Genomic DNA, 50780 nt, shown 5'->3' with positions numbered 1-50780 from the left:
CGACGGAAATATCGTCAAGATGGTCCATTAGAACACTCAACGTTATCCGGGCAGAAATTTCTAACGGCTACTATAGTATAGAGAACGAACCACCCTACCTACCGTGAACATCGGCGACCACTTGCCGTGCATACTCGTAAAGTTTTGTCAAATACGCATCACGAACTCTGCACAGGTCGTTGCACTCGATTGAGTCATCCAGATATTATTTAACAATTGATACGGTATGGAATCGTATGAACAGTCGCGGTCGGAAGTGGGCTCCCAGTCGAACGGAAGCTCTTCGGATAGTAACCCTGGTTTGGACCGTCGCACTCGGTGCTTGGTTTGCGTATGATTACTCGGTTAATAAAGGCCAATCTGAAGCTGTCATCGCCCTGTATGGCGTTGCCCTCTTTTTGACAGCGATTATCTGCGTCCCGCTGCTCATACAGCGATACAAAAGGTGAAACAAACACCGCGTGTAGAGTTCGGATGTACCACCCAGAACCTCAAACGGCCGTAAGACAGCGATTTCACTACTCTCAAGCGATTAAACACAGACCAGTAGGTCGTTTTTGTCACTGGTGTCTTCGAATAGAACCTTTCGTTGCAGAATTCAGGCAGTGAGTAACTAAACTACTGGAAAGAGGTGTTCGAATACATCAATGGTCGATGAAAATTCCACGGAAGACGACACAAACAGTCCTCCGTTTCGGCAATCGCGGCGAACCCTCGTCCGGCTCCTCGGTTCAGCAGTCGCAATGGGGGCGGTTTCCGGGTCGGTTACTGGAAGCGGTGAGAGCCGCGATACCGAATGCACGGATGATGGTCACGGGGACGGAAGAAAGCTCGCCTTCGATTGGAGCGGTCTCGCGCTCACCGACGACGAGTTCCGTCTCGAATCGATGCAGTACACACCAACCGTCGATGGCGAGAAAAAACGGCTGTTCGCCGTCGAGGGATTTGAGGCGACCGTGGGGAACGATATGGTCACCGACATGGATGTCGATTCCATCGACATTCACGAGGATCTCGGGAGGGTCATCGTCGAATTCGTCGACTGTCTCGCTAATGGTGACGTTCCGCACGGGTTCGATACCGCTCCGAACGAGGTCTATGAGTATCTCGACCGATCCGATACCCAGTACTTCGAAGACCTCCGGACGGTCATGGAAACGGACGGTGTTACAGACACGTTCGAACGTGCCGTTCAAAACGACGGCGGTTCGGGTGGCTACGCCGGTGGATTCGTACTGATATTGGTTCTGTTCATTCTACTCGTCATTATCGGCGCGGGCTTCGGCCTTGGAACCGGGCACCCCTCCGAAATCTGAACCTCGCACTCGCGGCCTCCCGCTGCGACTGGGAGTAGACGTGCGGTCCGCTGATTTGGCCGTCGGCGTCTCACCGCTGATAGCTCACCGCGATTCCTTCACCGAGCGGGACGACCGATGTTTCGAAGTCCGGGTCGTCGCGCACCGCTAACAGATACTCCGCGATGCCCCGCGTTCCGTCGTCCATCTCCGGGTCTTCGCCCTCGATGGCGGCCAGAATCGCATCGAAGTCCTGTGCCCCGCTGACCATCGCGTTGTCGGCGATGACGACGCCGCCAGGTGCGACTTTCTCCCGAATCGCGTCCCACGCTTCCGGGTAGCCGTCCTTGTTGTGGTCGATGAGCACCACGTCGAAGGGGCCGTCGTGGCGTTCGACGATTTCGCTCGCGTCGCCGTTCTCGAAGACGGCGCGGTCCGCGAACCCGCCGCGTTCGAGGTAGTCGCGTGCTTCGCGGAGTTCGTCGGCATCGAACTCCGTAAGGACGATTTCCCCGTTCTCGGAAAGTGCTTCGGCGAACCAGTAAGCGGAGTAGCCGAATCCGGACCCGAACTCGAAAATCCGCTCGGCGTCCACCGCGTACGCCAGTATCCTGAGGAACTGCCCCACGTCGCGTCCGACCGTCGGGAAGTTCTCACCGCGCTCCTCCATCTCACGTAGCGTCTCGTCGGGTTCGGCGATGGCGGCGCGCAGGAAGCGTTTCGTCTCGTCCGGGAGGATGTCCGTCATGCGTTCGAGTACGCCCGGTGGGAAGTTAACCCTCGTGGGTGCCCCGAATTTATCCACGACGCGATTGCCGTCCGTCAGTTCGACGGGCGACCCTCGACCCGACATCCCTCGGCGACGGCACACGGGAAGATGTCGGCTTCGATACCGGTCTCATCGACGTACGCCGTCCGAACTGCCTCCGCGAAGGATTCGACGGCATCCGCTCGGACGAGGCTCGCGACGCATCCGCCGAATCCAGCGCCGGTCATTCGCGACCCGAGTTCTGCGTCCACCGCTTCGGCCGTTTCGACCACGAAATCCAACTCCTCGCAACTGACCTCGTACAGGTCGCGGAGGCTTCGATGGGTCGTTCCCATCAACTCCCCGACGCGCCGCATGTCGCCCGTCTCCATGGCCGTCGCGGCCTCTCGCACTCGCTCGTTTTCGTAGACGACGTGTTCACAGCGCTTTCGCACCGTCTCCGGGAGCGTCCCTTTCACCTTCTCGAACTCGGCCACTGACACGTCCCGAAGTGAGGTCACGTCCTCGGACAGCGCTTCGTCGAGCAGTTCGACGGCTTCTCGACACTGCGAGACGCGCTCGTTGTACGCCGAATCGACCAACTCGTGTTCGACGTTCGTGTTCGTCACGACGACCCGAACGTCGTCGTCCAAGCGATAGCGGTCGTACTCCCGCGTCCGGCAGTCGAGAAACAGTGCCCGGTTTCGCTCCCCGAGCGCAACGACGAACTGGTCCATGATGCCGCACTCGACGCCGACGAACTCCCGTTCGGCCCGCCAACAGCGGTCCGCGAGTTCCGCAGCGGTCTTTTCGAGGTCCCACATCTCGTTCAGCGCGGTTGCGACAGCCAGTTCGAGCGACGCCGACGAGGAGAGGCCGCCCCCCATCGGAACGTCGCCTCTAATTACCATGTCGAAACCACGTGGGTTCGAAGCGTCTTCGGCCAGCAGTCGCGCGACGCCCTCGACGTAGTCGGCCCACGACCCCTCGGTCGTCGAATCGAGCGAAAACGTCCGCGTCTCGCCGACGTTCGTCGAATAGACTCGGACGGTGCGGTCGGAAGGGTCGAAAGAATCGGGTGAGTCGGCCTGCGGACGGACGGCGACCCCGGTTCGGCGGTCGATTGCGACGGGAAGGACGAAGCCGTCGTTGTAATCCGTGTGCCCGCCGAGGAGGTTCACCCGCCCGGGTGCCGACGCTCGGTAAATCTCGTCACCGTCGCTGCCGAAGCGCTCGGTCAGAACCGCCCCGAGGTCGGTCGATTCGCTCTCCGCCATCCGTCATCGCCCCCCGATGTGAGTCATATAGACATACGAAATTGATACGTGCATGCCCACCCGTTCGGGACCGACGGTGTTAAATTCCGACCGTCGCCGGGCGGTCAGTAGTCGCCGTCGAACGGGTCGTCTTCGGTCGGGTCGTTGTCGGTCGGACGCTCTCCAGTCGTGCCATCAGTCGGGGCGCTTACGATGGGACCGGATTCCGACGAAGAGCGTCGCACGTCGATGAAGAACTCGACCGTCGCCACCGTCAGCGCGAGTGCGACGGGTGCCGAAGCGACCGCGCCAACGACGACGCCGAGGACGCCGAGGTTGATGAACAGCGTCCCGACGATGGACCCCACGAACACGAAGACGAGGTAGCCGAAACCGAACGAGGCGTACGTCGTATCGGTGTTCGACTCGCCCGTGGCGAGTTTGTTGCTCCGCCGAAGGGCCTCGCCGAGCGAACAGTCGTCCACGACGACGAGGAACGGCGCGCCGTAGAACAGATAGCTGAGGACCAACAGCACGGGCAGCGCGACGAAGAGAAGCGGGGGAAACACCACTCCCACCCCGAACGACAGCAGAAGGACGACCCACACTAACACCGTGTACCCGAACAGGGGAACGAAGTACTCCTTCGCGTTGCGTGCGAAGTCGTAATCCCCGGTTTCGATGGCATCGCGGACGCTCCCGAGATAGCCCGCCGAGAGGACGCTCTCGACGATGACGGTCACGGGTGCGAGGTACAGCAGCGGTGAGACGTGGACGCCCGACGCCTCGTTCGGGACGCTCACGAACGTCCAGAAGGTCGGTATCGCGGTCGGAAAGCGGAACGTCGCCCCGAAGTGATAGCCGGAAATCGTCGTCGCCTTTCGGACGTTGTCGAAATGGAGGAACGTCGAGAAGAACGGGACGAGCGCGAGCGGAAGTAACGTTCCGAGGCGGTCGAACCCGTCTCCGAGGTAGTCGGTGAAGCTCACGATGGGACACCGCCGCGTCGACGAACGGGTTCGTTTTGGAGTGGAGGACGCATACGTGATAGGTGCTCGCACCGAAGATAACTGTTTGCAACCCGCCACGTTCGCCGTTTTTCGGACGAGCGGGCACCCGTTCGTCGTTCGTCCGACCGCCACTCACCCGTCCATCTCCGAGACGAAGTGCGTGACTTCCGGCGGTTCGTCGCCGACGTGGAACGACGTGGCCCGCTTCTGTATCTCGCGGTCGGCCACCGACACGCGCTCGTGTTCCCGGAGGTGAGCCATCCACGTCCCCGTGACGTACACTTCGAAGTAGCGGTCCGGCGTCTCCGTATCCCGAAACACGTTCCAGTACCGTGCGCCGTTCCTTCGTCGCACCCCCTCTAACTCCCGCATGACGTCCAAAAAGTCGGCCGCCGTCGTCGGGTCGATTCGGTACTCGACGCTGACGAGCACCGGACCGGCGTCGGGTGTCGGTTCGAACTCGGTACGGGGGTTGGACCAGTCCGCGGAGGGTCGCAAATCGAGGTCGTCGGTTTCGGGGAACCGCCACCGAACCCCCCCGACGAGGCCGACTAGCAACCCGATACCGGCGACGACGAACGTCATCGGCGTGCCGAGGTGGTCGGCGACGACGCCCCACCCGAGGCTGCTGATGGCCATCCCGCCGAGGAAAAAGAGCATGTACACCGACAGCGTCCGTGCACGAACCCACTCCGGGGAGAGCGTCTGCACCGCGGTGTTCAGGCTCGACAGGACCGAAATCCACGCGAGGCCGCCGAGCGCGACGGCGACGAGTGCGACGGCGACGACGTGAACGACCCCTAGGACCACCAGCGTGAGGCCGAACAGCGCCGACGCGCCGATAACGACCTGATTCGTCGTGAACCGCTTTCGAGCACGTTCGAGAACGGTGATTCCGGCCGCCGAGCCGAGGCCCGTAACGCCGAGGACGATTCCGTAGCCGCCGGCACCGAGACCGAGTTGGTTGCGGACGAGCAAGGGCAACAGCGCCCAAACAGCGCTGGCGAAGGCGATGAAAATCACCGTCCGTATCAGCACTGAGCGCAGGTCGGGGTCGTTCCGAACGAACCGAACGCCGCGATATATCGACTCCGACAGACGTTCGGGCGGCAGTTCTGATACCGACGGTTCTCTTTCCCAGCGATAAACGACGATGAGAACCGCGACGAACGAAACCGCGTTGAGAAAGAACACCGTCGCCGTACCGGTCGCGGCGAGGATGAGGCCGCCGACCGCCGGGCCGACCGCACGGGCGATGTTGAACCCCACGGCACCCAACGAAATCGCCGCCGGGAGTTGCTTCCGAGGTACCAACTCCGGTTGAATCGCCTGCCACGTCGGGTTCAGGAACGCGGTGCCGACTCCGAGCGAGAACGTGAGCAACAACAGCACCCACGGCGTCGTCGCGCCGACCGCGGTCAGTCCGCTCAGTATTACGGCGGTGACTAACATCCACGCCTGAACCGCGATTAGCAGCCAACGCCTGTCGACGATGTCGCCGATGGCACCCGCGGGAAGCGAGACGATGACGACCGGGAGCGTCGTGGCCGTCTGTACTAACGCGACGAGCAGGGCGGAGGTGGTGAGCGAGGTCATCAGCCACGCCGCGCCGACGTTCTGCATCCACGTCCCGACGTTCGACACGAGTGCCGCCGTCCACATCGCCCGGAAGACGGGTTCTCGAAGCGGTTGCCAGACGGTGATGGATTCCTCTCCGTCAGTCATGCAGGCCCCCTCCGAGACGGTATCGCCCTTGAATTCGACCTATCCACTCTCACCGCTCCCCCGACAGCAACTGTTCCCATTCCCCGACAGCGAACACTGTCGACGTGTGAAGACGCTCGGAGCGGTCAAAGCTCTGTTCCGTCGAAAACGGCGCGCGACCTATCGCCGACGCCCCTGTCTCCCTCTCGTGAGAACGACGAACACCACGACGAGCAGTATCCACACCGCGACCATTTTCACGCCCTCTCGTCCGGTTTCGACCGGTTCGGACGACTTTCCCACTCTCTCGGTCGATTCGAGCGCCATGCCATCGTGAAACCACGAGGACGAGAATAAAACTGGTGGGCCGTCGTCGTCCGCGCCGGTCCTGTCACCAATCGTTATGGTTCGTGATGACGTGGTGGGAGTATGGGTGGGAGCGAGGACGACCTGATAGAGACGTCCCTCGAGGAAGAGGACCTCTACGACGTGACGACGTGGGAGGAACGCACGCTAACCGACCGAGCGGCGGTGGTCATCTACCGCGGCCTCACGGGTAACTGGCGACGGGTGTTCGTCGCGCTCGCGGTGTTGCTGTTCGTCGCCCAACTCGCCGCGACGGGGTTCATCCTCTTTCTGCAACCGGCATTAGGCGTGTTGACCTTTCTGTCGGTCATTCCGGCGTTCGTCCTCGCCGCTATCATCTGGTACGGCGACGACGTCCAGCGCGAACCGCTCGCGCCGTTGGCGATAACGTTCCTCTTGGGCGTGCTGTTCGCCGGGTTCGCGGCCCTTCTAAACACGACCTTACAGCCAGTCTTCCAACTGATTCCCGTCGTTGGAACCATCGCCTTCTTCTACGTCGTCGTCGGGCCGGTGGAGGAGACGTCGAAATGGCTCGCCTCCAGACTGTACGCCTATCGGACGCCGTACCTCGGCGCGGCCATCGACGGCGCGGTGTTCGGCGCGTTCGCCGGACTCGGCTTCGCGACCATCGAGAACTTCACGTATATCACGAACGCACTGTTCACCGCGGGACGCCTCCCGATGTCGAGGCTCGCCAGCATCGCCATCAGCACCGCCGCACAACGGTCGTTCGTCGGGCCGGGCCACGTCATCTACGCCTCGTTCGCGGGCTACTATCTCGGATTGGCGAAAGGGAATCCCGAAAACCGCGGCCCCATCGTGGTGAAGGGCCTGCTCATCGCCGTCCTCATTCACGCCACCTACGACGCCCTGGTGACGTATCTGCCGTTTTCCGGAGTGACGTTCATCGCGTTCGTCGTCGTGTACGACGGCTTCTTCCTCTTTCTCCTCTACCGGAAGATAGCGGCCTATCGGCACAAGTACGAGCAAGCGACGGAGCAACCCGAACGAACCCCGTCGTAACCGGGACCGACGGATGCATTCGGACTCACAATCGGGAGACGGGAACGGACTCGCGGGAACTATCTTCCCCGTCTCGAACTGGCTCCCGCGATACGACCGGTCGTGGCTCCGCGCCGATGCCCTCGCGGGTATCACGATTGGCGCGGCGGTCCTCCCCGAAGGGATGGCCTACGCGTCGTTGGCCGGATTGCCGCCCGAGACCGGCCTGTACGCCAGCCTGCTCGCACTCCTCGTCTACGTGTTCGTCGGCTCCTCCCGACAGGTCGTGTACGGCCCCACCTCCGCGCTCGCCGTGTTGGTCGCAACGGGTGTCGGGTCCGTTGCCATCGGTGGGTCTCCGGCGGACTACGCGGCCCTCGTCGCGATGACGACGATATTCGTCGGACTCGTCTCGATCGTCGCGTGGCTGTTCCGACTCGGCTTCGTCGTGAACTTCATCTCCGAGTCGGTCCTGACCGGCTTTTCCGCGGGCGCGGCGCTGTACATCACCGCCACGCAACTCGACAAACTGTTCGGGATTCCGCGGGCGAGCGGCACCTTCTTCGAACGTCTCGGCTTCGTCGTGACCCATCTCGATGCGACGAACCTCCCGACGCTTGCCGTCGGTGTCGGCGCGCTCGTCCTCCTCGTCCTCGGCGAACGCTACGCGAGACGCCTTCCGATGGCCCTCATCGTCGTCCTCCTCGCTACCGGACTGCTCGCCGTGACGGACCTCCAGCGTCGGGGGGTCGAAATCGTCGGACGGATTCCGAGCGGGCTACCGCCGCTTTCGATACCGACACCGCCGACCGGCACCCTCTCCGACCTCGTCCCCGTCGCGTTCGCGCTCTTCCTGCTTTCCTACGTCGAGGGGATGAGCGCCGTCGAGACGTTCGCTCGTCGACACGACGACGCCGTAGACGCGAATCAGGAACTCCTCGCCGACGGCCTCACGAACGTCGCGGCGGGACTCGGCCACGGCTTCGTCGTCGGCGGGAGCATGTCCAGAAGCGCCCTCAACGACGAAATCGGCGGCAAGACGCAACTCGCGAGCGGCGTCGCCGCGGCCGTCCTCGCGCTCGTGCTCGTCTTCCTGACCGACCTGTTCACGACGCTCCCCGAGACGGTGTTGGCGGCGGTGGTCATCGTCGCCGTCGCGGGGTTGGTCGACGTATCCGAACTCCGCCGCATCTACCGCATCGACAAATTGGAGTTCGGGACGGCGGCGTCCGCGTTTTTCGGCGTCCTCTTCTTCGGCATGTTGGATGGCGTTTTCATCGGCGTGTTCGTCTCGCTCCTCGTCGTCGTGGGGCGAGCGACGTACCCGAACACGGCGACGTTAGGTCGCGTGCCGGACTCCGACGAATTCAGCAACCTATCGCGCCACCCCGAAAACGAGCGCGTTCCCGGCGTCCTCGTCTACCGCGTCGACGCCGAGTTGTTCTTCGCCAACGCGCCGACCATCCGGGCCGGAATCATGGACGCGGTGAACGGCCGCGATTCTCCCGTCTCCCTCGTGGTCTTCGATATGCGTTCTTCGCCGACCATCGACCTGACCGCCGCGGACATGCTCGCATCGCTGGCCGAGGACCTCGACGAACGCGACATCGACTTCCGGTTGGCCGAGGCCGACGGCGCGGTTCGGGACGTTCTCGCTGCCACCGGCGCGGGAGTGTTCGACGACATGCCGCTCAACGAACGCGTCGTGACCGTCATCGAGGAGTGGGAGCGAAATCACTGACCGTCAGCCGTCGCGATTGCACCCCATAACTATTCCCCTCCCCGGCGTAGGTCGGTGTCACGACTGGGATGCCATGAAACTCGGAACCGAGGCGGGACCCGACGCGGCGGAACTCGGATGGTGGCTGTTCGCCACCGCCTTGGCCCTCGTCCTCCTCACGTCGCTCGACAGTTATCTCGGCTGGTCGGTGTTCGGCGTCTTTCTCTACTACGTCGCTCGTCCCATCGCCAGACGACTCCAACACCGCGGGGTACCGGCGGGTGTGGCGGCGGCGGTCACGCTGACTGTCATCGTTCTCCCGTTCATCGCCCTTCTCGGTGCCATCGCAGTTATCGCGTTCGGACAACTCTCGACGGTTCGCATCGCCGACGTCGAACGCCTCGTCCGAACCCTGTTTCCGGGGTTCGATTTTCGAGCGATTCCGACGACGCCCGAGAGACTGTCCGACTCGGCCATGGAACTGCTTCGAAATCCGTCCATCCGCTCGTTTCTCTTCAGGATTCGGGGCTTCGTCGGGACGTTCGCGACCCAATCGTACAACCTGTTCCTCACGCTCATCTTCGTCTTCTTCCTCGTCCGGGACGAGGGAAAAATCACGGACTGGTTCCGCCGGACCGTCGCGGACGAAGACACGCGGACCGGCGAGTACCTGCGTGCGGTGGACCGCGGCTTGAACTCCGTCTTCTTCGGCTACACGCTCACCATCTTCGTCATCATCGTCCTCTCCGCGGTCATCTACAACCTGCTGAACCTCGTTGCCCCGCCGGGCATGGCGATTCCCCAAACCATGCTCGTGGCGATAGCGACGGGACTCGCCACCATCGTCCCGCTCGTCGGTCGGTCCGTCGTCTACTTCGTGGTGGTCCTCTTCCTCGCCATCGTCGCGCTCGAAACCGACCCGATTCGACTCTGGTTTCCCCTCCTGTTCCTCGCCGTCATGGAACTCGCGTTCGACAACGTTGTCCGGACGTACATTCGGCCGTCCCTCTCGGGTCGGCTGTTTCCCACCAGCCTCATAATGTTCGCGTATCTCCTCGGCCCGCCCGTGTTCGGGTGGTACGGCATCTTCCTCGGCCCGTTCGTCATGGTCGTCACGGTGCAGTTCCTCTGGGTCGTCTTTCCACGACTGCTCGGTCGGAAATCGGTCGAAACGAGTGGCTCCGACACGGACGATGGAAACGACTCGAAAACGACCTGAGTCGTCTCCTCTCCTCGAGGAGAGAATCCCTCTGAACGGCGGGCGTGAATCAGTCAACTACCGACAAACTACCCCTGACTATCGGCCGGAGGGATGACGGCTGGTTGGCACAGCCAGCGGTTCGCTTGTTCGATCGTACCGAGGGTCGGTTCGCCCCGCGAGAACAGGTTGGTAACCGCGAACCCTCATATCCCAACACTGGAAACCCCGGCGTGAACGCCGGGGAGGATATCATTTGCTTATCTCGTTCTCCCCGACGACGAGCGCGTTCGTGAGGAGGTTCGTGTAGGCACGTCGGAGTCGTTCGGACAACGCTTGATGAGAGATACCGAGGTCGGCGGCGAGGTCGGTCCCCGAAATCCCACGCGGGATTTCGTAGTAGCCCTTCTCCAACGCCGCGATGAGCGTCTCGTACTGCTCCTCGGTGAGTCCGTACTGTCCCCGACGGGGCGACTGGTCGAGGCGGTATATCTGTTCGATTTTGAGCGGAATGTCGTGTTCCTCGCAGTATTCGTACGTCGCCCCGAGCGCGTCGCGGGAGGGAAAGAGGATTCGAAGCTGCCACTCGTCGCCCGTTCCCGTGGCGTCGATTATCGTTCCCTCCTCCTCGACGAGGATGTGGATGACGAACCTCGTCTTCCCCACCCACGTCATGCGAAACAACCACTCGTCGTCCAAATCGACGAGGAGTTCCACTTCGCCGGTGGTCGGGTCGTCTTCGAGTGCCGCTTGGAGGGCGTCGAACTGCTCCGCTTCGGCCGTCGCCCAAACGTAGGGCATCACTCGGTCGGCCTCGGGTGCGACGACGCGCTCGACTTCGAAGGAAACCCCCGGAACCCGTTCGGTTGTCGCCTCGAGTGCGAACTCCGAGGACGGAAGTCGCACGACGGCGATAGTACTCATCGGACGGACCTAGGGGCTTCGCATGGATTAGTCTGCTGGCGAACGGTTTGATTTCCGGACTGCTGGAATATTCAGCCGGTACGCTCTTTATCCCCCGGCCGAGTGTGCTGGACGATGGCTTCCACGGAGGATTTGTCAGTAATCGAAAAAACACGCGAAATGGCGCTGACGGGCGTCACCGTTGTCGTTCCCCTCCTCATTACGTTGTACGTCGTGGTCGTCTTGCTCAAGTTCGTTCGAAACATGCTGCTGCCGCTCCTCTCGTACGTTCCGGTCGATTCGGTGTTCGTTCTCGGTGGCATCGCCATCGGGAGTGTTCTCCTGTCGATTCTGGCCGTCGGGTTCCTCGCCCACTCCCCGTTCGGGGAACGGGCTATCGACAACTTCGATTACGCGATCAGCCAGATTCCCGGACTCGGAGCCGTCTACCGGAGTTTCCGACGGATGGGCGATGCGATGGTCGAGAGCGACGAGGACCACTTCCGGGACGTCAAACTGCTCGAATTCCCGACCGACGACACCTACACGTTCGCGTTCGTGACGGCGGAGACCCCCGAGGAAATCACCGACGCGACCGGCCAAACGGACATGACGACCGTGTTCCTGCCGATGGCCCCCAACCCCGTCATGGGTGGCTTCGTCGTCAACGTGCCCACCGACGACCTCGTCGACATCGACATCCCGCTCGAAGTGGCGTTCCGCGCCATCGTCACCAGCGGCGTCGGCCTCGACGAGATGGACTCCGACACCGGCGGCCTCAGCGAAGACCAACTCCGAAAGCTGACCGGGCAAGACGTCGTCCGCTAGGATTGAACCCTTTCTACCGTTCCGTTACCGCGCTAACGACGCGAGTCCCCCCGCGAGCGCCCGCGTCGCCGACGCACAGTCCTCCCACTCGGTCCACTCGGCGGGATTGTGCGAAATCCCGTTGCGGGACGGCGCGAACAGCATCGCGGCGTCCGTGACCTCCGCGACGTACATCGTGTCGTGGGCCGCCCCCGAATGCAGGTCCAGCGTTTCGATACCCGCGTTCTCGCCCGCCTCGTGTACCGCCCGTCGACAGCGCTCGCTCATTTCGGTCGGTTCGAGGTCGAACCCCCGCGAGAGCGTCGTCTCGACGCCCCGTTCCGTTTCGAGCCGCGAAAGCGATTCCTCGGCCCGCGAGACGAGTTCGTTCATCGATTCGTAGCGCACGTCGCGGATATCGACGCCCATCTCGACGGTCCCGGGGACGACGTTCGTCGCGTTCGGTTGCACGTCGAGTTTGCCGACGGTCCCGACCGTCGTATCGCCGATTTCGGTGGCCCCTCGCTCCACGTCCCCGACGAACTCACTCGCAGCGGCTAACGCGTCGGTCCGCTCGTCCATCGGCGTCGCGCCCGCGTGGTTCGCCTCGCCGCGAACGGTCACGTCGCAGTGGGTAATCCCCGTAATCGTCGTGACGACGCCGACCGAAGCACCCGCCCGTTCGAGGCGTCGGCTCTGTTCGACGTGCAGTTCGAGCCACGAATCCCACTCGCTCGCGTCGAGTCGCCCCTCCCCGCGGAATCCCATGGATTCGAGGGCGTCCGCCAGCGTCGTCCGCCCGTCCGTCAGCGCGAGCGCGTCCTCGACCGACCGTTCGCCGACCGCGACGGAGGAGCCGAGAAGGCCGCTGGCGAACCGTTGCCCTTCCTCCTCAGTGAACGAGACGACATCGACCGGGCGCGCCGGTTCCACACCCGCGTCTTGCATCGCCCGAACCGCCTCCAGTGCGGAATACACGCCGAGCGGGCCGTCGAAGATGCCCCCCTCGGGAACCGAATCGAGGTGGCTCCCGGCGGCGACCGCGGCGGCATCCGGGTCGGCGCTGTCCGGCGTCCACCGCCCGGCGATGTTCCCGACCGCGTCCACCCGAACGTCCAATCCGGCGTCCTCTAATCGCTCGACGAAATACTCCCGCGCCCGTCGGTTGGCCTCCGTTCCCACGAGGACGGTTCGTCCGTGTCCATCGCCGTCGAGCGCGCCGAACTCCCCGGTTGCTTCGATATCGGCTTGCAGTCGGTCCCGGTCTACTTCCATGGCTGCGGTGTCGGCGACGGGAGGCAAGAAGGTGGGGGTGGTCGGCGTAGTCTGCCGGAACCGAGACGTCCCGTTACGTTAGGACGTGTCCGCCATTCGAGCCGTGAAATCCCAACTGTGGAGGCGCTCCGGTTCGATTCGAACGGTCACCTCGGTTCGCCCGTCGGACAGGAGTTCACGCGCGAGTCGGGAATCGGTCCCACCGAGATACCGACCCAACAACTCCCTGAGGCGGTTCTTCTCGGGGTCCTGCTCCACGCTCGCGGTGCCGTTTCCGCGCACCCCCCTGTACGGGGGGTCGTTCGTGGAAACCTCGAACGCGACGGTCGAGTCGTTTCGGAGTAGCCCCACGATATCGGCGTTTGCGCCGGTGGCACAGCACAGGGAATCGTCCTCGAAGAGGTACCACAACGATACCATCCAGAGGCGTCCCGACGGCGTGTTGCACGCCAGTCGAAGCGGAACCGCCGTTCGGTCGAAGAACTCGACGACCTCGGATTTCGACCACGCGCCGGAGAGTTCGGTCATGAAAACGCACCACGAACGTCATCGCTCCCGAAGACCGAATACGCTTCGTCGGGCGTGACCACGTTCGGACGTCGCGGCGGTGAGTGTAATCCCGCGACGGGGTTATTTTTCCTCTCGCCGCCGTTCGTGGCATGGAGTAGGGTTTAGACTGTCGGGATGCTAACGAATCCTATGGCAGCACGCCACTCGGCGACGGGGTCCGACGAGGGGCCGAGCGATGCGGTGACGCTGACCGATGTCCGAAAAACGTACTTTCTCGGCGAACCGGTCCACGCGCTCGATGGGGTGGACCTGTCGATTCCGCGGGGGTCGTACACGGCGGTGATGGGGCCGAGCGGGTCGGGGAAAAGCACCCTGCTCAACCTCATCGGTTGTCTCGACACGCCCACCGAGGGGACGACTCACATCAACGGACGAGACGTCACCGACCTGTCGGATTCGGAACGGACGACCGTCCGCGGGGAGGAAATCGGGTTCGTCTTCCAGACGTTCAACCTGATGCCCCGACTCACGGCCCGCGAGAACGTCGCGCTCCCACTCGTGTTTCAGGGTATCTCGCGCACCGAGCGACGGGAACGCGCCGACGACCTGCTCTATCGCGTCGGCCTCCGTGGACGGGAGGACCACCGACCCAACGAACTGTCCGGGGGGCAACGACAGCGCGTGGCGATTGCCCGTGCGCTGGCGAACGACCCCGCCATCATTCTCGCCGACGAACCGACCGGGAACCTCGACAGCGAGACGGGCCAGCAAATAATGGCGCTGTTCGAGGAACTCAACGACGATGGTAACACCGTGCTGATGGTGACCCACGAACGTCACATCGCGGAACACGCCGAACGCGTCGTTCACATCCTCGACGGCACCGTCGAACGCGTCGAGGAGATCGACTCACAGCGGCGGGTCGAAGGACGGCGATAGCGGGGAGAATCGTGGAGTTCAGCGAGACGCTTCGGATGAGCATCCGGGAGATTCGGAGCCACCGCGTTCGCTCCTCGCTCTCGGCGGTTGGCGTCGTCATTGGCGTCGCCGCCGTCATCACGCTCGTCACGCTCGGGACGAGCCTCCGCGTCGACATTCTACAGGAGTTCACCGGCGGCCACGCCCCGAACGTGTACGTCTGGGCGGGTCCCCCCGATGGACGACCCGGAACCGGCGCGCAACCGGTGTTCACCGCACACGACATCGCCCGTCTCCGCGGTATCGACGGCGTAGCGGCCGTCGTCCCCCGCGGCGTATTGCCCGTTATCGCGCTCACCCACGGCGGGCAGACGGTGAGCCAGAACGGAGTGGTCGCCACGACGTCCGCCCAGTTCAGAACCCGAGAGTTCGCCCGCGGCGAGTCGTTCGAACAGGGAAAACGCGAAGTCGTCCTGAACCCGGCGGCGGCACGCCTGTTCGACGACGAACTTTCGGTTGGCGACCGAATCGGTATTCGGACGGCCGACGGAACCACCGTACGCGCCCGCGTCTCCGGAATCCTCGCCCGGTCGAGCGGAAACGGTCAGTTCGACAGCGGCGGGTCGCTTCCGCAGGTGTACGTCCCGACGCGCCCGTTCTACGGTTCGACCGTCGAGAGTCCGACGCAGGGTACCGCCCAGCGCGTCTATCCGCTGGTTACGGTCGTCGCCGAAAACCACGAGGCGATTCCGGCGAGCAAACGGGCGGTGAAATCCTACCTCGGTTCGAACTCCGACGCGGCGCGACTCACGCCCGACGAGTACGCCATCCGGGTCCGAACCGACCAGGACCTCGTGAACCGGGTCGAAGACGTACTCACGACGCTGACGACGTTCATCACGAGCATCGCGGTCATCTCGCTCGTCGTCGCGGCCATCGGCATCGCCAACATCATGCTGGTGAGCGTGACCGAACGGACCCGTGAAATCGGCATCATGAAAGCCGTCGGCGCACAGAGTACCGACGTCCTCCAGTTGTTCCTCACGCAGGCGATACTTCTCGGTATCATCGGTTCCGTCTTCGGCGTCGCGCTCGGTGCCCTCGCCGGGTACGCCGCCACCCGGTACGTCGGCCTTCCGCTCGTCTTCGCGTACGAGGTGGTCCCCGTCGCCATCGGCGTCGGCCTCCTCGTCGGCGTGGTAACGGGCCTCTATCCGGCGTGGAACGCGGCGAGAGTGGACCCCATCGACGCCCTTCGCTACGAGTGAATTCCGAGCGCATTGGGCATCGACCTCGGGGCGGAACTAGTCGAAGAACTGACCGATGTGGGTACCTGAGAGGTCGTCGAGCCACGGATGGACGTTCGGTCGTAACGATGTTCAGATTCGGTGATTGACGCCCGGAAACGCTCGTTTTCGACCGATGATTTCTCAGCAGGGTTAAGGTCCTGACCGTCTCCAATTCGACCATGCGAGCCTACCGGGCCAAAGTCGTCGAACCGATTCACCTCCCCGACCGCGACGAGCGCGAACGAAACATCGAAGAAGCCGGCTACAACGTCTTCAATCTCGACTCCGAGGACGTATTCATCGACCTGCTGACCGACAGCGGGACGGGCACGATGAGCGACGAGCAGTGGGCCGCCATGATGCGCGGCGACGAAGCCTACGCGGGCAGTGACAGTTTCAAACGCCTGCAGGAGAGCGTCTCGGAGGTAATGGGCTTCGAAAAGGTCGTTCCCGCCCACCAGGGCCGCGGCGCGGAGAACGTCCTTTACGGCGTCCTCGTCTCCGAGGGCGACTACGTTCCGAACAACACGCACTTCGACACGACGCGAGCGCACGTCGTCAACAACGGCGGGAAACCCGTCGATTGCCCCATCGACGTCGCGCCGGACGACCCGTTCCAAGGCAACCTCGACCCCGACAAAGTCCGCGAACTGGCCGAGGAGGTCGGTGCCGAAAACATCCCCGCGCTCGTCGTCACCATCACGAACAACTCGATGGCGGGACAGCCCGTGAGCGTCCAGAACCTCCGCGAGGCGCGCGAGGTGGCCGACGAAATCGACGCCACGTTCGTCATCGACGCCTGTCGGTTCGCCGAGAACGCTTACTTCGTCCAACAGCGCGAAGCCGAGTTCGAGGGCGAGAGCGTCGCCGACATCGCCCGCGAGGAGCTTTCGTACGCGGACGCCATCGTCATGAGCGGGAAGAAGGACGCGCTCGCCAACATCGGCGGGTTCGTCGGCGTGCGCGACGGCGAACTGTTCGAACACGCGAAACAGCGCGGCATCCTCTACGAGGGCTTTTCGACCTACGGCGGCCTCGCCGGACGCGACTTGGAGGCCATGGCCGTCGGCCTCCGCGAGGCGGTCACGCAACCGTACATCGAATCCCGCGTCGAGCAGGTGGCTGAACTGGGCGACCTCCTCCTCGACGCGGGCGTTCCGATTTACGCGCCGACCGGCGGCCACGCGGTGTACGTGAAAGCCGAGGAGTACCTGCCGAACATCCCGCGCGAGCAGTTCCCCGGACAGGTTCTCGCGGGCGAACTCTACCGCGAGGGCGGCGTTCGCGCCGTCGAACTCGGCGAGTTCGCGTTCCCGGGCGAGGACCGCCCGCAACTCGTTCGGCTCTGTCTCCCCCGTCGAACCTACTTCCGCGAACACCTGGAACACATCGCGGAGACGTTCGAGACGGTCGGCGAACGGCGCGACGAACTCTCCGGCCTCGAAATCGTCTGGGAACCGCCGATGGAGGAACTGCGCCACTTCAGCGCGAAACTGGAACCCGTCGAGTAACGAGGAGACGACAGTTTTCGGGTGATTTCGACCCGCTCGTATCGACGGCTCTCACGAGACCTACGGAGTGCTATACGCTCTCCCGGGCTACTTTCTAGCAAGGTATTTTACCTCGGTGACGAACTTTCAGGTAGCGAACCAGCAATCACCCCGACAGATGAGCACGAACGCCACACCGATTACGGTCCTGTTTACCGTCGATTCGCTCCGAGCGGACGCACTGCCCGACGACGGCGCGATTGCCGACCTCGAAGCGAGGGGAACCACCTTCGAGAACGCCTTCGCGCACGGCAACTGGACGCCGTTTTCCTTCCCGTCGATTCTCGGCGGGGGACACGTCTTCACCGATTCGCGTGACATCGGTCTGCCCGACCGTTCGACCCTCGCCGAAACGCTCCGCGATGCCGGAATCACGACGGCGGGGTTCAACGGCGCGAACGGGTTTCTGACCGACCACTGGGGGTACGACCGCGGCTTCGAGACGTTTAAGACGTTCACGTCGAGCACGAACGACGCGTTCTACAGCAAGTATCTCACCGCCCATCCGACCGTCCAAGCGTGGTTGCAGGTCGCGGCATCGCCGTTTCGCCGCCTCCTCGGCCACGACGGCGGGGCGAAGAACGTCTCCCGGATGCAGGACGTGGAGGAACACGCCATCGACTTCATCGAACGCGCCGAACCGCCCTTCTTCCTGTGGGTCCACTACATGGACGTTCACACGCCCTACGTTCCCGCACCGAAGTTCGTCCGCGAGGAGACGGGGGTCAACGTCGGCTCGCTGAAGATGCTCCGAGCGCACGCCCAAGCGGGCCTCGGAAAGGAAGTCGGCGGCGAGACGCTCGACAACCTCCGGTCGCTCTACCGCGCCGCGATTCGGCAGGTGGACGAGAGCGTCGGCCGCGTCGTCTCGGCGCTGTCCGACAGGGGACTTCGGGACGACGCCTGTCTCGTCTTTGCGGGCGACCACGGCGAGGAGTTCATGGAACACGGCCACCTCGCCCACTACCCGAAACTCTACGAGGAGTTGGTGCGCGTCCCCCTCTCCGTCTCCCATCCCGATGGCGAGTCGAAAACCGTCGAGCGGGCCGTCGGTCTCGACGCGATTCCGCCGACCGTTTGCGACGCGATGGGCATCGAACACGATTTCGACGGCGAGAGTCTCCTCGATGGAACTTCCGACCCTTCGCCCGCCCCCCCAGTTACGTCCGTCGCGGTTCGCGGACCGACCGTGACCTACCAACCGATTCCGCGCCGGTTGGACGACGGGGAACTCCTCGTCAGCGCTAGAACGCGCGAGTGGTCGTACATCTACTACACCGAATCAGGGAACCGGGAACTGTACGACCGAACCGCCGACCCGACGGAAACCGAAAATCTGCTGGACGACGCTGCCGACAGCGACATCGACGTTCCGGACTATCTCCACGAGGCCGTGGAGGGACGAATCGACGCGATGGCCGCCGCGGATGTGGAAACCGGCGAGGACGGCGAAAAAGCGCCGCCGTCCGCGGTCACCGACCGGTTGAAAGCGTTGGGCTATCAGTAACCGCCCTCCTTCACCCCGAATACAATTTTAGGCGATGCCGTCGAACTGACTCCGGGGGACTGACAGTGCAATCCATTTCCAGTGACGAACACACGCGTTCGAACGGGGGCGGAAACTGATGGCGCAGGTACTCGTGCTCTACGGTTCGACCGAAGGACAGGCCGCGACGGTGGCGGAACGAATCGCCGACGTGCTCGAAACGGCGGGCCACGAACCCGCCGTCGTTCACATCAAACATCGACCGGAGCCGTTCGATTTGATGGACTACGACGCCGTCATCGTCGGTGCGTCGATTCACATGGGCAAACACCAGAAGTACGTGCGAAAGTACGTCAAAGCGCACGCCGACGAGTTGAATCGGATTCCGTCGGCCTTCTTCTCGGTGAGCCTCGCCGCCGCCGACGATTCCGAGGAGGGGTGGGAGGGTGCCCGCGAGTACGTCGCCGAGTTCCTCGCCGAAACCGGGTGGAACCCGGATACGACGGCCGTCGTCCCCGGCGCGCTCAAATACAGCCAGTACGGGACGCTCAAGCGGTTCGTGATGAAACAGATAGCGAAGCGGACGAGCGGCGATACGGACACCGCCCGCGATTACGAGTACACCAACTGGAACGAAGTCGAGGGGTTCACGTCCGATTTCGCGGAGTCGTTGACGTGACTACTCGGCGAGCGACGCCAACACTCGGTCGAATCGGGCTTTCACGTCCGCTGCGATGTCGTCCAGTTCCTCACCTTCAACGACCGAGAGCATCGTTTCGGGGTCCACCATGCTGACGACGACGCCGTCGTCGGTTTCGTAGACGACGACGTTGCAGGGCAGGAGGACGCCGAGGTCCGTTTCGGCGTCGAGGCCCTGCTTCGCGAGCGGCGGGTTACAGGCACCGAGAATCCGGTAGTTCGGGTAGTCCTCGATATCGAGCTTTTTCGCGAACGCCTCGCTCACGTCGATGTCCGAGAGGATTCCGAACCCCTCGTCGGCGAGCGCCTCGGTCGTTCGCTCCACGACAGCATCGAAGTCGCCGTCTACGCGCCGTTTGTCGTAGTAAGTCATCGCCGTACCCTACGGAGTCGAGGCTGATAGTAGTTGAGGTTATTTCGTACAATCGTGGCCGGTCGAATTCTCACCTCTTACGGCCAGTTCGGCTTCCTCTCGTGCAACCTCCGCCCTCTGTATTGAGCTCACCGCACAATACAAACCGCTTCGAACCGTACTATGTACATGAACGATTCCGAGAAGGCTTGCGAATTAGAGGAGGGACCGAACTGTGACTCCTCGCCGGTTTCGGACTACGTGTGGCTTCTGAAGCGCGTCGGTCACAAACTTCGGACCCTCGTGACCCGTTGAAACCGGGAATCAGTCCGCGTGAGCGGTCGTCTCTCCTTGTTCGCCGCTCGATTCGAAGTAGGTGACGTACACCTGTGCGGCGAAGACGACGGTGAAAACGACGTCGAGTACCGTCGTGTAGGTGTGGGGCACCGAGCCTCCAGTCGCGTTGTGTTTCGGAATCAATCCCCCGGCCAGCCACGCGTAGTGAGTGACGATGCCCGCGAACGTCGCCACGGCGAAGATGGAGACGAACAGCACCGCCGCCAACCGCTTGCCGTAGTATTTCCGGTACATGTCCACGATGTGCGGGACGATGAGGTCGGCGTAGATGAACGACATGACGCCGCCGAACGGGATGCCCGCGTTCCACAGCACGAGCGCGAAGGGGACGTTCGCCACCGAGCAGACGAACGTGATGACGCCGACCATCACGCCGATGGCCGACCCGAGGACGACCCACCCGACGGTTCCCTTCGGGACGAGCGTGAACAGTTGTGCCCACCACGATTTCGGGACGAACGCCGCGAGGAGCGACGCCACGATGAACCCGACGATGAGGTCGTCCCACAACATCTCCCACTCGCCGATGGCGTTGCGGAAGGCGTTTTTCCACCCGGAGACCGTGAGGAGTTTGTCCGCCCACGTCGCGTCCTCCTGCTGGTTGACGAACGTCTCCTTGCAGGACTGCGAGCAGAAGTATTCCGTTCCGCTTTCGGTTTCCACGCTGAGCGTGCCGTCGTCGCTCGGGTCGACTTCCATGCCGCAGACCGGGTCGCGGACCGTGCCGCTCTCTTCGTCGCCCGACCGGACGTGGTCGCGGGCGGCCTCGAACCACGAGTCGGGGACGACGTACTTCGTAATCGCGGCGAGCAGCAAAATCATCAGGATACCGCCGAAAACGTCCGCGGCGACGAACTGCCAGCCCAACAGAATCCACATCACGAGTCCGATTTCGATGACGAGGTTCGTGCTGGCGAACTGGAACCCGGCGAACGAGGCTTCCGGCGACGCGCCCTTCTTGAACAGTGATTTCGTCGTCGCCACGGCCCCGAACGAGCAACTGGACGAGAGGAACCCGAAGAAACTCCCGATGCCTATTTCCCGCAGTCCGCGTCCGCCGAGCAGGTTCGTCATCCGCTCCTCGCTCACGAACGCCTGTACCGCCCCCGAAATCGTGAACCCGAGGACCAACGCCCACCACGTCTTCCACGTCATCTCGCCGAAGAACGTGGCCGCGTCGGTCAGACTCCCTACGATGTCCATACCGGCTAGTACGGGAACGATACTTTCTACGGTTGCGGCTAACAGGGTAAACCCGATGACTCGAACGTCGAACGAACTATCTCGCGGAAACAGCGCCTGAGACGCCGAAACAGTCCGCAATCCTCGCATCCGAACACACGTTTTCGCGCATCGAGATGGGTTCCCCTCAGAATCTCAAAAACAGCGTCGAGAAGCTTAACTTTCTGGGGAATTTACCCGCTCATACCGTAGAATGTTGCTTCGAGAGGATCACTGGCGGACTTCCGCGCACATGTTCGCCATCAACCACTGATTGTCCGTGTCCTCCGTGTTTCGAATCTCTACCCACCCGTCGTCACAGAACAGCATTTCACACTCGCCGTCGGACGCCGGTGCATCCGACGACACGCCTTCGTCTTCGACCGACATCTCAAATACCTCCGCAGGTAGCGTGTCGGTCGGTCTGAACCTCGCTCGCTCGGACGGAATCGTGAATTCGAACCATGGGCTTCCTCGGTTAGTCAGGCGACCGTTTCTCACTTTGTTATGCGGCGCGATACCTGTGATAAACGGTGCCTACCGCCGAGAAGGGGGTGGCTTCCCCGGTGTGACCGGAGAGAAATCGTTCGGCTCCTCAGTTCGTTCCTGTGACGATGTCCGCGACGCGCTGGCGGTCGAACAGTTCGTCGTCGCTCGTTACGTCGCCGAACGTGTCGGGATACAGCTGTTTCGCCCCGCGTTCGGTCAGGAAGAGGTTGTGAATCGGCCCCTGATAGAGGTAGCCGCCGCGGTAGACGCGTCCGTTCTGAACTGCCGTTAACTCGCTCGCAACCGGGTGGGATCGCATGAACTCGAGGACGGTGTTCCGGAACTCCGTCGCTGACTGGCGCTCGTGTGCGCGTAGCATGAAAACGTCGGGGTCGATTTCGAGCATCGTCTCGTAGTCGATTCGGCCGCGGTCGGTGGTGCTGATGCCGTCGATGCCGGTGCTCGCGAGCGCGTCGCTGACGCCGAGGTCACGCCACTGCTTCTTGCTGGTTCCCTTGTCGCTGAGCCGATACGGCGAGAACTTCACCGGTTCGTTGCTCCCCTCGTAGACGAGCAACACGTTCGGGCGCTCGTCGGCCGGGGGGAGTTTGCTCTGTATCTCGGCGATGAACTCGTCATGCAGCTTTTCGAACGCCTCGTATCGTTCCCGTTCCTGAAAGAGCTGTGCGACCTTTTCGAACGCCTCGTAGAGCGTGTAGTACCGGTGGTCGTGCCACTCGTCTTCCCGGCGGAAGATGAGGTTCCCCACGAACGGGCCGACGTTTTTCGTTATCTCCTCGACGTCCTTCTCGCTCCAGTCGAACCAGTTGACGAGCATCCCCGGGTCCATGATGTGGACGTCGCTGTCGAGTTCGTAGAACAGCTCTTTCCCCATCCCGGCTTCGCCGATATCGTTGTTTTCGAGCTTCTGCCGGTCCACGCTCACACCGGGCAACTCGTCGTAAAATCCCGTATAGTAGCGGTCCGCGCCGCCGATTCCAGTCATCCCGTCCGCTTTGCCGAGCGCGACGCCCATGTCGGCATAGCCGCCGCCGTAGGCGACCCACTTTCCGGGAACCGACTCGAACGTGACTTTCCCGGCCGGTGCCATCGAAACCGAGTAGGACTCGTCCTCGGTATTCGTGGGTCCATCGGACGAACTCGTCGTGTCCGTCGTCGTTGTCGTCGACGTCGTTTTCGACTCCGAATCTCCCGCACATCCGGCGAGCAGACTCCCGCCGAGTATGGCGCCGCCGTATTTGACGTAGTCCCTACGCGTCTGGCCCGAATCTGTCGTGAACTCTCTCGACATATGTTTTAGGCTCGCCTAAAGTTATAAAACGCTTTCGAATTTTTAGGCCTGCCTAAAATCGTGCGTATTTAATACGGCGACCCACAGCGAGGGCACATCGGCGGCCCGATATCCGGAATCGAAAGTCCGCAACTCGGGCATACGCCGTCCTCGTCCGGCGACGTTATCGCTTCGACTGCCTCGTCCGTCGTCGCTCGGAGTCCGTCGAGCGTTCCTTCCCCGTTACTCCCCTCAGATGATCGCTCGCGTCCATCGATCGAATCGAGCGCATCAAGCGCAAACCGCGCCCTGTCTCGGACGAACGCCGTCTCGTTCTCGCATCCCTCGTGCAACCGCGACGTCGTTTCCGGGGACAACGAACCGTCGCCATCGGAACGTGCGAGGAGACCGACTGCCTCGGCGGCCCGTCCCCGGACGTGGTCGTTTTCGTCGTCCAGTCGCGCCGCGAGTGCGTCGGCTTCCTCGGCGAGTGCCTCCGGCGCCACACACCCGATGGCAGCGAGCGCCGTACTGAGATAGTAGCGGACGAGTTCGTCGTCGTCGTCAAGATGCTCCGCGAGGTTCGGCACGCGGTGGTCGAGGCGGTTCGGGTCGCCCAGCGCGATGTCGGCGAGCGCCTTCGCCAACTTCTCTTTCACTTCCTGTTCGTCGAACGATAGCCCTATCTGTAACTCGGCGACGACGGCAGGTGATGCGACTTCGCCCGTGTGTTCGAGCGCGACGTTCCCCAACGCTTCGGCCGCGCGAGCGCGAACGAAGTAGAACTCGTCCGGGTCGGCGAGCCGGTCGGTCAGCATGGGCAGTACCGAAACGACGACGTCGGGGTCGTGTTCGGAAACGGCGACGAACAGCTTCGCCGTCTTCAATCTTACCGAACGCTCCTCGTCGGTGAAAAACGGCGACAGGGCTGGAATCAACGGCTCCAAGGCCCCCTCTTGCGCTTCGAACCGTCGAAGGGCTTCGAGGGCGGTTTTTCGTTCCTCCGTCGGTGCCGTCTCGAACTGCTCCAAACACGCGATTGCATCGTCGTATGCCCCCGCATCGAGGAGTTCCGCGAGTTGCTCGACCGGGGGTGGGTGTGCTGATTCGTCCATCGTTCGTGTCGTTGGTGCCAGCAATGCGTGGCGGCGGTAAAAACACAGGGTACGGTGAACCGACGTGGCCTCCCCGGCTATTCCAACATCGACACGCTCCGTTCGACCGCTTTCCGTTTCCCGATGAGTGTCACCAAATCCCCCTGCTGGACGACGAGCGTCGGTTTCGGGATGACGAACTCGCCGTTTCGCCTGACGAGGGCGATGACTGCATCGTCGTGGAGTTCTATGTCCTGAACCTGCTGTCCGGTCGCCGACGACGCTTCGACCATCACTTCGGCGATGTCGTTCTCGTCGCCGACCGCCGACAGCCAGTCGGAGAAGTTCGGACGGAGTATCAGATCGTCCATCGAGTCCACAGTCGCCGTCACCGGCGTCACCGGTTGCACCCCGAGGTCCTCGAACGCCTCCGCGTTCTCGGGTTTGTTCACCTGTGCGATGAGTCGCTGAGTCCCGAAATTCGTCCGCGCCGTCTGACAGGCGAGGATGTTCTGGTCGTCGTCGCTCGTCGCAGCGACGACCATCTTCGCCCGCTCGGCCCCCGCCGCTTCGAGGACGCTGGCGTTCGTTCCGTTACCGCGGACGACCGAGTACCCCGCCCGCCGTAGGTCGGTGATGGCCGCATCGTCGCGTTCGACGATGACGGGATTTTCGCCGCGCTCTTCGAGTCTGTCCGCCAGCAGCCGTCCGGTCCGACTGCCGCCGATGATGAGTACGGTCATGGGTATGATGTCGAGCACCTTCGCCGCCAGCGGTGCCCCGCCCGCCTCCACGATGACGGTCACGAGGATGACGAGGAACACCACGTGGACGACGCTCGTCGCGTTCGGGACCCCCGCGTTGGCGAGTTGGAGGGAAAACAGCGTCGCGGTGGAGGCCGGAATGATTCCGCGCGGGCCGACGGCGGCGATGAACATGCGTTCGTTTCGCGTGAACCGCGTCCCGGTCGTCGAGAGAAAGACCGAGAGCGGGCGAACGACGAGCATCGCCAGAATGACGATAGCGAGGCCGCCCAGCCCTAACGTGAGGAGGTGGTGTAAATCCAGCAACGAGGCGAGGATGATGTACACCACGCTCAACACTATCGACGTGATGTCGCCGCTGAACCCCGCGATTTCATCGTCGAAGGGGATGTCGATACTTCCCAAAATGAGTCCGGCGACCGCGACCGTTACGACGCCCGCTTCGGCCGCGAACGCGTCCGCGATGGCGAACGAAATCAACGCCGTGCCGATGACGGTGATTCGGGAGTTCTGCGGCGAGCGACTCAGGTATCGGAGAACGTATCCAGCGACCAGCGCCGTTATGATTCCGATGAGGACGCCGGTACCGATTCTCGTAACGAAGTCGAGGGCGACGTCAATCCTGACGCCCCTCCCGAAGGGGTCGATGCCCAACACCGCGACGCTGAAGATGACCGTCCCCAGCACGGACGCGGTCACGTCGTTGATGACGCCCTCCGACTCCAAGAGGGTCTTTACGCCCTCCCGTACCTCTATCTGGTCCAACACTGGCGTGATGACCGTCGGCCCCGTCGCCACGAGGAGCGCCGCGATGAGAAACGAGAGGTTCCACTGAATCGAGAGGAAGAAGTGAACCAGTCCCCCGAGTGCGAAGAACGTCAGGCCCGCGCCGACAGTCACCAGTTTCAGCGTCGATTTCGGCGTATCACGCATCTCCGACGCGGAGAGCGTGAAGGCCCCCTCGAAGATGATGATTGCGACCGCCAGTCCGACGAGGGTCGAAAGCGAATCGTCGAACAGCGCGGGGTCGATGAGACCGAATCCCTCCGGGCCGAACAGGAGGCCGAATCCCAACAGGAACACCACGTTCGGAATCCCGTACTTGTCGGCGAGAAGCTTCGACACGGCTCCGAGCGCGATTATCGACGCCGACACGAGGAGGAGATCTGAGGACATCTGTCGGGAGTTGAGTGATGAAAGGCTGGGCGAACCCACCCGAACCCTTGCCGTACATGAAAGTCACGCATCAGGATAGGTCTTTCCGCAAGAACCGGCCACGGAGGCACCCGAGCCGAATTCTTTTGCCGTCACCCTTCAGAGACTGTGGCATGTCGGACGCTCGCTATCCACTCACGCGTTATCTCGGTATCGACTCGGCCAGTTCGCCGACCATGACCGTCGACGGAACGCTCGTCTACCTCGCCGACACGACGGGGACGCCGCAGGTCTGGTCGCTCGACGAACCGGGGTCGTTCCCGTCCCGTCTGACCGCCCACGACGAACGAGTTTCGTTCGTCTCCGCCTCCCCGACCCGCTCGGAGGTCGTCTTCGGCATGGACACGGGAAGCGACGAACACGACCAACTGTACCGCTACGACCTCGATACGGGGACCGAAACGGCGCTCACGGCGACTCCCGAGGCTATCCACGGGTGGGGCGCGTGGCGTCCCGACGGCGACGAAATCGCGTTCGTCGCAAATCGTCGGGATGTCGGGACGTTCGACGTGTACGTGCAGGGTCGGGACGAGACGGACCCGACGCTCGTCCACGAAGGACCGGGCGGATTCCTGAGCGTCGAAGCGTGGGGCGGACCCGGAATCGTCTTCTCGCGGGCGAACGCCAGTTTCGACCAGAACCTGTTCCTCCTCGACCCCGAGACGGGCGGCACCCGAAAAATCACGGACGACACGGATGCCCGATATCACGACGTGACGTTCGGACCGGAGGGCGAACTCTACTGCATGACGAACCACGGTGCGGACACGACCTACGTCTGCCGACTCGACCTCGACGACGGCACGCACACGGTCGTCGAGGGGGCGGGAGAGTGGAACGTCTCCCACTTCTCCCTCCACGCCGGAACGGGCCGCGCGGTGTGGGTGCGGAACGTCGACGGGTACTCCGAGATTCACGCCGGGCGGTTCGTGGACGGCGACGACGGCATCGAATCCCTGTCGGAACCGAACCTCCCGGACGGCGTCGTATTCGGTGTCGGCTTCGGTCCCGACGGCGAATGTGCGCTCTCGATGAGTCGCAGCGACGACCCCCAGAACGTTCTCGTCCTCGACCCGGAGGACGGAACCGCCGAGCGGTGGACGGACTTCGGCACGCTCGGCATCCCCCGCGAGACGTTCCTCGACCCCGAAATCGTGCGATACGAGTCGTTCGACGGCCGAGAGATTCCGGCCTACTGGACGCTCCCGTCGAACGCGGAATCGGGCGAGACGCCCGTCATCGTGGACATCCACGGCGGGCCGCAGTACCAGCGTCAACCATGGTTCTACCCGACGAAGCAGTTCTTCCTCCAGCAGGGCTACGCGATTTTCGAACCGAACGTTCGCGGGTCGAGCGGGTACGGCACGGCCTACACCCGACTGGACGACACGGACAAACGGATGGATTCGGTGGCCGACATCGAGGCAGCGGTCGAGTGGCTTCACGGTCAGGACGCCGTGGACTCCGACCGAATCGTCGCCTACGGACGCTCCTACGGCGGTTTCATGGTCCTCGCGGCGATTACGGAGTACCCCGACCTCTGGGCCGCCGCCGTCGATTTCGTCGGCATCGCCGACTTCGAGACGTTCCTCGAAAACACGGGCGAGTGGCGGCGAAGCCACCGGGAACAGGAGTACGGGTCGCTCGACGATACGGAGTTGCTCGAACGAATCAGCCCGATTCACGAGGCGGACCGTATCTCCTGTCCGCTGTTCATCCAACACGGCGCGAACGACCCCCGCGTCCCGGTCGGCGAAGCGGAGCAAATCGCCGAGAAGGTTCGCGAACGAGGCGTCCCGGTCGAGACCTGCATCTTCGAGGACGAGGGTCATCACACCACCTCGCGCGAAAACCTCGTGGAGGAGTTCGAACGCATCGACGCCTTCCTCGACGAACACGTGTAGGACTCGCGCTCTCCGTGGCGGGGAATCGTCCGGGTAGGCAGTGCCTACCGATTACAATCGCTTCCATCGGCGAAAATACAGGGTTCGATTCGCTTCAACCACCGGCCGCCATCATTTCTTTTTCGACCGTCGGGGTTCGTTTTTCTTTCGTCGGTCTATCACGCCTTCGTCGTGCCTTTCTTGCCACGCCGAACGAGACAGTATTTCTACACAATAGTCAGTACCCTCCACGTCGAACCCCGAAATGGAGGAGATTGGGGTGGGACATGTCATCACGGGAGCGATTAGCGCGGGGTTTCGAGAGGCAAACGAATGACGGCGCTGTGGAACGCGCGTTCCCGTGCGGTGTTCGTCGCCGCCGGGTTGGGGTTCGGCGGGTACGCCTTCGCGGTCATCGTCGTCCTCCTCACGGCACTGGTGTTTTCGGCCGGCGGAATCAACTTGCTCTCCAGTCCGACGCTGTTGGTCGCCGTCTCCATCGTGATGGGCCAAGGGGTTTCCTTCGGCGTGTTCGCGCTGGCGTACCTCCGCTACACCGGTCGCGGGCGTTCGTACATCGGGGTTCGGTTTCCGACGCTTTCGGACCTCGGGTGGACCGTCGGCGGGTTCGTCGTCTTCTACGGCGGCCTCCTCGTGGTGTCCGTCGTCCTCACGACGCTCGGGATTCAGTCGGCTCAGAACGAACTCGCCACCATCGGCGAACAGGACCCGCGGGTGTTTCTCCTGCTGATTCCGCTGTCGTTCCTCCTCATCGGTCCCGGCGAGGAACTGCTCTATCGCGGTGTCGTACAGGAACGCCTCCGCGAGTCGTTCGGGCGGTCGCCCGCCATCGCACTGGCGAGCCTCATCTTCGCGTTCGTTCACTTCTTCTCGCTACAGGGAGGGGGGAAGTTCGTCTACCTCGCCATCCTGTTCGTTCTCTCGCCCGTCCTCGGGGCGGCATACGAGTACACCGGCAACATCGTCGTCTCGTCGCTGATTCACGGCGCGTTCAACGCGCTCCAGTTCGGACTCGCGTATCTGATGGTGACGGGCCAACTGCCGTCGTGAGTCGTCACTCCTGACCCTGCCACCGCATGATGAGAAACTCGGTGTAGCCGCCGTAGGCGATTTCGAGCGACCCGACCCACCAGTTCCACCGCTCGGGAAGCGACATGTCGTTCGGCGCGTCCTCTAAATGGCCGACGATTGCCCCGGCGGTGAGGTCCATTCCCGAATGTTTTCGGTACCGCCCCGAATCCGACAGGTCGCGGGCCTCCCGAACGACTACTCTGCGGGCACCCTCGGGTGCGTCGAATCGCTCGCGCAGTCGTCGGTCCAGTTCGGTCGGGTTCATTTTAATAGCGTTCTCCGCGTATTTCCACCCATGCCGACGGTCTTCGCGGTAGACGAATACGAGGCACAGGAGTACGACGCGGTACTCGTTCAAGAAAACGCAGTCGTCTGTCTTAACGCTGACCCAGGACTCGCCCGTGTCATCCCCTTTCAGAAGGTAAACCACGTCGATTCCGACCCCGAACTGCACCTCTCGGACTCGGAGGTTCCGGAGTCGTTCTTCGGCGGCGCGGAGTACGCGTTCGTGGAGGTATCGAAGTTCCCCCGAATCCAAAGCCATCTGGAGGACCTAAAGAAAGAACAGTACTGAAGTCATCTCCGAAATAGCAGTTTTCCCACCTCGTGGTATCGTCACCTATCGGAGGTGCCAGCGCTGTTCCGCGACCAACCGGTCCCGACGCCGGAGTCCGATTCGTGCGTCGAACGGCGGCGACAATCGAGCGACCGTCCCGATACCGGTTCCTCACAAGTTAATTCCACACTGCCATGTAGTTGGGAATATCACGGTCCTCTCCATTGCGGTTTGATTGTTGGCCGATTCTAACGCTCGAACCGCTCAGGCTGGAGATGTATCGTTCTCGTCGCGGTCCGCTTCCCCGTCGTTGGATTCCTCTTCGAAAGTTTCCGACTCCGATTCGGCTTGCGTTCCCGATTCCGGTTCCTTTCCGGTTCCTTCCCCTCCTTCGTCCCCTTCATCCCCTTTCCCCGTCGTGTTTCTCTCCGCCGCATCCCCTTCGTTTTCCGGGTCGTCTCCTCCGATTGCGTCCGTGGCCTCTCGCGCCTGAATCGGCGTTCCCTGCATCAAATCGGGGAGGACGACGCGGCTGAACTGGACGAGGAGGACGAGCACCAGGGGGCCGAGAAACAGCCCGTACCACCCGAACAGGAGCGGACCGAAGATGTACGCGAACAGCATCAGACCGACGTGCAGTTCGCGACCCGTGATGTACGGTCGGATGATGACTTCGGCCACGAGGTCGATGACGACGATGAACAGGGCGACGAACGCGGCGGGAAACCAGAGCGTTCTCGGTCCGATTTCGAACGACCGGACGACGAGGTACGCCGCGATGGGCACGTACACGAGTTTGGTCCCGACGATAGGGACGAGGCTCGCGACCCCGGTCAGCAACCCGAGGAGGGTCGGAAGCGGAACCGAGAGCCCCGGCGGCGCGAAGACGTTGGCGAGGTTGTACACCACGGCGGCGGCGAGGCCGACCACGAAGGCGTTGAGGATGTTCCCGAAGTAGACGGTCTGGAGGCTTCGGTCCACCGCGGCGACGTAGGTGTACGCCGTGCTTCGTTCGCCACCGATGTCGCTGACGAACCAGCGAACCAGTTTGTCGTCGTCCCGGAGCAGGTAGAAGGCGAACGCGAGCGCGACGAACAACTGGAGAAGTCCCGTACCGAACGCCGCCGCCACGTCCGCGGCGGTTTTGAGGAACTCCGGGCCGCCGAGGCGCATGAACTCTCCTTGACTCTGCTGGGCCAATTCGAGGATTCGCTGGGGATGGACCGTCAGCGACGACAAATCGAGGTACGGTTGGAGGACGCCCTCGTAGCCCTGTAACGACTGTCCCGCAATCGTGGCGACTTCGACCGCGCTCACGGCGACCGCGTAGGAGACGAGAATCACGACGGGGAGCGCGACGGTTACGAGCGCCGCGACCGCGGTCAACCCCGGATGACCTAACCGGTGTTCCAATCGGTCGTATATCGGCCGCGTCGCGTAGTACATGAACAGCCCGAGGACGAACGTCCCCTCGAACGAGTAGAACACGAACAGGACGACGACCCCGAGGACGAGGCCGACCACCCACCACGCGAGACGCGCCCGCTTCCGTAACAGCGCTATGTTCCCATCCATCGTATCGTCAGGTCCCCACCTAATACTCCGTACGTTCGCCGACGCTATAGCCGTCGGGGTCGGTCGAAGTCGAATCGAAGACCCGGTTCGACTCCACCGATTCGAACCGGAAAATCACCCCGACTTTTACCGATTCACGTTCTACATTCACCGATGTACGAACGTATTCTGGTTCCGGTCGACGGGGGACACGAAACGCGGGGGGCGGTGAGCCACGCGGTCGACATCGCCGACAAGTACGACGCGACGGTGTACGTCCTCCACGTCGTCAGCCAACAGTTGGTCGGGGACGCGGACGAACTCGAAGCGGACGGAAGGCACGTCACCGACGAAGCCATCGAACAGGCGACAGAGTACGGCGTCGATGTCGTCGGCGACGTGACGGACGGCCGCCCTTCCGACCGTATCCTCGGCTACGCCGACGAACGGGACATCGACCTCATCGTGATGGGGACCCACGGTCGAACCGGCGTGGGTCGGGTACTCCTCGGAAGCGTCGCGGAGCGTGTCGCCCGCCACTCCGTCGTACCCGTCCTCCTCGTTCGCTCTCCCGGCCTGCGAACCATCGACTCCGAGGAGGAAGCTATCGATATCGCCAAAGACGCACTCGCCGCCGAGGGGTACGGCGACGTGTCCGTCACGGAAACGCCGTATCGGGCGGCCAACACGTGGATCGTTCGTGCGGCGGCGGACGAGGAGACGTTCAACGTCCACGTGGATCCGGCGACGGGCGAGACGAGCGTGGCGAGCATCCAGCCACGGGAGTGACCGCTGTCGCTTTCCCGCACCTCACTCGACGGATTCCCGGCCGGGCGTGGCAGGAAGACGCCGTTTGTGATGCGTCTCCAAGTGTTTGTTGAGGACCTCCCAGACCGTCTCTATCGGGATGTCGAGTTCCTCGGCGACGGTCTCGGCGCGGTAGCGACGGTCCACCACGTAGTGTAACACGGCGTCGATGCAGTCGTACGTCGCACCTAACTCCCCCTCATCGGTCTGTTCAGCCCATAGCCCTGCTGTGGAGGGCTTCTCAACGATTCGGCACGGTAGTCCCATGTGCCGGGCGAGTGCCCGAACCTCGGTCTTGTAGAGGTTCGCCAACGGAAGGAGGTCACAGCCGCCGTCGCCGTACTTCGTGAAGTAGCCGAGGAGCCGTTCCGAGCGGTTTCCGGTCCCGAGGACGAGTTTCGACTGCGTGCTCGCCGCGTAGTAGAGACAGGCCATGCGCAGTCGTGCAGTGGTGTTGCCGAGCGCGCGAATCCGTTCGTCGCGCCCCTCGTCACCGACGAGGAGACGCTCGAAACACCGGGTGAGCGGTTGGAGGTGAATCTCCTCGTAGTCGATACCGAGCGCTTCGGCGACGGTCAGAGCGTCGTGGCTTCCCACCTCGGCGGTCTTGTTACAAGGGAGCAACAACCCGAACACGCGGTCCGGACCGAGGGCATCGACCGCGAGGGCCGCCGTCAACGTGGAATCGACGCCACCACTCATCCCGACGACGACCCCGCTCGTCCCCGACCGCTCCACGTATTCCTCGATGAACAGGGTGAGCTGTTGGTGTGTCGCTTCCAAATTCTTCTCGTCGGTCAGCAGTTCGGTCGGCGGGAGGTACGACGAAGTCACGTCCCCGTCACCCCATCGTACGGAACGTCCACGCTCCCCACTGAAAACTGACGCAAATGCGAAAAACAATGTTGGGGACTTTGCGTGTATTTGAGGACGATTGTGGTTGTATTCACGTGATAACGAAACAATCTGGCAGTATAAAACGCTTCTCGTGGGTCGATGAATACTTTTTAGGTTGTGTTTTAGGTGTTTAATCATCGGGCTACCACAGTTTATGACCACTGTGCGCATCGCCGCGCACTCCTCAAAAAGATGTGTGCTTTTTGCCATCTATGTTTGTTGACGAACGCTCGGTTATTTCGTTTTCAAAGACGTATTTCTGGACGCTTTACGACCTTAAACAGAATATATCTGATTGTAAACTGACCGCTCGTCAATAAGTACCGAAATAATCGGACATTCGTAAACACTTAGGTTTATATCCTTTTGAATCACGATTCTATAGCGTGACTTGGATTACAAACACGGCGGAAACGGGCGAAAAGGTAAACAATTCGGTTTCGGTGGATCGTTCAGGACCGGTCGAGGAGCGTGGTGACTGATGGTCGATTTGAACACCATCGCGTCGGGCATCAACAGCGTGTGGGTGCTCACGGTTTCGTTCCTCATCTTCTTCATGCAGCCGGGTTTCGCCATGCTGGAGGCCGGACAGGTTCGTGCGAAGAACGTCGCCAACGTCCTGATGAAGAACATGATGGATTGGTGTCTCGGCGTTCTCATCTACTTCCTCGTCGGTTCGGGAATCGCGGCGGTCGCCGCCGGTCTCACCTCGTCCGGCGGGTTCTCGATGGCGGAGGCGTTCGCCTACATCAACGACCCGAGCGCGTGGGTCGGCTGGCTGTTCGGTGCGGTGTTCGCCATGACCGCCGCCACCATCGTCAGCGGTGCGGTCGCGGAACGGCTACACTTCAAAGCCTACCTGTTCTACTCCATCGCGCTGACGGCGGTCATCTACCCCGTCGTTCAGGGCTTCGCGTGGGGAGGCGGCCTGCTCTCCGCGGGCGGCTACCTCGGACAGGCGGTCGGGTCCGCCTTCGGAATCGCCGAAGGTGTGGGGTACATGGATTTCGCGGGAGCGACCGTGGTCCACATGCTCGGCGGAATCGCCGGACTCGTGGGCGCGTACATGGTCGGTCCCCGTCGCGGTCGCTTCGATAAGGACGGCAACAGCGTGCCGATTCCCGGTCACTCGCTGACGCTCGTCATGCTCGGAACGTTCATCCTCGCGTTCGGCTGGTACGGCTTCAACGTCGGGACGCAGGCGAGCGTTCTCTCCGTGGAGAACGGTGCCCTCCAGTTCGCAGGTGCCACGCTCGGTCGCGTCGCGCTCAACACGACCCTCGGAATGGGTGCGGGCGCGGCCGCCGCCGCGCTGACGACGACGTACCTCGAAGGCAAGCCGGACCCGCTGTTCACGGCCAACGGCCTCCTCGCGGGTCTCGTCGCCGTCACCGGCGCGGTCCCCCACGTCACGTGGGTCGGCGGCATCGTCCTCGGCATCATCGCGGGCGTGCAGGTTCCCCTCGTCTACCGCTGGGTCGTCGACACGCTCAAAGTCGACGACGTGTGTGGCGTCTTCTGCGTCCACGGGAGCGCGGGTGCCATCGGTACGTGGCTCATTCCCGTGTTCGCCGTCTCGGGCTTCTCGCTCGCACAGTTCACCATGCAGACCGTCGGTATCTTGGTCATCACCGTTTGGACGCTCGTCACGTCCTACCTCATCTTCAAGCTCGCCGACGTGACCGTCGGCCTGCGCGTCGACGAGAAGGAAGAACACACCGGACTCGATAGCTCCGAACACGGTATCGTGGCCTACCCCGAATTCGTCGAATCCTTCGACGAGACCGGCGGCGGTTCCCCGACGGGGACCACGGACGGCCCCGCCATGGCGGACGGAGGTGAGAACAGATGAGCGCCGATTCCGGAATCGAGATGGTAGTCGCCATCATTCGTCCCGCTCGACTGGAGAACGTCAAGCGAGCGTTGGTCGAAGCCGGCGCGCCGAGTCTGACCGTCACGAACGTCTCCGGACGGGGCAGTCAACCGGCGACGAAGAGTCAGTGGCGCGGCGAGGAGTACGTCGTCGACCTCCACCAGAAGGTCAAAATCGAGTGCGTCGTCGCCGACGTCCCGGCCGAAGACGTCGTCGAAGCCATCCAAGAGGCCGCTTCGACCGGCGAACCCGGTGACGGGAAGATTTTCGTCCTGCCCGTCAGCGGCGCCTGTCAGGTCCGAACCGGCAAACGCGGGCCGGACGCTGTCTGAACCGGCGCCTCCGACGAGTCGCTTCGTAACCGTGTAACCTTGCCCGCTCTCCGCCCTTCGTTGCCCGTTTCTCTCCTGAAATCCTCTATATCGGACAGGAAATTCCACCGCCGGAGTTGCCGAGGAGTGAACTTTTACCACCACAGCGACGACAGTCGAATCATGCCCGACGCTTTCGCGGAGCGAACCCGCAGGAGTCAACAGCGATTGCAGGCGGTCGAGGCCGACGCGCTCGTCCTCTTTCCGAGTACGAACCTGTCCTACGTTTCCGGCTTCGATGAGCACCCCGCCGAACGCCACCTGCTCCTGTTCGTTCCGAAGACGGGGGACCCCGTTTTCGTCGTCCCCGACATGTACGGAGAACAGATAGCCGAGGAGTCGTGGATTTCGGACGTTCGAACGTGGAGCGACGGCGACGACCCGCTCTCCCTCGTGAACGACATCGCCGACGAGTTCGCCCTCCGCGGCGGCCGAATCCTCGTGGACGACACGATGTGGGCGCTGTTCACGCAGGACCTCCGGCGTGCGCTCCCCGACGCGACGTTCGGATTGGCGAGCGAGGTGCTCGAACCGCTTCGAATGCGAAAGGACGAGACGGAAATCGAGGCCCTGCGGAGGGCGGGAGAAGTCGCGGACCGCGCCAGCGTCGAAATCCGGGAACTCGGCGAGGAGGCCATCGGCATGACCGAAACCGAACTCGCGGCCGAAATCGAGTCCCGACTTGCCGACGCTGGCGGCGACGAACCCGCCTTCGGTACCATCGTCGGGTCCGGCCCGAACGGCGCGAAACCACACCACGGCCACGGGGACCGGAAAATTGAGTACGGCGACCCCGTAGTCCTCGATTTCGGCGCGTACGTCGGCGACTATCCCGGAGACCAGACCCGAACCGTCGTATTCGCCGGGGACCCACCGGAGGAGTACGAAGGGGTCCATCGAGCCGTCCTCGAAGCCGAGCAGGCGGGCGTCGAAGCCGTCGAACCCGGTGTCACGGCCGAGTCGGTGGACCGCGCCGCCCGCGAGGTCATCGAGTCCTACGGCTACGGCGAGGAGTTCATCCACCGGACGGGCCACGGCGTCGGCTTGGACGTCCACGAAGGGCCGTACATCGTCGAGGGCAACGAGTTGGAACTCGAACCCGGCATGGTGTTCAGCGTCGAACCCGGAATCTACCTCCCCGGCGAGTTCGGCGTCCGAATCGAGGATTTGGTCGTCGTCACGGAGGACGGCTGTGAGCGCCTGAACGACTCGCCGCGGACGTGGCAGGCGCTCTGAGGAATGGAGTTACGCTGAGGCGATTTACTCGTTTTCGCGGTAGTGCTGTGCGTACATCATGGCGAACACTCCGAAGAGCGGAACGAGGTTCGCCACCGTTCCGGCGAACTCGTCCATCGGGACGAGTTGGTACAGCGCGCGACTGACGCCGCCGAGTACGAACAGGGAACCGGCGACGACCGATAGGGTGCTGTCCCCTCCGTGGAAATACAGTTCCTTGACGCCGAAGAGAACGAACATGGTTGGAAACCCCCACCATACTACGGTCCCGAACGGTGGATAGAACACCATCACCGCGACGAGGACGGCGATTCCGACGACGAATATCGCTAGGCGGCCGAGGGGGTGGTCGGCGAGTCGGTTTGCATACTTCACTGTGTTCATGAACTCGTGCCGTCCTGTTATCTACCCGTATTTTTCCTCCGGTTAAAAATGTGTGCCCGCTAATCGGTTGCCGAACGCGGACTTGACTGGAACGCCTCTCGGCTTGGTCTCCCGAACCCACTCACTTCGCATTCAGAGCGGTTGTTGCGGGTTCACTATCGGCCCATCGGGGCCGAGTCCGACCGTCGCTTCGACGCCGAACACGTCGGCGAGCAGTTCCTCGGTGACGACCTCGTCCGGCGGTCCCCAGTCGTACGGTTCGCCGTCGCGCAGGGCGACGAGGTTGTCGGCGTAACGCGCGGCTTGCGAGATGTCGTGGAGGACGATACCGATGGTCAAATTTTCCTCGCGGGAGAGGGTTCGGACGACTTCGAGAACGCGCAACTGGTGGCGTAAATCGAGATACGTCGTCGGTTCGTCCAACAGGAGCACGTCGGTTTCCTGTGCCAGCACCATCGCGATCCACGCGAGTTGTCCCTGGCCGCCGCTGAGATTGTTCATCGCCTCGTCCCGGAGATGGGTAACGCCGGCGCGTTCGAGGGCCGTTTCGACCGCCTCGTGGTCCTCGTCCGTCTTCGACTCGAAGAAGCCGCGGTGTGGATAGCGCCCGTAGTACGCGAGTTCCTCGACGGTCAACCCGCCGGGCGATTCGTTTTCCTGCGAGAGGAGCCCCAACTTTCGCGCCAACTCCTTCGTTCCGAACGCTCGGATATCCTCGCCGTCGAGTCGAACCGCCCCGTTCTCGGGGTCGAGTTCCCGCGAGAGCGCCCTGAGGAGCGTCGATTTACCGCTCCCGTTCGGACCGACGAGCGCGGTGATTTCGCCCTCCGGGAGGACGATGGAGTCACACTCGACGATGATTCCCGAGTTCGGGTAGCCTATCGCCAACTCCTCACCGAACAGTTCGCTGGCCTGTCCGTCCGTTTCGTCGCCCGTTTCCTCGCTCAGTCCGTCGTTCATTTCTGTACTCATTCTGATTCCTCCGGCGGATTCGTTCTACTGCCGGTGATTTCCATATCACGCGCTCGTTCGCGTTCGATTCCTCCCCGTCCTGCACCGTCCCCGATTGCGGCATCTCTCGTCATCAGAGTTCACCTACCTTTTGGCGCTTCCGCATGAGATAGAGGAAGTACGGCCCACCAACCAACCCGGTGACGATGCCCACCGGAATCTGTATCGGGTTGAGAGCGAGGCGAGCGCCCACGTCCGCGCTGACCACCAGCGCGGGTCCGGCGAACAGGCTTCCGATGAGGAGTTTCTGGTAGTCGCTGCCGACGATGTTCCGGACGACGTGCGGCACGATGAGGCCGACGAAGCCGACGATTCCGGCGACCGAAATCGCGGAACTGGCTGCGAGAATCGCAAGCGTCGAAAGCGCGAACCGGACGCGTTCGACCGACATACCCAACGAGCGGGCGGTTCGTTTGCCGAGCAGGAGAACGTTTAGCTGTCGGGACGCCAACATCGCGAGCGGAAGTATCACTAACGTCGGGAGGAGGATGATTCGGACCTGCTCCCACCCGGTACCGGTGAGCGACCCCGTGGTCCACGAGAGGGCCGTCTGTACCACGCCGATGTCCTGCGCGAAGAAGAACAGGCCGCGCTGTAGGGACGAGCAGATGGTGCCGACGATGACGCCCGCGAGGACGAGACGGACGGGGCTCGTCCCGCCCTTCCACGCGATGACGTAGACGACGATGAACGCCGCGATACCGCCCACGGCGGCGAATATCGGCAGGAAGACGGAGAGTCCGCTGAACACGACGAGGGTGAGGAGGACGGCCAAGCCGGCCCCGTGGCTGACGCCGAGAATGTAGGGACTGGCCAGTTCGTTGCGCGTGACGGCCTGAAATATCGCACCCGAGACGGCTAAATTCGCGCCGACGAAGATGCCGACGAACACCCGCGGTAGACGGAGACTCCAGATAACCGTCGTGGTGTTGCTCAACGTCACGTTCGACGGGATTTCAGTGCCGAGTAAAAGTGCGGTGAGTACGTCCGGGTTCGTAACCACCTTCGGGTTGAACACGGCGTGCCACGCCTGTGAGAGCGTCGTGGAGTACGCCCCGAAACTGACCTGCACGAGCGCCGAAATCACGACGATGGCGATACTGGCGAGGACGAGCATCGCCAGAGAGCCGTCCAGTTGCGCCCCTATTCCCGTCTCGGCCTCCTCCGTCATACGTGTCGTTCCATCCTCGGTTTCTTCCATCGTATCCTCCAGCAAAGCACTACCCGCCTCGCTGTTCGTCTTTGCTTTTAGGTCCCCCTAATATCCGATAAGAGCTTTGGTTCGCTCCGATACCGGGATTTACTCCTGGTTTTTCCCTTCTCCCCGCAATCCGGGTTCGTTTCATCGTCCATGTCCACGTTTCATATTCCTGCCATCGTATCGGACGATGATATGAGACGACGCGAGCGATGATGCCTACCGCACTCGCGTCGCACTGATTCGTGATTCGTACGTCGATTCGTGATTTGATTCGCGGCTCGGCGTGTGACCCCGATTTGGAGCTTCAACCATGAGAGCGGCGCTACAGCCGAGGAGCGTGTCGTCGCATCGTGAACGTCGACTCGTCTGCTACCACGCCCATCTTTTAGGCTAGCCTAAACACACGTGTACGTTTCTATTTTTCGGCGTGCCTAAAACACTCCCACTTCTCGATAATTTCAGCCGACATCCGTCGAGCGTGACGGTTCACTTTCAAGTGGCCGTCCGTCGTACTCCGGTTCGGGAATGGGGGAACGACACGATGGGGAGACACGACGACATCGGACAGCGACCGCTACTGCGTTCTCTGTCCGACAAACGACTCGAAGCGATGGGGAGGAGACGGTTCATCACGACGCTCGCGGGTGCCGGGTTAGGGTCCATGGCCGCCCTGCTCACCCCCGACGACGTGCGGGCGGCCGGCCGGGACGAAGTACCGCTCGTGTACGGTCACGGCCCCGACTCGGAACCGCTGACCACGACTGTTCCGGCGGACTGGTTCGCGGACCTCCGCGCAGCGTTCGACGCACACGAACGCTCCGACGTGCTCTCGCGTCCCGGCGTCGTCGGGAGTGCCGTCGTTCCGGGGGAGTTCGGTGGCCGGAACGCCACCCTCGCGGTGGACGTGACCGACGACGAAGCGACGGGGGCCGTTCCCGAGCGTGTCGGCGACGTCGCCGTCGAGGTGAATCGGGTTCGGTCGGGAGCCGAAACACCGAACGGAAATTCGGACGAGCGTCCGTTCGACGGAAGTCGCATTCCGGGAAGCATCGAGTGTGGGAGCAGGGACGCGGCCGCCACGCTCTGCCCGGCCATGTACGACGGCGAGACGCCGTTTTTCACCACGTCGAACCACCTCTACGGCGACGGCGGCGAGCAACATAGCGGCGAACCGTTCTTCGTCAAACGGCGCGACGGATGGCGAAAGGTCGGCGAGGTACGACGCGGCTACGCGCTCGACGATTTCGTCCGCGTCGACCCGGTGAACGACGCGGTCCCGACGAACGCCATCGACGGTGGGTCGCCGTCCACCGTCATGGGGCAGTTCACGCGGGCGGGCCTCGCTCATCTCAAAGCCCGCGGGTCGAAGCTCGAGAAGATAGCGGTCGTCTCGGGCTACACGTCCGGCCCGATTCAGGCTATCGACGGGATGACCTGCGCGTACGGCACCGTCTGCAAACACGGCCAACTGAAGTGGGGGTCCCAGTCGTCGTTCACCGACGGCGACAGCGGAAGCGTCAGTTACCACTCCGACCTCGAAAACCCGGAGGACGGCATCCTCGTGGCGAGCATCAACAACGCGCGGACGTGGTGGCCCGCCGAGGACTACATCTGGGGGACCGCTGCCTATCGAATCACGGCAGACCACGGGTTCACGTTCTCGCCACCGACTGCTGACGTTCCGTGAACTCCAGTTCGACCACGGTTCTGCCGTCGAGTTTCACGGAGATTCGCTCCGCGACTTTCTTCGCCAATCCGGGATATCGCTTTCCCGATGGCCGAGTCACGAGTACCGTTACGTGCTGCGAGTTGTCCACTAAACCCATGTCGTCGAACTCGACGCTCACCTTCACGAGGTCCAGCTCCTTGTACTGATTCCCCTCCAAAAGCGACTGCACCTCCCTGTTCGCCGTGTTCTCCGTATGGACCTGCTGGCTCATCAGCGCCCCCGCACCCGCGAACGAAACGAGGAGAACGGCGACGGCGACGAGCGTCGGCGCGGCGTTCCGAAAGTTCATTTCCGTCTTCGGACGGTAGCCGAGGACCCACAGAGCCCCGCTTCCGGCGGCGTTGATGGAGACGACGTTCACCACGAGTAGAACGAACGCGCCGAACGCGAGTACCGGCGGACCCCACGCCAGTCCGACGCCGACGGCCGCCGCCGCGGGAATGAGCGCCGCGGCGATCATGACGCCGACGAGCGACACCGGCAGCGCGGTTGCGAGGCCCAACGCGCCCGCCCCTCCGGCACAGAGACCCACCGCGAGCGAGAGGAATCCGGGGGAGGTTCGCTGACTTATCTGGTTCACCGTCGCCACGTTGAGGGCGGGCGGGATGAACTGGGCCGATTTGAGTGACCACCCGAAAATCGTCGCGCTGACGATGGCGACGGCGAGTCCGAGAACCTGCGACCACAGGCCGTCGCGTATCATGTCGCGGTCGTTCAACACGAGTCCGACGCTCGTCGTCATCGCCGACCCCACCTGCGGTGCGATGACCATCGACCCGACGACGAGCGCGGGCGAATCGAGCAACAATCCGGCGGTGGCGACGATGGCCGACAGCACGGTCATGGCGAAGTACGTCACCGGACTCGGGTTCATCCCGAGCGCCTTCGTCCGAATCTCCTCAGTCGCGATGCTGTCGTCCTCGTCGCGCCCCTTGACGAAGCGGTCTTCGAGTTCGTCGAAGTTCGGTGTTCGGGCCGTCTCCAAACTTCCGACGACGGTGTAGCCCTCCTCGTCCAACCCCGCATCCCTGAGGTCCGTGAGGACGGCGTCCACCGCCTGCGTCGGGACCGGAAACTGGACGACTGCGGCGTCATCGCCATTACCGTCCTCCCGCGTGAGAACGTAATCGATGTGCTCGTCGTCGAGCACGGCGAGAACCTCGCTCCGACAGTCGTCCGGGACGAGGATCTGAATGAGACGCATGCCCGGACCATCCGACGCGGGGATGAAAACCCCTCCGGCCGAAAACCGCCGTCTTATCGGTCGAAAAACGTTTTTAGCAGTTTCGCCTCCGCGTGTCTGAGGTGCTGATGGAACGTGGGTGCCGATACGTCCAGCAACTCCGCCACCTCCTCGCCCGTGCTGTCCCGCGGCCACTCGAAAAACCCGGCGAGATAGGCCGTCTCCATCGCCGTCCGTTGTCGGTCGGTCAGGGACTCCGACAGTTGCATGCGGAACTCCGTCGCCGTCGGTTCCGGTTTTTCGCGTTCACGTTGAGCGACGACGCGTCCCTTCGGTGCGATGTTCTTCACCGCCTCGACTGCTCCCCTGATGTTCGCGTCGGCCGGGAGTTCGACGGTACCACGCGCACGTTCTTCGTTCGCTTCGACGTATCCGATTGCCCCTCCCCTATCCACGAGCGTCTTGACGAACGACGGCCCCTCGTAGGTCACTTCGAAGACGCACTCGTGGTTGCGTTCGCGGATGAGTCGCGTGTCGGTTATTCCGTCCGCTTTCGCGGTTCGTTCGAGGACGACGTCCGACGGCACGCCGGAGGCGGTGATGAAACAGTGGATTTCGCCGGTCTGGGACATCGTCGTTCCGTAGAGGGTGAACGTACACCCCAACTCCTGTGGGATACGAACGAAGTAATGGTCGGCGTCCGATATCTCCATCTCCACTTCGACCACGCAGTCGGAAGCCAACGCCTTTCTGCTCTCCATCGCGGCTATCGCCATCCCCATCGTCTCGCCGAGTTCTACGAGAACCTCCCGTTCTCTATCGTCGAAGGCTCCTCCTCTGTTCGCGTGGACTGCGAGGACGCCGTAGCAGGTTTCGTCGTACCGAATCGGGATGGCGGCCATCGACTGCACACCGCCGTCGAGCGTCTCCTCTCCCCACGCCTCGAAATCGGGGTCAATTTCCACGTCCTCGACGACCACTTCTCGGCCCGTCGTCTGTGCTTTTTCGACCGGACAGTTACACATATCCGCGGCCGTTTCGACCGCATCTAGATAGGTGGTATCGCCAGCGTTCGCCACAGTGCGGACGGCTTCGGCGCTCACTTCGCTTTCGCCAACCCACGCGAATTCGTACGGTCCCGCCGCTGCCAACCGGTTCACGACCGCTTCCTCGATTTCCTCCCGACTCGTCGCCTGTACCAGCGCTTGGTCCACGTCGCGGATGACCTCGTTGATGCGATTCAGTTCCACCAACTCGGCCCGCTGGGTGGAAAGGGTCTCCTCGCGTGCCGCCCGGTCGAGTGCCGACCGGACGTTCGTCGCCAAAATCTCCGCGAAGTCCCTGACGTACTCGTCCAGTTCGGAATCGGAGAGCGACCCCAACAGGAACACGCCGTGTTCGCCCAGGGGAATCACCATCTCCTGTTCGACCGAAACCGGTCGGTCGTCGGTCATCTGCCCCTCTTTCGCGCCGAACGTGGTCGCCTCGCCCGACTCGAACGCCGACCACGTGAGACCCTCCCCGGCCTCGAAACGCGGCAGTTCGTCCGATAGTTGTTCCGTCGTCTCCGTCACCGCGACTGGCCGCAGTACGTCCTCCTCGTCGTTCGCGAGATAGATACCGGAGAGGGGGAGTTCCAACTCCTCGCCGGCGGCCTCCACCGCGATTTTGCAAATGTCTGCCTTCGTTTCGGCCGTCATGAGTTCACGTGTCGCGGACCGCAGGTACGCGAGCGTCCGTTCGCGGGCCTTCCGCTCCGAGACGTCCTTGAAGATTCCGTGAATGACCCGCCGCCCGTCGAGTTGGGTCCGGTTCGCGCTGATCTCCACCGGTACCTCCTCCCCGTCTGACCGAACGACCGTGAGGTCGTCCCTGTTTCGCATTATTCCACCTTCCTCCGCGTGCCGTTCGAAGATCCGCCGATAGTGGGTCTGTCGCTCTCGCGGGTGTAGCTCCCACTGATACATCTCGCAGATCTCGCTTCGTGACCGGCCGAGGAGTTCCTCGGCCGCGGCGTTGGCATCGACTATCTTCCCCGTTTCCGTGTCGGCGACGAGGATGGCTTCCGGACTCGTTGCCACCAACTCCCGATAGCGCTCGCGTGACGCTTCGAGTTCCGTCTCCACCGTCTTACGCTCGGAAACGTCACGGACGATTCCCGTTATCAACTCCTCGCCGCCGTCGGTCGCGTTCCGAAGCGAAAGCGTCACCGGGACCTCGTGGCCGTCGCGGTGCCGTGCCCTCGTCTCGAAATGTTCCCAGTCGAGGCTTCGCTCATCCGTTTCTGAATACCGTCTCAATGCCGCTTCGTACAGCGACTCCAACTGCTCCGGAATCACGCGCGTCAACGGTTCACCTGCTATCTCCTTGGAGTCGTAGCCGAGTACCCGCTCGAGTCCGTCGTTGGCGTACCGAACCGTTCCCTCCGTGTCGATAGCCACGACGGCGTCCGGAACAGCTTCGAGAACTGCGTTGGCCCGTGAGAGCGCCCGCTCGTTCCGATAGCCGGTCACGGCGCGTTCGATTTTGTGCGACAGAATCTTCCGGTCCTCGGGACCGATACAGTCCGTTACGTCCATCGAAAACGCTTCGACAATCGTTTCGTCGTCGTCGCTCACGACGAAGAACGGAAGGCTCGAATCGCGTTCGCGCACCTCGCTCAGCACGGCGAGCGCGTCACATTCGGGCAGTCCGTGTTCACACACGATGCACTCCGTCGCGTCGAGGGCGTCGAACGCCCGCTCGACGCTCGCTTTTTCCGTCGATATCCCCGGAAGTGAAACCCCGCTCGTGTCGCCGACGTGGTGGATACGCGGCGGTTCAGGGTATTCTTCATGGAGGGGCATGGGAACATAAACTCGCCATGGCTTTCTCTATGTTTCGGTCGAACGGGAATGATTAATAGCCGTCCGTGTCAGCGGACAGGTATGAGGCTGGAGGATTACTGGGGTGTCGGGCCGAAGACGAGCGAACTGCTCGAAGCCGAATTGGGCGTCGAACGAGCGATTCGAGCCATCGAATCGAGCGACGTTCGCGCACTCACGACCGCAGGGCTGTCCCGCGGCCGAGCGACGCGGATACTTCGACAGGCCAACGGCGGCGAGGGAATGGCCGTCCTCGCCACCCGTGACGCCCGCTCGGTGTACAAATCGTTGCTCGACCTCGCGAGCGATTACGCCGTCACGCCCGACGCTGGCGACCGAATTCGCGTCCTGACGCCGGTTCGCTCCCGGGAGGAGGCCACCGAACGACTCGATTCGGTCATGGCCGCCGTCGAATCGTGGGACGAACTAAACGACGCGACGCGAACGACCGTCCTCGACGCGTTCGAGGAGTACGACGGTAGCGAACGAACCGCGGTGGAGACGACGATTTCCCTCCAGCAAACCGGCGTGACGGACGGCGCGTTCGCTACGGTAGCCGCCATCGACGCTGACGACCTGGCCGTCGCCGCCGGTGCCCTCGGAAAAATCGACGACGGTACGGTTGTCGAGGGAGCGGACGAGGAACTCGACCACCTCCGGGCAACGCTGACCGCGGTCGAACGCCTCGAAAGCGGTGCCCTGGACGTACTCGAATCCGTCCAATCCGGCGACGTGCGATCGCCGGACGAGTTCTGCGAGAGCTACGTCGAGTACGTCGCCCGCGAAACCGATATCGAACCACAGCGAGTCCGCGACGCGACGGTCGGTGAGGCCACCGACGCCACCGATTTCGTCGGCGGGTCGCTCCGCGAACTCGTCGCGGAAACGAAGAACGCCGTCGAAGAGCGAGAGGAGACGGTCGTTTCGGCGCTCGAAACCGACATCGAAACCGCCCGCGACGCCATCGACGACGCCGTGTCGGCCGTGAGCGACCTCGCGGTTTCGCTGTCGCTCGCCCGCTTTGCCGACGCGTTCGACATGACGCGCCCGGAGTTCGTGGACTCCGGATTCGCGGTCGATGACGCGCGAAACCTGTTTCTCGCCACCGCGGGCGACGTGCAACCCATCACCTATGGCATCGGCGACCACCACGTCGCGGGACCGCCGAAGGGCGACCGAGTGACGGTCCTGACCGGTGCGAACAGCGGCGGGAAGACGACCCTGCTCGAAACGCTGTGTCAGGTCGGCCTGTTGGCACAGATGGGGCTTCCCGTACCCGCTTCGCGCGCACAGGTGTCGATTTCGGACGCCATCGTCTTCCACCGCCGCCACGCGAGTTTCAACGCGGGCGTGCTCGAATCCACGCTCCGAAGTATCGTTCCACCGCTCACGAACGACGGACGCACACTCATGTTAGTGGACGAGTTCGAGGCCATCACGGAACCCGGCAGTGCGGCGAACCTCCTCCACGGACTCGTCAGCCTGACCGTCGATAGGGGGGCGCTCGGCGTGTTCGTGACTCACCTCGCGGACGATTTGAACCCGCTCCCCGGACGAGCGCGCAAGGACGGAATCTTCGCCGAGGGGTTGAACGAGGACTTGGACCTCCTCGTCGATTACCAGCCGCGGTTCCAGACGGTCGGCAAGTCCACGCCGGAGTTTATCGTCTCGCGTCTCATTGCCTCCTCGGACGACCGCGCGGAACGCGCCGGATACGACGTCCTCGGCCGCGCCGTCGGCGAGGCGCTGATTCAGCAGACGCTGGATTCGTGGGCGGACGCGGAGTAACTCGCTCGGTGGACCGCTCCGTCACTCCTTCGGTCGCTTGAACACCAACGCACTCGTCTCGCTTTTGGGTCGCCCGCCGAGTGTTTTGTTCGACCCGGTTAGGGACGATGCCAGTTCCCAGCCCTGCGCTCCGAGTTCGTTGAGGTCGGCCTCGGTCGGTTCCTCGCTCCCGCCGAACAGTCCACCGTCCGACAGCTCCACGATTTTGTACTCCCATTCGTCCATGGAGCCGTATTGTCCCGTTTTTCCGTATAAACTTTCGCCCGAAGAAAACCACTCCCTTCCTCTCTCGGCGTTCAGTTCCGCTCTACGTCCCGTTCCTTCCGTCTCAATCGTTCCTCGACGTCCTCTACGGTGTCGTTTTCCATGAGCCGCTCCAGCTTTCGCTCGAACTGCTCGTCGGTGAGTTCCCCCCGCGCATATCGGTTTTTGAGGGTTTCGAGGGCGTCCCTGTTGTTCGGTTCGACGGTTTCGGTGGGTTCGTTGGAACGTTCGTTACTGCTCGACCAGTCCCACCAATCGTCGTCCCACATATCGTCCCACCTGCCCTCGACGTCCTCGTCGTCCCCGAACAGCATTTCGACTATCGGAATGACGATGACGTAGCCGAGAAGCATGGCCGGAAGCCACCAACTCTGGCCGGTAAAGAGAGCGAGAAGCCAGAACCCCGTGACGAGAATCGACGCGATTTCAGTCGCGTTCTCGCGGAAGCGCTCGGTCGGTGTGTCGCCCATATCGGTTCGTTTCGGCGCTGGAATATAAAACGTCCTTCTCGTTCGCTCGCGTACTCGTTTGGCGTCGATTGGAGTGCCGGAACGAAAACGCCCAAGTCGGTTTCCGACTCGCCGAACATCTCGACCACGAGCGAGTCGTCGCGGTAGACGAGTATCCTGCGGAACCCGACTCCGGTCCGTTCGAGGACCGCGACGCCGGAGGAGTCGCATAGATTTAACCGCCGGAAGCGTCTCGGTACCCTCGTGTCTTTCACGGATTCCTCGCAGTCGGTCTCCGTCGTCGTACTTCTCGTCTGCGCGAGCGTCCTGACCGCCGAGTGTGCGTCGGTGCAGGATACCACGACGCCCCGCTCGGACGGAGCGGCTTCGAACGGCGATTCACAGTCCCAATCCCGTCACTGGACCGTCACTATCACCCGAATCGTGGACGGCGATACCGTGGAGTTCCGCTACGCGAACGGAACGGAGGAGACGGGTCGCCTCCTCGGCGTCGATACGCCCGAGGTCCACACCGAAAACGACCCGACGGAGTTCGAAGCGGTCCCCGACGACGCGAGCGGAAAGAACTGCCTCCGCGACTGGGGACACAAGGCGAGCGAGTTCGCCAGAACCCAACTCGTGGACGAGCGAGTGACCATCACGCTCGACGCGAACGAGGGACCGCGTGGATACTACGGCCGATTGCTGATTTACATCCGCGAGTCGGACGGCACGCTCTTCAACTACCAACTGGTGGAACAGGGCTACGCGCGGGTGTACGACAGCGAATTCACCAAGCGCGACCGGTTTTACGCCGCCGAATCACGCGCACAGAAGGACGGCGTCGGCCTCTGGGAGTGTGCGAACGGACAGGTGAGCGGGGATGGGCGGGGAAGCACGGACGAACCGACGACCCGAGTGGCGACCGACGGCGGGACGGACGGCCTCGCAGTCGCTCGAATCCACGCCGACGCGGACGGCAACGACCACGAGAACTTGAACGACGAGTACGTCGTCCTGAAGAACGCGGGCGATGGGACCCTCGACCTCTCCGGGTGGACGGTTTCGGACGACGGCGGGCACACGTACCGCGTGCCGTCGGGCGTGACGCTTGCAAGCGGGGAGACGCTCATGCTCTACACGGGGAGCGGGGCCGACTCGGGGTCGGAACTCTACTGGGGGTCCGACGGTGCCGTCTGGAACAATGGCGGGGATACGGTCGTCGTTCGGAACGCGAGCGGGGACGTGGTGGTGCGCGCGGAATATTCCGGTTGACGTGTAGTGTTCTCCCGATGGAGTGTTCGCTCGGCAGCGCGGACCAGCAGCGCTACTACCGTCGGTAGCGTACCACGTCCGCCGACCCGACACCGATAGCGGTGCGAAATCGATCACAGGTGGCGCGAAACGCACCGTCGGACAACCCGTGTCGGTACCCGGTGGGGGGGACTCATGGCACGAGAAAGAAATACGACAAGTTTACGGAAACGGCTCGAAAACGGCGATGTCACGCTCGGGATGGCCGAAGACACGTACTCGCCGACGCTCGTCGAACTGTACGGCGACCTCGGACTCGATTTCGTTTGGATCGATTTCGAACACGCGGGTCCGAGTCCGTTGGACGCAGGCGCGGTGGAATCACTACTCCGCGCGAGCGAGCTGTCTGGAACGGAGCTGTTGGTTCGAGTACCGGTTACGGAACCGGCGCTCGTTCGGAAGGTACTGGACGCCGGTGTGAGAAACGTGTTCCTCTCACACGTCGATACGGCGGACGAGGTACGGGATATCGTGCGGGCAGCGTACTTCCGCTACGACGGCGGGCCGGGCGAACGCGGTCTCGCGGTTCCACGAGCGAGTCGGTGGGGACTGGAGGACGACTACGCGGCCACCGAGGACGAAGAGGTGCTTATCGGGGTTACGATAGAGTCCTTGGAGGCGGTCGAGAACATCGACTCGATTCTCGACGTTCCGAACCTCGGTTTCGTTTTCGTCGGCCCGTTCGACCTTTCGGTCGCGGTCGGCTCTCCCGGTGAACTCGATAATCCGGACGTACAGGACGCCGTGGAAACCGTTCGTTCGAGGGGTGTCGAACGAGGCGTGCCCGTGGGCAACCTCGGCTTCGGAATGGAGGACGTCAACGAGAAGGCTCGGAACGGGTATCAGATCCTGAACATCGGCACGACCGCCCTCGCAATTCAAGAGATAGTCGCCGAGTGGTTGAACGCGTACGAGGGGACCTGAACCCGCTAGTCTCGAGCGACGCACCTACGCGACTCGTTTTATCCCGTCTCGGTATGTGTGGTCGGCTTCTCCGTCGTTGGCGCGCGGACCGTCGAGCAGTTGGAGGAGAACGTCGGCGCGGGGGACATCGAGCTCTCGGCGGGCCAGTACGACCGCATCGCGGACGCGAGCTGAGGGTATCTTTCGGCGCGTCGTCGGTGATGGCGTGGGAAAACATCATTATTCTTCGTCCCGTCTCTTTCCCGAGGTGTAGCCGAACGGCGGAATGAACCGGCGCACCGAATGGGGGAGTCAATGTCAGAAACCTATGTTGGCGCTATCGACCAAGGAACGACCGGAACGCGGTTCATGCTGTTCGACCACGACGGTCGGGTCGTCCAAAGCGCCTACGAAAAACACGAACAGAAGTACCCGGAACCGGGATGGGTCGAGCACGACCCCCTCGAAATCTGGGAGAACACACAACACGTCGTCACCACCGCGTTGGAGGAGGCGGACGTTTCGGCCGACCAGTTGGAAGCCATCGGCATCACGAACCAGCGGGAGACGACCCTGCTGTGGGACAAGGACAGCGGCAGTCCGGTCCACGACGCAATCGTCTGGCAGGACCGCCGGACGACCGACCGCGTGGAGCAGTTGGAAGCGGACGGGAAGGTAGACGACATCCGCGCGAAGACGGGGTTGGAACCCGACGCCTACTTCTCGGCGACGAAGGCCGAGTGGTTGCTCGACAACGCCGACCCGATAAAGCTCCAGCGCACCCGACCGCAGGACATCCACGAACGTGCTGAGGAGGGCGAAATTCTCTTCGGCACCATCGACACGTGGTTGATTTACAACCTGACCGGCGAACACATCACGGACGTGACGAACGCCTCGCG

General features: G+C 62.7%; 48 protein-coding genes and 1 pseudogene. 25 read left to right on the top strand and 24 right to left on the bottom strand.

Annotated elements, in window-relative coordinates:
- The first annotated feature begins 647 nt into the window (after nucleotides 1-647).
- Nucleotides 648-1316 (top strand): YjcZ family sporulation protein, encoded by a 669-nt coding sequence (locus tag AC1XDK_RS28900; RefSeq protein ID WP_483353480.1) that lies wholly within the window; start codon nucleotides 648-650, stop codon nucleotides 1314-1316.
- A gap of 70 nt (nucleotides 1317-1386) precedes the next feature.
- Here the strand turns inward: AC1XDK_RS28900 and AC1XDK_RS28895 are convergent, their stop codons facing one another.
- From AC1XDK_RS28895 to AC1XDK_RS28875, 5 genes are all read right to left on the bottom strand, one after another.
- Nucleotides 1387-2043, bottom strand: coding sequence for an O-methyltransferase (locus AC1XDK_RS28895; protein WP_483353482.1), 657 nt, complete (start codon nucleotides 2041-2043; stop codon nucleotides 1387-1389).
- A gap of 74 nt (nucleotides 2044-2117) precedes the next feature.
- Nucleotides 2118-3320, bottom strand: coding sequence for a galactokinase (gene galK / locus AC1XDK_RS28890; RefSeq protein ID WP_483353479.1), 1203 nt, complete (start codon nucleotides 3318-3320; stop codon nucleotides 2118-2120).
- A 104-nt stretch (nucleotides 3321-3424) separates the two neighbouring features.
- The gene (locus AC1XDK_RS28885) at nucleotides 3425-4288 is read right to left on the bottom strand and encodes a hypothetical protein (RefSeq protein ID WP_483353478.1); all 864 of its coding nucleotides are present in this window, start codon (nucleotides 4286-4288) and stop codon (nucleotides 3425-3427) included.
- A gap of 153 nt (nucleotides 4289-4441) precedes the next feature.
- Nucleotides 4442-6034 (bottom strand): MFS transporter, encoded by a 1593-nt coding sequence (locus AC1XDK_RS28880; RefSeq protein WP_483353477.1) that lies wholly within the window; start codon nucleotides 6032-6034, stop codon nucleotides 4442-4444.
- Between the two features lie 159 nt (nucleotides 6035-6193).
- Nucleotides 6194-6340 (bottom strand): hypothetical protein, encoded by a 147-nt coding sequence (locus AC1XDK_RS28875; protein ID WP_483353476.1) that lies wholly within the window; start codon nucleotides 6338-6340, stop codon nucleotides 6194-6196.
- A 102-nt stretch (nucleotides 6341-6442) separates the two neighbouring features.
- Here AC1XDK_RS28875 and AC1XDK_RS28870 point away from each other — a divergent pair, with 102 nt between their 5' ends.
- The 4 genes and pseudogenes from AC1XDK_RS28870 to AC1XDK_RS28855 form a co-directional block, all read left to right on the top strand.
- Nucleotides 6443-7402, top strand: coding sequence for a PrsW family intramembrane metalloprotease (locus AC1XDK_RS28870; RefSeq protein WP_483353475.1), 960 nt, complete (start codon nucleotides 6443-6445; stop codon nucleotides 7400-7402).
- A 13-nt stretch (nucleotides 7403-7415) separates the two neighbouring features.
- A complete protein-coding gene (locus AC1XDK_RS28865; RefSeq protein ID WP_483353474.1) occupies nucleotides 7416-9122 on the top strand; it encodes a SulP family inorganic anion transporter in 1707 nt (568 codons plus the stop codon).
- A gap of 73 nt (nucleotides 9123-9195) precedes the next feature.
- A complete protein-coding gene (locus AC1XDK_RS28860) occupies nucleotides 9196-10320 on the top strand; it encodes an AI-2E family transporter (protein ID WP_483353473.1) in 1125 nt (374 codons plus the stop codon).
- 83 nt (nucleotides 10321-10403) lie between these two features.
- Nucleotides 10404-10505: pseudogene (locus tag AC1XDK_RS28855) on the top strand (transposase); the annotation flags it as partial.
- Between the two features lie 46 nt (nucleotides 10506-10551).
- On the opposite strand, the gene AC1XDK_RS28850 reads toward AC1XDK_RS28855, so the two are convergent.
- Nucleotides 10552-11223, bottom strand: a complete 672-nt coding sequence (locus AC1XDK_RS28850) for a helix-turn-helix domain-containing protein (protein ID WP_483353472.1) — start codon at nucleotides 11221-11223, stop codon at nucleotides 10552-10554.
- A gap of 114 nt (nucleotides 11224-11337) precedes the next feature.
- Here AC1XDK_RS28850 and AC1XDK_RS28845 point away from each other — a divergent pair, with 114 nt between their 5' ends.
- Complete coding sequence (locus tag AC1XDK_RS28845; protein WP_483353471.1) at nucleotides 11338-12030, top strand: DUF502 domain-containing protein; 693 nt, start codon at nucleotides 11338-11340, stop codon at nucleotides 12028-12030.
- A 24-nt stretch (nucleotides 12031-12054) separates the two neighbouring features.
- Here AC1XDK_RS28845 and AC1XDK_RS28840 read toward each other — a convergent pair whose 3' ends face one another.
- The gene (locus AC1XDK_RS28840; protein ID WP_483353470.1) at nucleotides 12055-13284 is read right to left on the bottom strand and encodes a M20 family metallo-hydrolase; all 1230 of its coding nucleotides are present in this window, start codon (nucleotides 13282-13284) and stop codon (nucleotides 12055-12057) included.
- 78 nt (nucleotides 13285-13362) lie between these two features.
- On the bottom strand, nucleotides 13363-13812 hold the full coding sequence (locus AC1XDK_RS28835) for a pyridoxamine 5'-phosphate oxidase family protein (RefSeq protein ID WP_483353469.1): 450 nt from the start codon (nucleotides 13810-13812) through the stop codon (nucleotides 13363-13365).
- A gap of 171 nt (nucleotides 13813-13983) precedes the next feature.
- Between AC1XDK_RS28835 and AC1XDK_RS28830 the strand changes: the two genes are divergently transcribed.
- The 5 genes from AC1XDK_RS28830 to hemG all read left to right on the top strand — a co-directional run bounded on the left by AC1XDK_RS28830 (nucleotide 13984) and on the right by hemG (nucleotide 19716).
- Nucleotides 13984-14733 (top strand): ABC transporter ATP-binding protein, encoded by a 750-nt coding sequence (locus AC1XDK_RS28830; RefSeq protein WP_483353468.1) that lies wholly within the window; start codon nucleotides 13984-13986, stop codon nucleotides 14731-14733.
- A gap of 11 nt (nucleotides 14734-14744) precedes the next feature.
- Nucleotides 14745-15980 carry an ABC transporter permease gene (locus AC1XDK_RS28825; protein ID WP_483353467.1) on the top strand — a complete coding sequence of 412 codons (1236 nt, stop codon included), beginning with the start codon at nucleotides 14745-14747 and terminating at the stop codon, nucleotides 15978-15980.
- Between the two features lie 200 nt (nucleotides 15981-16180).
- Nucleotides 16181-17512, top strand: a complete 1332-nt coding sequence (locus AC1XDK_RS28820; RefSeq protein WP_483353466.1) for a tryptophanase — start codon at nucleotides 16181-16183, stop codon at nucleotides 17510-17512.
- A 157-nt stretch (nucleotides 17513-17669) separates the two neighbouring features.
- A complete protein-coding gene (locus AC1XDK_RS28815) occupies nucleotides 17670-19058 on the top strand; it encodes a sulfatase (protein WP_483353465.1) in 1389 nt (462 codons plus the stop codon).
- Nucleotides 19059-19176: 118 nt separating this feature from the next.
- A complete protein-coding gene (gene hemG / locus AC1XDK_RS28810) occupies nucleotides 19177-19716 on the top strand; it encodes a menaquinone-dependent protoporphyrinogen IX dehydrogenase (protein ID WP_483353464.1) in 540 nt (179 codons plus the stop codon).
- On the opposite strand, the gene AC1XDK_RS28805 is transcribed toward hemG, so the two are convergent.
- Nucleotides 19717-20109 carry a DUF302 domain-containing protein gene (locus AC1XDK_RS28805; RefSeq protein WP_483353463.1) on the bottom strand — a complete coding sequence of 131 codons (393 nt, stop codon included), beginning with the start codon at nucleotides 20107-20109 and terminating at the stop codon, nucleotides 19717-19719.
- 168 nt (nucleotides 20110-20277) lie between these two features.
- Here AC1XDK_RS28805 and AC1XDK_RS28800 point away from each other — a divergent pair, with 168 nt between their 5' ends.
- Entirely contained in the window at nucleotides 20278-20403 is a 126-nt protein-coding gene (locus tag AC1XDK_RS28800; protein ID WP_483353462.1) for a hypothetical protein, read from the top strand.
- 9 nt (nucleotides 20404-20412) lie between these two features.
- Here AC1XDK_RS28800 and AC1XDK_RS28795 read toward each other — a convergent pair whose 3' ends face one another.
- The 5 genes from AC1XDK_RS28795 to AC1XDK_RS28775 form a co-directional block, all read right to left on the bottom strand.
- Nucleotides 20413-21648 (bottom strand): permease, encoded by a 1236-nt coding sequence (locus tag AC1XDK_RS28795; protein WP_483353461.1) that lies wholly within the window; start codon nucleotides 21646-21648, stop codon nucleotides 20413-20415.
- Between the two features lie 249 nt (nucleotides 21649-21897).
- Nucleotides 21898-22056, bottom strand: a complete 159-nt coding sequence (locus AC1XDK_RS28790; RefSeq protein ID WP_483353460.1) for a hypothetical protein — start codon at nucleotides 22054-22056, stop codon at nucleotides 21898-21900.
- 205 nt (nucleotides 22057-22261) lie between these two features.
- Nucleotides 22262-23467 carry an ABC transporter substrate-binding protein gene (locus AC1XDK_RS28785; RefSeq protein ID WP_483353459.1) on the bottom strand — a complete coding sequence of 402 codons (1206 nt, stop codon included), beginning with the start codon at nucleotides 23465-23467 and terminating at the stop codon, nucleotides 22262-22264.
- A 68-nt stretch (nucleotides 23468-23535) separates the two neighbouring features.
- On the bottom strand, nucleotides 23536-24561 hold the full coding sequence (locus tag AC1XDK_RS28780) for a hypothetical protein (RefSeq protein ID WP_483353458.1): 1026 nt from the start codon (nucleotides 24559-24561) through the stop codon (nucleotides 23536-23538).
- A 77-nt stretch (nucleotides 24562-24638) separates the two neighbouring features.
- A complete protein-coding gene (locus tag AC1XDK_RS28775; protein WP_483353457.1) occupies nucleotides 24639-26480 on the bottom strand; it encodes a cation:proton antiporter domain-containing protein in 1842 nt (613 codons plus the stop codon).
- 152 nt (nucleotides 26481-26632) lie between these two features.
- Between AC1XDK_RS28775 and AC1XDK_RS28770 the strand changes: the two genes are divergently transcribed.
- Nucleotides 26633-28423: a S9 family peptidase gene (locus AC1XDK_RS28770; protein ID WP_483353456.1), complete on the top strand. Its 1791-nt coding sequence runs from the start codon at nucleotides 26633-26635 to the stop codon at nucleotides 28421-28423.
- A gap of 312 nt (nucleotides 28424-28735) precedes the next feature.
- Nucleotides 28736-29473 carry a CPBP family intramembrane glutamic endopeptidase gene (locus tag AC1XDK_RS28765; RefSeq protein ID WP_483353455.1) on the top strand — a complete coding sequence of 246 codons (738 nt, stop codon included), beginning with the start codon at nucleotides 28736-28738 and terminating at the stop codon, nucleotides 29471-29473.
- 4 nt (nucleotides 29474-29477) lie between these two features.
- On the opposite strand, the gene AC1XDK_RS28760 is transcribed toward AC1XDK_RS28765, so the two are convergent.
- Complete coding sequence (locus tag AC1XDK_RS28760) at nucleotides 29478-29759, bottom strand: WNWW family protein (RefSeq protein ID WP_483353454.1); 282 nt, start codon at nucleotides 29757-29759, stop codon at nucleotides 29478-29480.
- 30 nt (nucleotides 29760-29789) lie between these two features.
- On the opposite strand from AC1XDK_RS28760, the gene AC1XDK_RS28755 reads away from it, so the two are divergent.
- Entirely contained in the window at nucleotides 29790-30068 is a 279-nt protein-coding gene (locus AC1XDK_RS28755) for a hypothetical protein (protein WP_483353453.1), read from the top strand.
- Nucleotides 30069-30314: 246 nt separating this feature from the next.
- Here AC1XDK_RS28755 and AC1XDK_RS28750 read toward each other — a convergent pair whose 3' ends face one another.
- Nucleotides 30315-31625, bottom strand: a complete 1311-nt coding sequence (locus tag AC1XDK_RS28750) for an AI-2E family transporter (RefSeq protein ID WP_483353452.1) — start codon at nucleotides 31623-31625, stop codon at nucleotides 30315-30317.
- A 153-nt stretch (nucleotides 31626-31778) separates the two neighbouring features.
- On the opposite strand from AC1XDK_RS28750, the gene AC1XDK_RS28745 reads away from it, so the two are divergent.
- The gene (locus AC1XDK_RS28745) at nucleotides 31779-32393 is read left to right on the top strand and encodes a universal stress protein (protein WP_483353451.1); all 615 of its coding nucleotides are present in this window, start codon (nucleotides 31779-31781) and stop codon (nucleotides 32391-32393) included.
- A gap of 21 nt (nucleotides 32394-32414) precedes the next feature.
- Here AC1XDK_RS28745 and AC1XDK_RS28740 read toward each other — a convergent pair whose 3' ends face one another.
- Nucleotides 32415-33245 (bottom strand): NAD+ synthase, encoded by an 831-nt coding sequence (locus AC1XDK_RS28740; protein WP_483353450.1) that lies wholly within the window; start codon nucleotides 33243-33245, stop codon nucleotides 32415-32417.
- A 544-nt stretch (nucleotides 33246-33789) separates the two neighbouring features.
- On the opposite strand from AC1XDK_RS28740, the gene AC1XDK_RS28735 reads away from it, so the two are divergent.
- From AC1XDK_RS28735 to AC1XDK_RS28725, 3 genes are all read left to right on the top strand, one after another.
- A complete protein-coding gene (locus AC1XDK_RS28735; RefSeq protein WP_483353449.1) occupies nucleotides 33790-35160 on the top strand; it encodes an ammonium transporter in 1371 nt (456 codons plus the stop codon).
- Entirely contained in the window at nucleotides 35157-35513 is a 357-nt protein-coding gene (gene glnK1, locus AC1XDK_RS28730) for a nitrogen regulatory protein GlnK1 (RefSeq protein ID WP_483353448.1), read from the top strand. The genes AC1XDK_RS28735 and glnK1 overlap by 4 nt, the downstream gene beginning before the upstream one ends.
- Before the next feature lie 162 nt (nucleotides 35514-35675).
- Nucleotides 35676-36788 carry a M24 family metallopeptidase gene (locus AC1XDK_RS28725; protein ID WP_483353447.1) on the top strand — a complete coding sequence of 371 codons (1113 nt, stop codon included), beginning with the start codon at nucleotides 35676-35678 and terminating at the stop codon, nucleotides 36786-36788.
- Nucleotides 36789-36812: 24 nt separating this feature from the next.
- Here AC1XDK_RS28725 and AC1XDK_RS28720 read toward each other — a convergent pair whose 3' ends face one another.
- The 3 genes from AC1XDK_RS28720 to AC1XDK_RS28710 all read right to left on the bottom strand — a co-directional run bounded on the left by AC1XDK_RS28720 (nucleotide 36813) and on the right by AC1XDK_RS28710 (nucleotide 39354).
- Nucleotides 36813-37172, bottom strand: coding sequence for a hypothetical protein (locus AC1XDK_RS28720; protein WP_483353446.1), 360 nt, complete (start codon nucleotides 37170-37172; stop codon nucleotides 36813-36815).
- 132 nt (nucleotides 37173-37304) lie between these two features.
- Nucleotides 37305-38144: an ABC transporter ATP-binding protein gene (locus AC1XDK_RS28715; RefSeq protein WP_483353445.1), complete on the bottom strand. Its 840-nt coding sequence runs from the start codon at nucleotides 38142-38144 to the stop codon at nucleotides 37305-37307.
- 112 nt (nucleotides 38145-38256) lie between these two features.
- Complete coding sequence (locus AC1XDK_RS28710) at nucleotides 38257-39354, bottom strand: FecCD family ABC transporter permease (RefSeq protein WP_483353481.1); 1098 nt, start codon at nucleotides 39352-39354, stop codon at nucleotides 38257-38259.
- A 571-nt stretch (nucleotides 39355-39925) separates the two neighbouring features.
- On the opposite strand from AC1XDK_RS28710, the gene AC1XDK_RS28705 reads away from it, so the two are divergent.
- Nucleotides 39926-41071 (top strand): hypothetical protein, encoded by a 1146-nt coding sequence (locus AC1XDK_RS28705; protein WP_483353444.1) that lies wholly within the window; start codon nucleotides 39926-39928, stop codon nucleotides 41069-41071.
- On the opposite strand, the gene AC1XDK_RS28700 is transcribed toward AC1XDK_RS28705, so the two are convergent.
- Nucleotides 41037-42317, bottom strand: coding sequence for a TIGR00341 family protein (locus tag AC1XDK_RS28700; protein WP_483353443.1), 1281 nt, complete (start codon nucleotides 42315-42317; stop codon nucleotides 41037-41039). The two genes, AC1XDK_RS28705 and AC1XDK_RS28700, sit on opposite strands and share 35 nt — an antisense overlap.
- 53 nt (nucleotides 42318-42370) lie before the next feature.
- Nucleotides 42371-45142: a PAS domain S-box protein gene (locus tag AC1XDK_RS28695; protein WP_483353442.1), complete on the bottom strand. Its 2772-nt coding sequence runs from the start codon at nucleotides 45140-45142 to the stop codon at nucleotides 42371-42373.
- A gap of 81 nt (nucleotides 45143-45223) precedes the next feature.
- Between AC1XDK_RS28695 and AC1XDK_RS28690 the strand changes: the two genes are divergently transcribed.
- On the top strand, nucleotides 45224-46948 hold the full coding sequence (locus AC1XDK_RS28690) for a MutS-related protein (protein WP_483353441.1): 1725 nt from the start codon (nucleotides 45224-45226) through the stop codon (nucleotides 46946-46948).
- 21 nt (nucleotides 46949-46969) lie between these two features.
- On the opposite strand, the gene AC1XDK_RS28685 is transcribed toward AC1XDK_RS28690, so the two are convergent.
- Nucleotides 46970-47173: a DUF4177 domain-containing protein gene (locus AC1XDK_RS28685; protein ID WP_483353440.1), complete on the bottom strand. Its 204-nt coding sequence runs from the start codon at nucleotides 47171-47173 to the stop codon at nucleotides 46970-46972.
- Nucleotides 47174-47244: 71 nt separating this feature from the next.
- Complete coding sequence (locus AC1XDK_RS28680; RefSeq protein ID WP_483353439.1) at nucleotides 47245-47682, bottom strand: SHOCT domain-containing protein; 438 nt, start codon at nucleotides 47680-47682, stop codon at nucleotides 47245-47247.
- Nucleotides 47683-47750: 68 nt separating this feature from the next.
- Here AC1XDK_RS28680 and AC1XDK_RS28675 point away from each other — a divergent pair, with 68 nt between their 5' ends.
- From AC1XDK_RS28675 to AC1XDK_RS28660, 4 genes are all read left to right on the top strand, one after another.
- Nucleotides 47751-47894 (top strand): DUF5694 domain-containing protein, encoded by a 144-nt coding sequence (locus tag AC1XDK_RS28675; RefSeq protein WP_483353438.1) that lies wholly within the window; start codon nucleotides 47751-47753, stop codon nucleotides 47892-47894.
- Nucleotides 47895-47925: 31 nt separating this feature from the next.
- On the top strand, nucleotides 47926-48936 hold the full coding sequence (locus AC1XDK_RS28670) for a lamin tail domain-containing protein (RefSeq protein ID WP_483353437.1): 1011 nt from the start codon (nucleotides 47926-47928) through the stop codon (nucleotides 48934-48936).
- A 174-nt stretch (nucleotides 48937-49110) separates the two neighbouring features.
- Nucleotides 49111-49899 carry an HpcH/HpaI aldolase family protein gene (locus tag AC1XDK_RS28665; RefSeq protein ID WP_483353436.1) on the top strand — a complete coding sequence of 263 codons (789 nt, stop codon included), beginning with the start codon at nucleotides 49111-49113 and terminating at the stop codon, nucleotides 49897-49899.
- Between the two features lie 294 nt (nucleotides 49900-50193).
- On the top strand, nucleotides 50194-50780 hold a 587-nt coding region (locus tag AC1XDK_RS28660; protein ID WP_483353435.1), incomplete at its 3' end, for an FGGY family carbohydrate kinase.

It is taken from the genome of Haladaptatus sp. HS23 (assembly GCF_056892285.1).
Note: the sequence above shows the minus strand (reverse complement) of the source record. Positions and strands in the feature narration are given on the sequence as shown.

Bases quoted from the DNA above. Each gene is read 5' to 3' on its own strand.
- AC1XDK_RS28900 (WP_483353480.1), top strand. From the start codon at position 648: ATGGTCGATGAAAATTCCACGGAAGACGACACAAACAGTCCTCCGTTT.
- AC1XDK_RS28895 (WP_483353482.1), bottom strand. From the start codon at position 2,043: ATGACGGACATCCTCCCGGACGAGACGAAACGCTTCCTGCGCGCCGCC.
- galK (WP_483353479.1), bottom strand. From the start codon at position 3,320: ATGGCGGAGAGCGAATCGACCGACCTCGGGGCGGTTCTGACCGAGCGC.
- AC1XDK_RS28880 (WP_483353477.1), bottom strand. From the start codon at position 6,034: ATGACTGACGGAGAGGAATCCATCACCGTCTGGCAACCGCTTCGAGAA.
- AC1XDK_RS28875 (WP_483353476.1), bottom strand. From the start codon at position 6,340: ATGGCGCTCGAATCGACCGAGAGAGTGGGAAAGTCGTCCGAACCGGTC.
- AC1XDK_RS28870 (WP_483353475.1), top strand. From the start codon at position 6,443: ATGGGTGGGAGCGAGGACGACCTGATAGAGACGTCCCTCGAGGAAGAG.
- AC1XDK_RS28865 (WP_483353474.1), top strand. From the start codon at position 7,416: ATGCATTCGGACTCACAATCGGGAGACGGGAACGGACTCGCGGGAACT.
- AC1XDK_RS28860 (WP_483353473.1), top strand. From the start codon at position 9,196: ATGAAACTCGGAACCGAGGCGGGACCCGACGCGGCGGAACTCGGATGG.
- AC1XDK_RS28850 (WP_483353472.1), bottom strand. From the start codon at position 11,223: ATGAGTACTATCGCCGTCGTGCGACTTCCGTCCTCGGAGTTCGCACTC.
- AC1XDK_RS28845 (WP_483353471.1), top strand. From the start codon at position 11,338: ATGGCTTCCACGGAGGATTTGTCAGTAATCGAAAAAACACGCGAAATG.
- AC1XDK_RS28840 (WP_483353470.1), bottom strand. From the start codon at position 13,284: ATGGAAGTAGACCGGGACCGACTGCAAGCCGATATCGAAGCAACCGGG.
- AC1XDK_RS28835 (WP_483353469.1), bottom strand. From the start codon at position 13,812: ATGACCGAACTCTCCGGCGCGTGGTCGAAATCCGAGGTCGTCGAGTTC.
- AC1XDK_RS28830 (WP_483353468.1), top strand. From the start codon at position 13,984: ATGGCAGCACGCCACTCGGCGACGGGGTCCGACGAGGGGCCGAGCGAT.
- AC1XDK_RS28820 (WP_483353466.1), top strand. From the start codon at position 16,181: ATGCGAGCCTACCGGGCCAAAGTCGTCGAACCGATTCACCTCCCCGAC.
- AC1XDK_RS28815 (WP_483353465.1), top strand. From the start codon at position 17,670: ATGAGCACGAACGCCACACCGATTACGGTCCTGTTTACCGTCGATTCG.
- hemG (WP_483353464.1), top strand. From the start codon at position 19,177: ATGGCGCAGGTACTCGTGCTCTACGGTTCGACCGAAGGACAGGCCGCG.
- AC1XDK_RS28805 (WP_483353463.1), bottom strand. From the start codon at position 20,109: ATGACTTACTACGACAAACGGCGCGTAGACGGCGACTTCGATGCTGTC.
- AC1XDK_RS28800 (WP_483353462.1), top strand. From the start codon at position 20,278: ATGAACGATTCCGAGAAGGCTTGCGAATTAGAGGAGGGACCGAACTGT.
- AC1XDK_RS28795 (WP_483353461.1), bottom strand. From the start codon at position 21,648: ATGGACATCGTAGGGAGTCTGACCGACGCGGCCACGTTCTTCGGCGAG.
- AC1XDK_RS28790 (WP_483353460.1), bottom strand. From the start codon at position 22,056: ATGTCGGTCGAAGACGAAGGCGTGTCGTCGGATGCACCGGCGTCCGAC.
- AC1XDK_RS28785 (WP_483353459.1), bottom strand. From the start codon at position 23,467: ATGTCGAGAGAGTTCACGACAGATTCGGGCCAGACGCGTAGGGACTAC.
- AC1XDK_RS28780 (WP_483353458.1), bottom strand. From the start codon at position 24,561: ATGGACGAATCAGCACACCCACCCCCGGTCGAGCAACTCGCGGAACTC.
- AC1XDK_RS28775 (WP_483353457.1), bottom strand. From the start codon at position 26,480: ATGTCCTCAGATCTCCTCCTCGTGTCGGCGTCGATAATCGCGCTCGGA.
- AC1XDK_RS28770 (WP_483353456.1), top strand. From the start codon at position 26,633: ATGTCGGACGCTCGCTATCCACTCACGCGTTATCTCGGTATCGACTCG.
- AC1XDK_RS28765 (WP_483353455.1), top strand. From the start codon at position 28,736: ATGACGGCGCTGTGGAACGCGCGTTCCCGTGCGGTGTTCGTCGCCGCC.
- AC1XDK_RS28760 (WP_483353454.1), bottom strand. From the start codon at position 29,759: ATGAACCCGACCGAACTGGACCGACGACTGCGCGAGCGATTCGACGCA.
- AC1XDK_RS28755 (WP_483353453.1), top strand. From the start codon at position 29,790: ATGCCGACGGTCTTCGCGGTAGACGAATACGAGGCACAGGAGTACGAC.
- AC1XDK_RS28750 (WP_483353452.1), bottom strand. From the start codon at position 31,625: ATGGATGGGAACATAGCGCTGTTACGGAAGCGGGCGCGTCTCGCGTGG.
- AC1XDK_RS28745 (WP_483353451.1), top strand. From the start codon at position 31,779: ATGTACGAACGTATTCTGGTTCCGGTCGACGGGGGACACGAAACGCGG.
- AC1XDK_RS28735 (WP_483353449.1), top strand. From the start codon at position 33,790: ATGGTCGATTTGAACACCATCGCGTCGGGCATCAACAGCGTGTGGGTG.
- glnK1 (WP_483353448.1), top strand. From the start codon at position 35,157: ATGAGCGCCGATTCCGGAATCGAGATGGTAGTCGCCATCATTCGTCCC.
- AC1XDK_RS28725 (WP_483353447.1), top strand. From the start codon at position 35,676: ATGCCCGACGCTTTCGCGGAGCGAACCCGCAGGAGTCAACAGCGATTG.
- AC1XDK_RS28720 (WP_483353446.1), bottom strand. From the start codon at position 37,172: ATGAACACAGTGAAGTATGCAAACCGACTCGCCGACCACCCCCTCGGC.
- AC1XDK_RS28715 (WP_483353445.1), bottom strand. From the start codon at position 38,144: ATGAGTACAGAAATGAACGACGGACTGAGCGAGGAAACGGGCGACGAA.
- AC1XDK_RS28710 (WP_483353481.1), bottom strand. From the start codon at position 39,354: ATGACGGAGGAGGCCGAGACGGGAATAGGGGCGCAACTGGACGGCTCT.
- AC1XDK_RS28705 (WP_483353444.1), top strand. From the start codon at position 39,926: ATGGGGAGACACGACGACATCGGACAGCGACCGCTACTGCGTTCTCTG.
- AC1XDK_RS28700 (WP_483353443.1), bottom strand. From the start codon at position 42,317: ATGCGTCTCATTCAGATCCTCGTCCCGGACGACTGTCGGAGCGAGGTT.
- AC1XDK_RS28695 (WP_483353442.1), bottom strand. From the start codon at position 45,142: ATGCCCCTCCATGAAGAATACCCTGAACCGCCGCGTATCCACCACGTC.
- AC1XDK_RS28690 (WP_483353441.1), top strand. From the start codon at position 45,224: ATGAGGCTGGAGGATTACTGGGGTGTCGGGCCGAAGACGAGCGAACTG.
- AC1XDK_RS28685 (WP_483353440.1), bottom strand. From the start codon at position 47,173: ATGGACGAATGGGAGTACAAAATCGTGGAGCTGTCGGACGGTGGACTG.
- AC1XDK_RS28680 (WP_483353439.1), bottom strand. From the start codon at position 47,682: ATGGGCGACACACCGACCGAGCGCTTCCGCGAGAACGCGACTGAAATC.
- AC1XDK_RS28665 (WP_483353436.1), top strand. From the start codon at position 49,111: ATGGCACGAGAAAGAAATACGACAAGTTTACGGAAACGGCTCGAAAAC.